Genomic DNA, 57,671 nt, shown 5'->3' with positions numbered 1-57,671 from the left:
AGCAGGCGGCGGCCGTGCCGGTCGCCTTCCTCACCGCCGTCTACGGCCTCGACCACCTGGCCCGGCTGGGGGCGGGCGAGACGGTGCTGATCCACTCGGCGAGCGGCGGGGTGGGCCTGGCCGCGCTCGCGGTCGCCCGGCGCCGCGGGGCGCGGGTGTTCGCCACCGCCGGGACGCCGGAGAAGCGCCGCTTCCTGCGCGCACTAGGCGGCGTGGAACGGGTGATGGACTCGCGCTCGACGGCCTTCGCCGACGAGGTCGCCGAGGCCACCGCCGGGCGCGGCGTCGACGTGGTGCTCAACTCGCTGACAGGGGAGGCGCTTCTGCGCGGGCTGGCGCTGCTGGCGCCGGGCGGGCGGTTCGTCGAGCTGGGCAAGCGCGACGTCTTCGACGACAACCCCGTCGGCCTCGGCCACCTCAAGGGGAACCGGGCGCTGTTCGCGGTCGACCTCGACCACGCCTTCCACGCGCGGCCGCAGCTGCTCGCCGAGCTGTTCGCGGAGGTGGTGCGGGGCTTCGACGACGGGGAGTTCGGGCCGCTGCCGGTCACCGTGCACCCGTTCGGCGAGGCCCGGGAGGCGTTCGCCGCGATGGCGCAGGCCCGTCACCTCGGGAAGCTGGTGCTGCGGCCGGAGCCGGCGCCGGAGATCGCGGTGCCGCCGACCCCGGCGGTGGTCCGGGCGGGCCGGGCCGGCTACCTGGTGACCGGCGGGACGACGCCCGCCGCGCTGGCCGCGGCCGGCCGGCTGGCGGAGTTGGGCGCGCGCCGGATCGCCCTGGTCCGCTCCCCCGGCGCCGACGCCGGCCGGGCCGCCCAGGCGGTGGCCGGGCTGCGCGCCCGGGGTGTGGAGGTCGCGCTGCCGGTCGCCGACCTGGCTCGGCCCGGGGAGGCCGCCGCGCTGCTGGCCGGACTTGACGCGGCCGGGGTGGTGCACCTCGCGAGCGGCCCGGAGGACGGCGCCGCCGAGGACGATCCGCTGGGCGCCTCGGCGGCCCGGGCCGCCGAGGCCTGGCAGCTCCACCTCGCTTCGAGCGAACGGGAGCTGGACTTCTTCGTGCTGTGCGACCCGGCCACCGGGGCGGGCCGCGGGACCGCGCTCGGCGCCTGCCTGGACGCGCTCGCCGCGCACCGCCGGGCGCTCGGGCTGCCCGCGCTGAGCGTGGACGGCGAGGGCCTCGGCTCGCTCGCCCGGCTGCTGGGCAGCCCGGCCGTGATCGTCCGGGCCGCGGCGGCCGGTCCCGGCGCGCCGGGCACCGGGTCCGACGGCGGGGCGGCGGTCCGCGCCCGGCTGCTGGCGGTGGAGCCGGGCCGGCGCCGCCGGGCGCTGCTGGTGGCGCACTGCCGGGAGCTGGCGGCCCGGGTGCTCGACGGCCCCGGCGCGGACGCCGCCGCGATCGACGGTTCGGCGCCGCTGGCCGGCCTCGGCTTCGACTCCATGCGCACCCTGGAGCTGCGCTCGCGGCTCGAACTGTCGCTCGGCGTGCCGCTGCCCGCGACGCTCGGGTGGCAGTACCCGACGCTGGACGCGCTGGTGCCCTTCCTCGCCGAGCGGATGGGCATCCCGTTGGAGGCCGACCCGGTCGTGCCCGCCACGCCCGCCCCGCCCGCCACGGCGGCCCCGACCGACCTCGACGGGCTCTCGGAGAGCGAGCTCGAAGCCCTCCTCCTCGCCCGGACCGAGCAGTTCGACGCCGAAGCCCGCACCGAGGCCGAAGCCCGCACCGACGCCGATCCGACCGACGCCGCTCCGACCGACCGGGGACAGGGACGATGACCACACGCGAGGAATCCACCGGAACCGTCACCGGCACCGCCGCACCCGACGACCGGTCGGCGTCCATGGCCGCGATGAAGCGCGCCTATCTGACGATGGAGCGGATGCAGCACCGCATCGACGCCTACGAGCGGGCCCGCACCGAGCCGGTCGCCGTCATCGGCGTCGGCTGCCGCTTCCCCGGCGGGGTGGGCGACCCGGACGCGTACTGGGAGCTGCTGGCCTCCGGCACCGACGCGATCGGCGAGATCCCGGCCGACCGCTGGGACGTCGACGCGTTCTACGACGAGCGCCCGCGCACCCCGGGCAGGCACAGCACCCGCTGGGGCGGCTTCCTGGACCGGATCGACCGCTTCGACCACGAGTTCTTCGGCATCTCCCGCCGCGAGGCGGTCTCCATGGACCCGCAGCAGCGCCTGGTCCTGGAGGTCGCCTGGGAGGCCCTGGAGGACGCCGGGCAGGCCCCGCACGCGCTGGCCGGCAGCCGCACCGGGGTGTTCCTCGGCATCTGCAGCAACGACTACGCGGGGCTGCTGTTCCGCGAGCCCGCCGACATCACCGCCCATGCCGGCACCGGGGTCGCCCACAGCATCGCCAGCGGCCGGCTCTCCTACCTGCTGGACCTGCGCGGGCCGAGCGTCTCGGTGGACACCGCGTGCTCCTCCTCACTGGTCGCGGTCCACCAGGCGTGCCAGAACCTGCGCCTGGGCGAGTGCGACCTGGCGATGGCCGGCGGCGTCAACGCGGTGGTCTCCCCCGACGCGGCGATCTCCTTCTCGCAGTTCCCCGAGATGCTCGCCGACGACGGCCGCTGCAAGACCTTCGACGCCGCGGCCAACGGGTTCGTGCGCAGCGAGGGCTGCGGCGTGGTGGTGCTCAAGCGGCTCTCCGACGCGCGGCGCGACGGCGACCGGGTGCTCGCGGTGATCCGCGGCTCGGCCGTCAACCAGGACGGGCGCAGTTCCGGCCTGACCGCGCCGAACGGGGCCGCGCAGCGGGAGGTGTTCCGCGCCGCGCTGGCCGCCGCCGGGGTACGACCGGAGCAGGTCGGCTACATCGAGACGCACGGCGCGGGCACCAAGCTGGGCGACCCGATCGAGGTGGCGGCGCTGGCCGAGGTCTACGGCCGCGCGGAGGGCGAGCCGCTCCACCTGGGCGCGGTGAAGACCAACCTCGGCCATCTGGAGGCGGCGGCCGGCATCGCCGGGCTGATCAAGGCCGTGCTCTGCGTGGAGCGCGGGCTGATCCCGCCGAACCTGCACTTCGGCGAGCTGAACCCGCACATCTCCTTCGACGGGACCGGCTTCCGGGTGCCGACCGGCCTCACCCCGTGGCCGGAGGGGGCCCGGCGGCGGGTGGCGGGGGTGAGCAGCTTCGGTTTCAGCGGCACCAACGCGCACCTGATCGTGGAGCAGGCGCCGGAGCGCCCGGCGGCGGAGCCGGACGGCGCCCGCCCGCTCTCCGTGCTGGCGCTGTCGGCGAAGAGCGGCGGCGCGCTGCTCAAGCTGGCCCGCCGCTACCAGGACCGGCTGGCGGCGGCCGGTCCGCAGGCCGCGCCGGACCTGTGCTACTCCGCCAACACCGGCCGCTCGCACTTCCCGCACCGGCTCGCCGCGGTGGGCGCCACCGCCGGGGAGATCGCGGACCGGCTGGCGGACTTCGTCCGGGACGGCCCCGGCGAGGGGCTGCACCTGGGCACGGCCCGGGGCGACGGGCGGGGCGCCACCGCCGAGCCGGTCTTCCTCTTCACCGGCCAGGGCCCGCAACGCGCCGGCATGGCACGGCAGTTGTTCGAGACCCAGCCGTCCTTCCGGCGCACCCTGGAGCGCTGCGAGGAGATCCTGCGGGACGTCCTGCCGACGCCGCTGCTCTCCGCCGTGTACCCCGCCGCGGCGGCCGACGGCGAGCTGATCAACACCATGGAGTACGCCCAGCCCGGCCTGTTCGCCGTGGAGTACGCGCTGGCCGAGCTGTGGCGCTCCTGGGGCGTGGAGCCGGCCGCCGTGGTCGGGCACAGCCTCGGCGAGTACACCGCCGCCTGCTTCGCGGGCGCGATGCCGCTGGAGGACGGCCTGCGGCTGGTCGCCGAGCGAGGGCGGCTGCTCCAGCGGCTCGCCGGGTCCGGGGCGATGGCCGCGGTCTGCGCCCCGGCGGAGGAGGTCGCCGCCGAACTCGCCGGCCACGACGCCGCCCTGGTCTCGGTGGCCGCCGTGAACGGCCCGGCGAACACCACCGTCTCCGGGGTGCGGGAGGTCGTCGACGCGGTCTGCGCGGCGTTCACCGCGCGCGGTGCCGAGGTGCGCCGGCTGCGGATCTCCACCTCCTCGCACTCCCCGCTGGTGGAACCGGTGCTGGAGCCGCTGCGGGCGGCCCTGGAGAAGGTCTCCTTCGGTGCGCCGCGGCTGCCGCTGGTGTCCAATCTGACCGGCCGGGCCTGGCCGTGGGACCGGCCGCTGGACACCGGGTACTGGCTGGACCACGCCCGGCAGCCGGTGCTCTTCGCCGACGGGGTGCGCTCGCTGTACGGGCTGGGCCACCGCACCTTCCTGGAGGTCGGCCCGGCACCGACCCTGCTGGGACTGGTCCGCGAGGTGCTGACCGGCGACGACGTGCTGATGCTGCCCAGTCTGCGGCCCACGTACGACGACTGGGGGATCCTGCTGGGCAGCCTCGGCCGGCTGTACGCCGAGGGGGCGGAGGTCGACTGGGCCGCGTTCGACCGCGACTACGCGCGGACCCGCGCGCCGCTGCCGCACTACCCGTTCGCCGCCACCCGCTGCTGGCACGAGCCGAGCGGCGGGACCACCCCGGTCCGCCGGGTCCGTGACGAACCCGCGACCCGGCGGGAGCGTCCGGAGCGGATCCCCGGGCGAGCGGAGCGGGCCGAACGGCGGCAGGACCCGCCCGGCGCCCCCGGCCGCGCCGCCGCGAGCGCGCTGCCCACCGCCGAGGAGCTGCTGCGCGCCCCCGCCGAGGAGCGCGCCGAGGCCGTGGTGGCCGGGCTCTCCGCCGCGGTGCGCACCGCGCTCGGCTCGCGCGCGGCCACCGTGGACGCCGACGCGCCGCTGTCCGGCCTCGGGCTGGACTCGCTGATGGCCGTCGAGCTGCGCAACGAGATCCAGGGCCGGCTCGGGGTCAAGGTCACGGTGGCCGACTTCCTCAAGGGCGCGTCCGTGCGCAGCCTCGCCGAGCAGGTGGCCGGCGAGCTGGCGGCCGGCCCGGCGCCGGAGCGGGGCGGGGACACCGCGACGATCCGCCGGGTGGCCCGCGCGGCCGACCGGGACGCCGAACTGCTCGCCCTGCTGGACCAGGTGACCGGGGAGAAGGAGCGGGCCGATGGCTGAGCTCGACGAGCGACTCGCCGCCCTGACCCCGGAGCAGCGGGCGCGCCTGGAGCAGCTGCTGGCCGGGAGGCGGGGCACGGCTGCCGAGGACGTCTTCCCGCTCTCGGTCTTCCAGCAGGGCATGTGGTTCCTGGAGCAGGTCCGCCCCGACAACCCGGCGTACGTGGTGCCGGGCGCGGTGCGGGTGCGCGGCCCGGTGGACGCCGCGGTCCTGCGCGCCGCGTTCGCCGAGGTCCTCCGCCGGCACGAGGCACTGCGCACCGGCTTCGGTCTGCTCGAGGGCCGCCCGGTCCAGCTGGTGCGGCCGGCTGCGGCGCCGGAGCTGCCCGAGGTCGACCTGCGGGACGCCGGGCTGACGGCCGACGAACTGGAGGCGCGGATCACCGAGGCGGCGATCGGCGAGCCGTTCGACCTGGAGGCCGGGAGGCCGGTGCGGCTGACCCTGCTGCGCACGGCCGAGGACGAGTCGGTGCTGGTCCTGGCGCTGCACCACCTGGTCTCCGACCGCTGGTCGTTCTGGGTGCTGCTGTCCGAGCTCGCCGCCCTGTACGCGGCGTTCGCCGAGGGCCTGCCCTCGCCCCTGCCGGAACTCCCGGTGCAGTACGCCGACTTCGCGGCCTGGCAGCGCGGGCAGCAGGAACAGGGCCGCTGGGCCGAGCAGTTGGCGTACTGGCGGGAGCGGCTGGCCGGGGCGCCGGCCGCGCTGGAGCTGCCGACGGACCGGCCGCGGCCCGCCGTGCAGGGCTTCCGGGGCGGGGCGCTGCCGTTCGAGCTGCCGGAGCCGCTGATGCGGGAGCTCTCGGCGCTGGCCCACCGGCGCGGCGCGACCACCTACATGGCGCTGCTGGCGGTCTTCACCGTGCTGCTCGCCCGCTGCAGCCGGCAGCGGGACGTGGTGGTGGGCGTGCCGACCGCCGTCCGTGACCGGCCCGAACTGGAGCCGCTGATCGGCTACTTCGTCAACACCCTGCCGATCCGCACCCGGCTGCACGGCGAGCCGTCGTTCACCGAGGTGCTGGAACGGGTCCGCGCCGCCTGCCTGGGCGCCTACGAGCACCAGGAGGTGCCGTTCGAGCTGGTCGTCGGGGAGCTGGACACGGCCCGTGACCTCAGCCGGCCGCCGGTGTACCAGGTGAGCTTCGCCTACGGCCGGGAGGCGGTGCCGGACCTCGCCCTGGCCGGCGCGAAGCTGGAGCAGGTGCTGGTGCGCAGCGGCGGCGCCCGCTTCGACCTGGAGTTGCAGGCCTTCGACCGGGACGGCGGGCTGAGCGGCTGGTTCGAGTACGACCGCGACCTGTTCGACGAGTCCACCGTCGCCCGGCTGGCCGCGCACTTCCGCCGGCTGGCCGAGCAGGCGGTGGCCGCCCCGGACCGGCCGGTCGACGAGCTGGAGCTGCTGACGGAGGGCGAACGGCGCCGCGTCGTCGAGGAGTTCAACGCCACCGCCAGGGAGTGGCCGGCCGGGGCGGGCTGGATCCACCAGGCCTTCGAGGAGCGGGCGCGGCTGCACCCGGAGGCGGAGGCGCTGCGCTTCGAGGGGCGTTCGGTCGGCTACCGGGAGCTGAACCGGCGGGCCAACCGGCTGGCGCACCGGCTGCGCGGTCTCGGGGTGGGCCGGGACGTCGTGGTGGGCGTCGCCATGGAGCGCTCGCCGGAGCTGGTGGTGGCGCTGCTGGCGGTGCTCAAGGCGGGCGGCGCCTATCTTCCGCTGGACCTGGAGCTGCCGGCGGCCCGGCTGGAGCACATGGCGCGCGACGCCCGGGTGCCGGTGCTGCTGACGCGGCGCGGGGTGCCGGCGGGGCTGCCGGAGACCGGGGCCGAGGTGCTGGGCGTGGAGGAGTTCGAGGCCGCGCCGGGCGGCCTTCCGGACACCGCCCCGGAGGTCGGGGTCGGCGGCGAGGACCTCGCCTACGTCATCTACACCTCCGGCTCGACCGGGACGCCCAAGGGCGTGATGAACGTGCACGCGGCGATCCGCAACCGGCTGCTGTGGATGCAGGACGCCTACCGGCTGGACGCCACCGACCGGGTGCTGCAGAAGACGCCGTTCTCCTTCGACGTGTCGGTCTGGGAGTTCTTCTGGCCGCTGGCCGCCGGCGCCACCCTGGTGCTGGCCCGCCCGGGCGGCCACCGGGACCCCGGCTACCTGGCCCGGACGATCCGGGCCGAGCGGATCACCACGGTGCACTTCGTGCCGTCGATGCTCCAGCTCTTCCTCCAGGAGGAGGTGGAGGAGTGCACCGGCCTGCGCCGGGTGGTGTGCAGCGGCGAGGCGCTGCCGCGCGACCTCCAGGACCGCTTCCTGGCCCGCTCCGGGGCACGGCTGTACAACCTGTACGGTCCGACCGAGGCCGCCGTCGACGTCACCCACTGGACCTGCCGCCCGGACGGCGACCCGCTGCGCCCGGTGCCGATCGGCCGGCCGATCGCCAACACCCGTATCCATGTGCTGGACGGGGCCGGGCGCCCGGTGCCGGTCGGGGTGCCCGGGGAGCTGTACATCGGCGGCCGGGGCCTGGCCCGCGGCTACCTCAACCGGCCGGAGCTGACCGCCGAGCGTTTCGTGCCGGACCCGTTCGGCCCCGACCCGGCGGCGCGGCTGTACCGGACCGGGGACCTCGCGCGGTTCCGTGAGGACGGCGCGGTGGAGTTCCTGGGCCGCCTCGACCACCAGGTGAAGCTGCGCGGCCTGCGGATCGAGCCGGGCGAGATCGAGGCGGCGCTCACCGCGCACCCCGGGGTGCGCGAGGCGGTGGTGACGGCCCGCGAGCGGCGGGCCGGGGACGTGCGGCTGGTCGCCCATCTGACGGCGGCCGGCGGGGGCGAGCCGCCCGGGACCGCCGAGCTGGCCGCCCATCTGCGCGGGCGGCTGCCCGAGTACATGGTGCCCGGCGCGTTCGCGGTGCTGGACGCCCTGCCGCTCACCCCGAGCGGCAAGGTGGACCGGGCCGCGCTGCCCGAACCGGACGACGGGCGCTCACCGGCGGCGGCGCCGTTCACCGCGCCCGGCGCGGGACTCGAACGCACGCTCGCCGGGCTCTGGCGCAAGGTGCTGGGGATCGAGCGGGTCGGCGCCCACGACAACTTCTTCGACCTGGGCGGGCACTCCCTGCTGATGGCCGAACTGCGCTCGCTGCTCGCCGCGGACACCGGGCACCGGGTGTCGATGGTCGAGCTGTTCCAGCACCCGACGGTGGCCTCGCTGGCCGCCCACCTGGCCCGGTCCGCGGAGGAGCCGGCGGCGGCCCCCGGATCGGAGGCGCGCGAACGCGCGGAGCACCGACGCCGGGCCGGTGCCCGGCGGCAACGGGCGGCCGCGCGCCGCGCCCGGCCCTGAGGCAGCGATGAGCCCGAGAGCGATGAGCCCGGACAGCGATGTGAGAGAGCGACAGGAGACCCCGATGCCGGAGACGTCCGAAGAACTCGACCGGATCGCCATCGTCGGAATGGCCGGCCGCTTCCCCGGCGCCCCCGACGTCGACACCTTCTGGAGGAACCTGGAGGAGGGCCGGGAGTCGATCGCCGTGCTCTCGGAGGAGGAACTGCGGGCGTCCGGGGTGGACCCCGCGGTCTCCGGCCGGGACGGCTACGTCCGGGCCAAGGGCGTGCCGGCGGGCGCCGACCGCTTCGACGCGGCGTTCTTCGGCTACAACCCGCGCGAGGCCGAGATCATGGACCCGCAGCACCGGGTGTTCCTGGAGTGCGCCTGGGAGGCCCTGGAGTCCGCGGGCTGCGTGCCGGAGGAGTTCACCGGCCGGATCGGGGTGTTCGCCGGCGCCGGCCTGAACACCTATCTGCTGCACAACGTGACGGCCAACCGGCGGGTCTTCGACTCGGCGGGGCCCTACCAGACGATGCTCGCCTCGGACAAGGACTTCCTGGCCACCCGGGTCGCCTACAAGCTCGGCCTGACCGGGCCCGCGCTGAGCGTGCAGACCGCCTGCTCCACCTCGCTGACCGCCGTCCACCTGGCCTGCCAGAGCCTGCTGAACGGCGAGTGCGACCTCGCGCTGGCCGGCGGCGTCTCGATCGGCTCGCCGCTGGAGCAGGGCTACCAGTACGAGCCGGGCGGCATCCTCTCCCCCGACGGCCACTGCCGGCCGTTCGACGCGGCAGCGGCCGGGACGGTGCCCGGCAACGGCGCCGGCGTGGTGGTGCTGCGCCGGCTGGCCGACGCCCGCCGGGCCGGCGACACCGTGGACGCCGTGGTGCTCGGCTCGGCGGTCAACAACGACGGCTCGCTGAAGGCCGGGTACACCGCGCCGAGCGTCGAGGGGCAGGCCGCGGTGATCGCCGAGGCGCTGGCGGTGGCCGGGGTGGAGGCCGGCTCGGTCGGCTACGTGGAGGCCCACGGCACCGGCACCGCGCTCGGCGACCCGATCGAGATCGCCGCGCTCACCCGCGCCTTCCGGGAGACCACCGAGGCGACCGGCTACTGCGCGATCGGCTCGGTGAAGGCCAACATCGGCCACCTGGACGCCGCCGCCGGGGTCGCCGCGCTGATCAAGGCGGCGCTGGCGCTGCGCCGGGAGGCGATCCCGCCGACGCCGCACTTCACCGAGCCCAACCCCGAACTCGACCTGGAGTCGGGCCCGTTCTTCGTCAACGACCGGCTGCGGCCGTGGCCCCGGGGCGGCGGGCCGCGCCGGGCCGGGGTCAGCTCGTTCGGGATCGGCGGCACCAATGTGCACCTGGTGCTGGAGGAGGCCCCGACCCCCGGGCCCGCCCCGGCACCCGCCGGGGACGACCGGGCGCCCCTGCTACTGCCGCTGTCCGGGCGGACGGCGCAGGCCGTGGCCGAGGGAGCCCGGCGGCTCGCCGACCACCTGGAGGCCCGTCCCGAGGCGCCGCTTGCGGACCTCGCCCACACCCTGGCCCACCGCCGGCGCGCCTTCGGCCGGCGCCGCGCGGTCGTCGCCCGCGACCGGGCGCAGGCCGTCGCCGCACTGCGCGCCGTGACCGCCGCCGGCACGGCCGAGGCCGCCGAGCACGCCCGGGTCGCCTTCCTCTTCCCCGGCCAGGGCACCCAGTACGTCGGCATGGCGCGCGGCCTGTACCGCCACGAGCCGGTGTTCACCGCCGAACTCGACCACGCCGCCGAACTGTTCGCCGCCGAGCTGGGCGAGGACCCGCGCGCCCTGCTGTTCCCCGCCCCCGGCGGGGCCGAGGCCGCCGAGGAGCGGCTGACCCGCACCGAGTCCGCCCAGCCGGCGCTGTTCCTGGTCGAGTACGCGCTGGCCCGGCAGTGGGAGGCCCGGGGCGTGCGGCCGGAGGCGCTGGCCGGCCACAGCGTCGGCGAGTACGTCGCGGCCTGTCTGGCGGGCGTGTTCTCCCTGGAGGACGCGGTCCGGCTGGTGGCCGCCCGGGGCCGGCTGGTCCAGGCGATGCCCGCCGGGTCGATGCTCACCGTCTTCCTGGCCGAGCGCGACCTCGCGCCCTGGCTCGGCGACGACGCGCGGCTCGCCGTGGCGGCGGTCAACTCCAGCGAACTGAGCGTGGTCTCCGGCCCGGACGGGGCGGTGGACGGCCTGGAGCGGCGGCTCAAGGCCGCCGGCGTCGCCTGCCGCCGGCTGCACACCTCGCACGCCTTCCACTCCGCCGCCATGGACGGCGCCGTCGGCCCGCTGGTCGAGGCGGTGCGCGGGGTGCGGCTGAGCCCGCCGCGGATCCCGTTCTGCTCCAACCTCACCGGCACCTGGATCACCGACGAGGAGGCGACCAGCCCCGAGTACTGGGGCCGCCACCTGCGCGAGGGCGTCCGGTTCGCCGACGCGGCCGCGCTGCTGCTGGCCGACCCGTCCTGGGTGCTGCTGGAGGTCGGCCCCGGGCACACCCTCGGCGACTTCGTCCGCCGCCACCACGCCTGGCGGGACGGCCGCGCGGTGGTCGCCTCGCTGCGCCACCCACACGAGCGGGAGGACGACCGGATCCGGCTGGCGCAGGCGCTGGGCGAGCTGTGGAGCGCCGGGGCGCCCGTCGACCCGGCCGCCCTCGGGCCCGCCGCCGGCCGGGTGCTGCGGCTGCCCGGCTACGCCTTCCAGCGCGAGCGCTACTGGGTCGACCCCGAGCCGGACGGCTCCGCCGCCGTGCCGCGGCGCCCGGTGGGAGCGGTGCCGGTCGAGGGCTGGTTCCGCACGCCCGGCTGGAAGCGCCTCGCACCCGCCGCCGGCCGGCCGGGGAAGGGCGGCGAGCCGCTCTGGGTGGTGCTCGGCGACGGCACCGGCCTCGGCGCCGCGCTCGCCGGGCGGCTGGCCGACCAGGGCGCCGCCGTGGTCCGGGTCGGCGCCGAGGACGGCTCCGCCCGCACCGACGGACTGCGCGTCCCCGGCCCGCACGCCCGCGGCGAGAACTCCTGGACCCTCGACCCCGACGACCGCGCGCAGCTCGCCGGACTGCTCGCCGCGCTGGACCTCCGGGGCGCGGCCTCGCTGCGGCTGGTGCACGCGTTCGGCCTCGGTGACGACCCGTCCGACGGCGCCGCCGTGGACGGCGCCCGGCTGGCGGCGGCCCGCCGGCTCGGCCTGGACAGCCTGAGCGCCCTCGCCCAGGCGCTCGACGACGCCCGGCCCGCCGTGCCGGTCACCGTCGACGTGCTCTGCCGGGGCGTGCACGCCGTCACCGGTGACGAGCCGCTGCGCCCCGAGCAGGCCCTGCTGGCCGGTCCCTGCACCGTCGTCCCGCAGGAGCTGCCGGACGTCGGGTGCCGCCTGCTGGACCTCACCGGCACCGACCCGCACGCCCCCGGCGAGGCGGCGGTGCGCACCGTGCACGCACTGCTGCTGCGCGATCCCGAGGAGCGCGAACTCGCCCTGCGCGGACGGCACTGGTGGGTCCGCGGCTTCGACGCCCTGCCGCTGCCCGCCGGGGACCCGGCCGCCGACGGTCCGGCGCAGCTGCGCGACGGTGGCGTCTACCTGGTCACCGGCGGGCTCGGCGGCGTCGGCCTGGCCCTCGCCGAACAGCTGGCGGACGGCTGCGCGGCCCCCGTCCTCGCGCTGCTCGGCCGCTCCGCGTTCCCGGACGAGGACGCCTGGCCCGGCTGGACGGCGGCGCACGGCGAGCAGGACCCGACCACTGTCCGGATCCGTCGGCTGGAACGGCTGCGCGAACGCGGCGCGCGGATCGCCGTGCTGCGCGCCGACGTCACCGACGAGGCGGGGCTCGCCGCCGCGCTCGCCGGGCTGCGCGAGCGGTTCGGCCCGCTGAACGGTGTGGTGCACGCCGCCGGGGCGCCGTCCGCCGGGATGCTGGCGCGCCGCACCCCGGCGGAGGCGGACGGCGTGCTGGCCGCGAAGACCGTCGGCACCCTGCTGCTGGACCGGCTCTGCGCCGACGACCCGCTGGACTTCCTGCTGCTCTGCTCCTCGGTCAGCGCCGTCCTCGGCGGCCCCGGCCAGAGCGACTACGGCGCGGCCAACGCCTTCCTGGACGCCTACGCCCACTGGCGGCGCGGGCAGGGCCGGCCGGTGACCTCGCTCGGCTGGGGCACCTGGGAGGGCGTCGGCATGGCCGCCGGGCTCACCGCCGGGACCGGCGCGGGCGCGGCGGAGACCGCGCACCCGCTGCTGCGGCTGGTCCGCGCCGAGGGCGCCACCCGCGTCTACGAGACGGTGCTGTCCACCGCGGACAGCTGGATCGTCGACGACCACCGGCTGATGGGCCACGGCCTGGTGCCGGGCACCGCCTACCTGGAACTCGTCCGCGCCGCGCTGGCCGGACAGGCAGGCGAACGCGAGACCGAGCTGCACGACGTGCTGTTCATGACGCCGGTGATCGTCCCCGACGGCCAGCACCGGACCGTCTTCACCACGATCGAGGAGCACGACGGCCGCACCCGGTTCACCGTCCGCAGCCGCCCCGGCGAGGGCGCGCCGTGGCGCGAGCACGCCACCGGCTCGGCGTCCTTCCACGAGCGCGGCCCGGACACCGTGCGCGACCTGGCCGAGGTGGAGGCCCGCTGCGAGGTGACCGAGGTCCTGTCGACCGAGGAGGAGATCCGCCGCCGGCTCGGCGTGGAGCGCTTCGAGGAGGGCGGCGGGCCGCTGCGGTTCTGGTTCGGGCCGCGCTGGCAGGTGCTGGAGACCATCCGCACCGGCGGCCGGCGGATGCTCGCCACCCTGCGGCTGGACGACGCCTTCCGCGCCGACCTGGACGCCTACCCGCTGCACCCGGCGCTGCTCGACATGGCCGGCGGCGTCTTCCGGCTGCACGCCGAGGACCCGTACTACCTGCCGCTGACGTACCGGAGCCTGCGCATCCTGCACCCGCTGACCGCCACCGTGCACGTCGGCGTGGACATCAAGCCCGGCTCCAGCGGCGAGACGCTCACCTGCGACCTCGAACTCCTCGATCCCGACGGCCGGTTGCTGGTCCGGGTGACCGACTTCACGGTCAAGCGGATCAACGACGTCGACGCCCTGCTGGAGCAGATCGCGCAGACCGTCGCGGAGGCCGAGTCGGCGGGCGGCGGCACCGGCGAGGGCCGGCGGCCCGCGGCCGCCGGGGCGCTCGCCGCGCTCGGCGAGGGCTTCACCGGGGCGGACGGCCGGGCCGCCTTCGCCAGGGTGCTGGCGCAGCCCGGCCTGCCGGCCCATCTGGTGGTCACCCCGCAGGACTTCGGCACGCTGCGCCGCCTCGCCCGCTCGATCACCCCGGCCCTGCTGGCCCGGGAGCTGGAGCAGCTGGCGCCGCTGGGCGGCAGCCACCCGCGCCCCGATCTGGCGACCCCGTTCGTGGCACCGGCCACCGAGCAGGAGGAGGCGGTGGCGGCGCTCTGGCGGGAGGTGCTGGGCGTCGAGGAGGTCGGCGTCGACGACGACTTCTTCGCGCTGGGCGGGCACTCGCTGGCCGCCGTGCAGATCAACACCCGGATCCAGGGCCGCTTCGGGACCGAGCTCGACCTGCGGGACTTCTTCCACTCCCCCACCGTCGCGCACACCGTCCGGCTGCTGTCCGGCTCGGGCGGCGGCGGCGCCGGGGAGGCGATCGAGGCACTGAGCCGGGACGCCGACGCCGGACTCGACGGCCCCGGCGGCCCCGGCGGCACCGGCGGCACCGGCGGTCCGGACGGCCTGGAGGACCTCGACGACCTCGACGACCTCGACGACCTCGAAGGCCTGTCCGACGACGAGGTGGAGGCCCGGCTCCGGGCCCTGCTCGCCGAGGAGTCCACCGACCGGGGGGACCAGGAATGAGCGCCCGCGACACCGACCAGGACGGACGTGCGATGACCACCCCCGACCCCGCGGCCCTGTCCGCCGCCGAGAAGCGCGCCCTGCTCGCCGAGCGCCTGCGCCGCAGGCAGGCCGCCGCCAAGCCCCGGCAGCACCGCTTCCCGGCCTCCTTCCCGCAGCAGCGGATGTGGTTCCTGGACCAGCTGACGCCCGGCGACACCGCCTACAACGTCTGCGGCGCCACCCGGATCCGCGGCCCGCTCGACCTGGAGCTGTGGCGGCGCGCCGTCTCCGCGATCGCCCGGCGGCACGAGGCGCTGCGCACCACCTTCCGCGCGGTGGACGGCGAGCCGGTCCAGGTGGTCACCGAGGGCGCCGAGCCGGAGCTCACGGTCGTGCGCTGTGAGCAGTCGGCCGGTCCGGACGGCGAGCAGGGCGTCCAGGCGCTGGCCCGCGAGGAGTTCGCCCGCCCGTTCGACCTCGCCACCGGCCCGCTGGTGCGGATGCGCTTCCTGCGCCTGGCCGCCGACGAGCACGTGCTGCTGCTGACCGTCCACCACATCGCCGGCGACCTCTGGTCCACCTCGGTGTTCCTGGACGAACTGGTCGCGCTCTACACCGGGTACGCCACCGGCACCGAGGCCGCGCTGCCCGAGCTGCCGGTCCAGTACGCCGACTACGCCGTCTGGCAGCGCAAGCGGCTGGAGGGCGACGGGGCGGCGGCCGACCTGGCCTACTGGACGCAGGCGCTCGCCGGGGCGCCGGCCGCGCTGGAGCTGCCCGCCGACCGGCCCCGGCCCGCCGTACGGACCACCCGGGGCGGCTCCCGCCCGTTCGCACTGTCCGCTCACCTCATGAACCAGGTCCGCGAGTTCAGCCGGGCCGAAGGTGTCACCCCGTTCATGACGCTGCTCGCCGCCTTCCAGGTGCTGCTGCACCGCTACACCCGGGAGGAGGACGTCGTCGTCGGCGTGCCGGTCGCCAACCGGGGCCGCCCCGAGGTGGAGCGGCTGATCGGCTACTTCGCCAACATGCTGGCGCTGCGCACCGACCTGTCGGGCGCGCCGTCCTTCCGGGAGCTGCTGGCCCGGGTGCGGCCGGTCTGCCTGGGCGCCTTCGCCCACCAGGAGCTGCCGTTCGAGCGGCTGGTGGAGGAGCTGCACCCGCAGCGCGACCTCTCCCGCACCCCGGTCTTCCAGGTCTCCTTCGTCTTCCAGAACATCGCCATGCCCTCCTTCGACGCGGCCGGGCTGCGCCTGGAGCCGATGGAGGTGGAGGGCGACACCGCCCGGTTCGACCTGGAACTCCAGGTCTTCGACCGGCCCGAGGGCCTGAGCGGCCGCTTCGAGTACAACCGCGACCTGTTCGACCCGGCCACCGTCGACCGGCTGGCCGCCCATCTGCGGCTGCTGGTGGAGCGGCTGCTCGCCGAGCCGGACCGCCCGGTCGGCGAACTGCCGCTGCTCTCGACCGCGGAGGAGCGGGAGCTGCGCGAGCGGGGCAACGACACCCGCCGGGAGTGGCCCGACCCGGGCCTGGTCCACCACCGCGTGGCCGCCCGGGCCGCCCGCACCCCGGACGCCGAGGCCGTGCGCTGCGGTGCCGAGGCGCTCAGCTACGCCGAACTGGACGACCGCGCCGACCGGCTGGCCCGCCGGCTGCGCCGGCACGGCGTCGGCCGGGACGTGCTGGTCGGCGTCTGCACCGAGCGCTCGGTGGACCTGGTGGTGGCGCTGCTCGCGGTGCTGAGGGCGGGCGGCGCTTTCGTCCCGCTGGACCCGGAGTTCCCGCCGGAGCGGATCGCCTTCATGCTCGCCGACTCCGGCCTTCCGGTGCTGCTCACCCAGCGGCCGGTGGCCGAGCGGCTGCCCGCCTCGGACGCCGAGGTGCTCTGCCTGGACGAGCTGCGCGCGGAGCTGGCCGCCGAGCCGGCCGGCGACCCGGGCGCGCCGGTGGACGCGGCGGACCTCGCCTACGTCATCTACACCTCGGGCTCCACCGGGCGGCCCAAGGGCGTGCAGGTCCCGCACCGGGCGCTGGCCAACTTCCTGCGCTCGATGGCCGAGCGCCCCGGCCTCACGACCGAGGACACCCTGCTCGCCGTCACCACGCACTCCTTCGACATCTCGCTGCTGGAGCTGCTGCTGCCGCTGGTGGAGGGCGCCCGGGTGGTGGTCGCCGAGCGCGCCGCGGCCGCCGACGGCGAGCGGCTGTCCCGGCTGCTGGCCGTCAGCGGGGCGAGCGTCATGCAGGCCACCCCGTCCACCTGGCGGATGCTGCTGGACGCCGGCTGGCGGGGCGCACCGGGCCTGAAGGTGCTGGCCGGCGGTGAGGCGCTGCCCGACGCGCTGGCGCGCCGGCTGCTGGCCGACGGCGTGGAGCTGTGGAACATGTACGGGCCGACCGAGACCACCATCTGGTCGGCGGTCGCCGAGGTGGGCGAGGGCCCGGTGACGCTGGGCGCGCCGATCGCCAACACCGAGCTGCACGTGCTGGACGAGCAGGGCCGGCTGGTGCCGGCCGGGGTGCCCGGAGAGCTGGCCGTCGGCGGCGCCGGGCTGGCCCGGGGCTACCTGGGCCGGCCCGAGCTGACGGCCGAGCGCTTCGTCCGGCACCCCTTCGACCCGGACCCGGCGGCGCGCCTCTACCGCACCGGGGACCTGGTGCGCCGCCGGCGCGACGGCGGCCTGGAATTCCTGGGGCGGCTGGACCACCAGGTGAAGCTGCGCGGCTTCCGGATCGAGCTGGGCGAGATCGAGAGCGAGCTGGCCGCCCGCCCGGAGGTCGGCCACGCGGTGGTGACGGTCCGCGAGGACGTGCCCGGTGACCAGCGGCTGGTGGCGTACGTGGTACCGGCCGACGACGGCGGCGACGGCCCGGCGCAGGAGTGGCCGGACCAGGTCGACGAGTGGCGCCGGATCTGGGACTCCGCCTACGACGGACCGGACGGCGCCCCCGCCGCCCCCGGGGCCGCGCCGGTCCCCGGCGAGGACCTGCGGGGCTGGAACAGCAGCTACACCGGCGAGCCGATCCCCGCCGCCGAGATGCGCGAGTGGGCCGACCGCACCGCCGAGCGGGTGCTCGCCCTGCGCCCGCGCTCGGTGCTGGAGATCGGCTGCGGCACCGGTCTGATCCTCCGGCGGGTCGCCCCGCGGACCGAGCGGTACTGGGGCACCGACATCTCCGGGGTCGCCCTGGACGGCCTGCGGGCGGTGACCGGCGCCGCCGCCGGCGCGTTCGGCGAGGTCGCCCTGCACGCCTGCCCGGCCGACCGCCTCGACCGGCTGCCCGAACGGCTCTTCGACGTCGTCGTGCTCAACTCGGTGGCCCAGTACTTCCCCGACGAGCGCTATCTGCTGCGGGTCGTCGAGGGCGCGCTGGCCCGGCTCGCCCCGGGCGGCTCGCTGTTCCTCGGCGACATCCGCAGCCTGCCGCTGCTGGCGGCCTTCCACCTCTCGGTGCAGCAGGCGCACGCCGAACCGGGCCTGCCCGACGCCGAGTTGCAGGCCCGGGTGCGACGGCGGGTCGAGGAGGACGAGGAGCTGGTCCTCGACCCGGCCCTGTTCACCGCCCTGCCCCGGCGCTTCCCGGCGATCGGCGAGGTCCGGGTGCTGCCCAAGCGGGCCTCCGCCGCCAACGAGCTGACCCGCTTCCGCTACGACGTCGTGCTGACCACCGGTGCGCCCGACCGCCCGGAGCCGGCGGACGTCCGCTGGCTGGACTGGACGGCCGAGGGCCTCACCGTGGACACGCTGCGCGAGCGGCTGGCCGGCGAGCGGCCCGCGCTGCTCGCCGTCCGGGGCATCCCCAACGCCCGGGTCCGGGACCTCGCCGAGGCCCTCGGGCACCCCCCGCGGGACGCGGCGGCCGTCGACCCCGAGGAGCTGTGGTCCCTCGCCGGTGCCACCGGCCACCGGATCGACCTCGACTGGTCCGGCCACGGCCCCGACGGCGCGCTCACCCTGGTCGCCCGCCGGACCGGCGCCGACGGCACACCGCTGCACGCCCTGCCGCGCCTCGCCGAGGTGCCGCCGCGGGAGCCGGACTGGGGCCGCCACGTCAGCGGCACCCGCCGCCGACTGGCCCGCCGGCTGGTCCCGGTGCTGCGCGCCGCCCTCGCCGAACGCCTGCCCGGCTACATGGTCCCCTCCGCCTTCGTCCTGCTCGACGCCCTGCCGCTGACCCCCAACGGCAAGACCGACCGCAAGGCGCTGCCCGCCCCCGACGGCGAGCGCCGCGACCTCTCCGCGGCGTACACCGCCCCGCGCGACGAGCGCGAGGAGGCGCTGTGCGCGCTGTTCGCCAAGGTGCTCGGGGTGCCCGCGGTCGGCGTCCACGACAGCTTCTTCGACCTCGGCGGCCACTCGCTGCTCGCCACCCGGCTGGTCTCCCGGATCCGGGCCGCCCTCGGCGCCGAGGTGCAGGTCCGGGCGCTGTTCGAGACGCCGACGGTGGCGGGCCTGGCCCGCCGACTGGCCGGAGCGGGCACCGAGGCAGCAGCGCCGCGCCCCGCACTGGCGCCGGAGCCCCGGCCCGCCGAGCTGCCGCTCTCCTTCGCCCAGCGCCGGCTCTGGTTCCTGGACCGGATGCAGGGCCCCTCCGCCACCTACAACATCCCGATGGCGGTGCGCCTGAGCGGCCCGCTGGACGCCGACGCGCTGCGCTGCGCGCTCGCCGACGTCGTCCAGCGGCACGAGGCGCTGCGCACCGTCTTCCCCGACACCGCAGGCGTCCCGCGCCAGCACGTCCTCGGCCCCGCCGCCGGGCGCGCCGCGCTGACCGTCACCGAACTGCCCGAGTCCGAGGCCGCACCGGCCGTCGGGGCCGCCGCCCGCCACCGCTTCGACCTGGCCCGTGAACTCCCGGTGCGGGCCGAGCTGCTGGCACACGGCCCGGAGCGGCACACCCTGGTCCTGGTGGTGCACCACATCGCCGCCGACGGCTGGTCCGTCGCCCTGCTCGGACGCGACCTCGCCACCGCCTACACCGCCCGCCGCGAAGGCCGCCCGCCGCGCTGGGCGCCGCTGCCGGTCCAGTACGCCGACTACACCCTGTGGCAGCGGCGGCTGCTCGGCGACCGGGACGACCCGGACAGCACCTGGAACCGCCAGCTCGCCTACTGGCGGCAGGCGCTGGAAGGCCTGCCGGAGCGGATCGCGCTGCCCGCCGACCGGCCGCACCCGGCCGGGGCGTCCCGGCGCGGCGGCACCGTGGCACTGCGCTGGGACGCCGCGCTGCACACCGCTCTCGCCGAACTCGCCCGGCGGCACGACGCCAGCGAGTTCATGGTCGTGCACGCCGCGCTGGCCGCCCTGCTGCACCGGCTGGGCGCAGGGGACGACGTCCCGGTCGGGGCGACCGTCGCCGGACGCACCGACGCCGCCACCGAGGAGCTGGTCGGCTTCTTCGTCAACACCCTGGTGCTGCGCGCCGACCTGAGCGGGCGCCCGAGCTTCCGCGAGCTGCTGGCCCGGGTCCGCGAGCGCGGCCTGGACGGGTACGCCCACCAGGAGGTCCCGTTCGAGTTCCTGGTGGACGCGCTGCGCCCCGCCCGCTCCACCGCCCACCACCCGCTGTTCCAGGTGATGCTCGCCTGGCAGAACGTCCCCGACGCGGTGCTCGGCCTGCCGGGCCTGGCCGAGGAGGTGGTGCCGGCGGACACCGGCGGCGCCCGGATGGACCTGGTGTTCTCCCTCACCGGGCGGCGCACCCCGGGCGAGGGCGCCCCGGCCGGGATCGACGGCGTCGTCGAGTACAACGCCGACGTCTTCGACCCGGACACCGTGGAGCTGCTGGCCGAGCGGCTGCGCCGGATGCTGCTGGCCGTCTGCGCCGCGCCGGAGCGCCCGGTCGGCGAGGTGGAACTGCTCTCCCCCGGGGAGCGGCACCGGCTGCTGACCGGGTGGAACCCGCCGGCCCGGGTGCTGCCGTCCGCCACCCTGCCGCAACTGTTCGAGGCGCAGGCGGCCCGCACCCCGGACCGGCTCGCGGTGCTGGACGCCGAGCGGGAGCTGACCTACGCGCGGCTGGAGGAGGAGGCCAACCGGCTGGCCCGGCTGCTGATCGGGCGCGGCGCCGGGCCGGAGCGGCCGGTTGCGGTGGCGCTGCCGCGCTCGGCCGCCTCGGTGGTGGCGATGCTGGCGGTGGCCAAGGCGGGCGCCGTCTACCTGCCCGTCGACCCGGACTACCCGGCGCAGCGGATCGGCCTGCTGCTCCGGGACGCCCGCCCGGTGCTGCTGCTGACGGTCGCGGAGTCGGCCGGCGCGCTGCCCGACACCGGTGTCCCGGTGCTGCGGCTGGACGCACCGCGGACGGCGGCCGAGCTCGCCGCCGTGCGGGACGCCACCGCGCCGACCGACGCCGACCGCACCGCGCCGCTGACCCCGGCCAGCGCCGCCTACGTCATCTACACCTCGGGCTCCACCGGTACGCCCAAGGGCGTGGTGGTCACCCATGCGGGTATTCCGGGCCTGGTCGCGGCGCAGTCCGAGGGCTTCGGCCTGGACGCGGACTCCCGGGTGCTGCAGTTCGCCTCGCCGGGCTTCGACGCCTCGGTGGCGGAGCGCTGCGACGCGCTGCTGACCGGCGCCGCCCTGGTCGTCGTCCCGAAGGAGGAACTGCTCCCGGGCGAGCCGCTGGCCCGCACCTGCGAGCGGTACGGGGTGACCAATGCGACGCTGCCGCCCAGTGTGCTGGCGGCCGTGCCGGAGGGCGGGCTGCCCTCCGGGCTCTCGCTGGTGGTCGCGGGCGAGTCCTGCCCGGCGGCGCTGGTCGACCGCTGGTCGGCGGGCCGGCGGATGGTCAACGCCTACGGGCCCACCGAGACCACGGTGTGCGCCACGCTGACCGGGCCGCTGACGCCCGGCGGGGGCGCTCCGCCGGTCGGCCGGCCGATCGCCGGAGCGCGGGTGTACGTGCTGGACGAGGGACTGCGGCCGGTGCCGCCCGGGGTGCCCGGCGAGCTGTTCGTGGCGGGCGCGGGCCTGGCGCGCGGCTACCTGGGCCGCCCCGGTCTGACGGCGCGCCGCTTCCTCGCGGATCCGTACGGGCCGCCCGGCACCCGGATGTACCGCACCGGGGACCTGGTGCGGTGGCGGGCGGACGGGCGGCTGGACTTCCTCGGCCGCACCGACCACCAGGTGAAGGTGCGGGGCTTCCGGATCGAGCTGGGCGAGGTCGAGTCCGCGCTGGCGGCCCTGCCGGAGGTGGCGCAGGCGGTGGCGGCGGTCCGCGAGGACCGGCCGGGCCGGCGCGCGCTGGCCGGCTACGTCGTCCCCCGCCCCGGGGCGGTGCCGGACCCGGCCGCGCTGCGGGCCGCGCTGGCCGCGCAGCTGCCGCCGTACCTGGTCCCGGCCGCGGTGGTGGTGCTGGCCGGGCTGCCGCTCACCGCCAACGGCAAGGTGGACCGGGAGCGGCTGCCCGCGCCGGAGTTCACCGCCGCGACCGGCTCCGGCCTCCCGCGCACCCCGGCCGAGCGGGCCCTGTGCGCGATCTACGCCGAGGTGCTGGGGCTGCCCGAGGTCGGCACCGGGGACGGCTTCTTCGACCTCGGCGGCGACAGCATCCAGGCGATCCAGGTGGTCTCGCAGGCCCGCGCGGCCGGGCTGGTGATCGGCGCGCGCGATGTGTTCGCCCACCCGTCGGTGGCCGAGCTCGCGGCGGTCGCCGTCCCCGCGGGGGACGCGGCGGGCGTCGAGGACGTGGGCACCGGCGAGATCGCGCCCACCCCGATCACCGAGTGGCTGCGCGAACTGGACCTGCCTGCCGAGGAGTTCGACCGGTTCGCCCAGGAGGCGGTGGTCGCCGTGCCGGCCGGGCTGGACCTGCCGCGGCTCGCCTCCGCCCTCCAGGCAGTGCTCGACCACCACGACGCACTGCGCTCCCGGCTGGCCGACCGGTCGGACGGCCGCTGGGCACTGCACGCCGGACCGGCCGGCTCGGTGCGGGTCGCGGACCGCCTGCGGCGGGTGGACGCCACGGGCCTCGACGCGGACGGGCTGCGGGCGCTGACCGCCGAACAGGCCGCCGCCGCCCGGCGCCTCCTGGACCCACGGGCCGGGGCGATGCTCCAGGCGGTCTGGCTGGACGCCGGCCCGGACCGGCCCGGGCGGCTGCTGCTGGTGCTGCACCACCTGGTGGTGGACGGGGTGTCCTGGCGAATCCTGCTGCCGGACCTGCGGGCCGCCGGCGAGGCGGTACTGGCGGAGCGGCCGGTGGCACTGGCCCCGGTGGGCACCTCGGTGCGCCGCTGGGCCGACCTGCTCGCCGACGAGGCCGCCGCCCCGCACCGCCTGGCCGAACTCCCGGACTGGCAGAAGCTGTTGGCGGACGCCCCCGCACTGCTCCCGGCCTCCGCCGCCGGGCGCGCCACGGGAACCGGCCGGCTGCTGCTCACCCTGCCGCCCGAGCGCACCGCGCCACTGCTGGCCACCGCCCCCGGCGCCTTCCACACCGGCGTGCAGGACGTGCTGCTGGCCGCGTTCGGCATCGCCCTGGAGGAGTGGCGCCGCCGCCGCGCCCCGCACCGGGCGCCGGCCGGCGGGGTCCTGGTCGCCGTGGAGAACCACGGCCGCCAGGAGGACCTCGCCGACGGCGTGGACCTGTCCCGCACCGTGGGCTGGTTCACCAGCGTCCAGCCGGTGCACCTGGCCGCCGGCCCGCTCGGCTGGCCGCAGGTCGAGGAGGCCGGTCCCGAACTGGCCGCCGCCGTGGTCCGGATCAGGGAGCAGCTGGCCGCCCTGCCCGGGGACGGCCTGGGCCACGGCCTGCTGCGCCGGCTCAACCCGGGGACGGCCCCGCTGCTGGCCGCCCTGCCCGCCCCGCAGGTGGCGTTCAACTACCTGGGGCGCTTCGCCGACGCCGGCCCCGACACCCCCTGGGCGCCGGTCACGGCCGACGCGGCGCTCGCCCTCGGCGACGCCGACGCCCCCGCCGGTCCGCGCACCCACCCGGTGGAGCTCAACGCCGTCAGCTACGACGGCCCCGACGGCCCGCGCCTCGCGGCCGCCTGGACGTGGGAGGAGGGGGTGCTGGACGGGGCCGCGGTGCGCGGGCTGGCCGAGCTGTGGTTCGCCGCGCTCACGGCCGTCGGCACCTGCGCGGCCGTCCCCGGCGCCGGCGGCCCCCCGCCGGCCCGCCCGGCGGCGCCCCGGCGCCGCGCTCGCGCGGCCCGGTACGACACGGCCGTCCCGCGGGCCGACCGGGGCGACGGCGTACCGCTGTCCTTCGCCCAGCTGGACATCATGCACCAGCCGGTCGACCCGGAGGCCCCGCACCACAACGTCATCACCGCGACGGTGCTGACCGGCAGGCTCGACCCGGCGGCGCTGCGGCACGGCCTGGACGCGATCGTGGGCCGCCACGAGGCGCTGCGGACCCGGATCGTCGAGGACGGCGCCGGCTCCTGGCACCAGCTCACCGACCCGGTCGGCGGCTGGCCGCTGGCCACCGTGGACCTGCGCGGCGAGGCCGGGGCCGCCGGGACCGAGGCGCTGCGCCGACTGGTCGCGGCCGAGGTGGACCGCCCGTTCCGACTGGCCGACGGCCCGCTGGTGCGCGGCACCCTGGTGGCCACCGGCCCGGACGCGTGGGTGCTGGTCCTGGTGCTGCACCACATCGTGGTCGACCTGTGGTCGTACGCGCTGCTCGGCCGCGAGCTGCGCGAGCTGTACGCCGCCAGGGTGCTGGGTCGCGAGCCCCGGCTGCCCGAGCCGGCGGTCCAGTACCCGGACTGGGCGGCCTGGCAGCAGCGCCGGCTGGCCGACGGCGAGCTCGACGAGCACGTCGCCCACTGGGAGCGGCTGCTGGCGGACCTTCCGGCGCTGCCCCGCTTCGAGGCGCCCGAGGACCAGAAGGCCGGCGCCGTCGAGGGCTACACCAGCGGCTTCGTACTGGAGCCGGAGGTCACCGCGGCGCTGAAGGAGGCCGCGCAGCGCGAGGGCACCACCCTGTTCATGCTGCTGCTGTCCGCCTTCCACCTGCTGCTGCAGAGCTACGCGGACGGCGGCTCCGACCTCGCGGTGGGCTTCCCGCTGGCGGGCCGGGAGCACCCGCAGACCGAGCAGGTGATCGGCTTCTTCATCAACCCGGTGGTGGTCCGCCCCCGCCCCGCCGAGGACGCCACCGTCCGCGACCTGGTCACCGCCGTGCGCGCCGGCGTCCTGGACGCCCATCTGCACCAGGAGGTCCCGCTGCGGTGGCTGCGCCGGGACGCCGGGGAGGACCGCAACCCGCTGCGGCTGCTGTTCAACCTGCTCAACGTCGCGGGCGAGCCGCTGGACCTGCACGGCCTGAGCGCGGCGCCGCTGAACCTGAATGTCGGCGACGCCGAGGTGATCCCGGAGCTGATCACCGAGATGCGCCCGCACAACGCCGACCTCTACCTGATGATGCACGAGTCCGACGCCGGGCTGCGCGGCCTGTGGCTGTACTCGCCGGAGCGGATCGACCCGCGCTCGATGGCCGCCATGATGCGCCGCTGGCCCCTCGTCCTGGACCTGTTGACCCGCCACCCGGACCTGCCGCTGACCGAGCTGCGCCACCGCGTCCTGACCACCCCCCTCCCGCACGCGAAAGGCACCCGATGAACCCCACGGCCACCCCCGTCGCGCTGGTCACCGGCGGCACCCGCGGCATCGGCCGCGCCACCGCCCTGCGGCTGGCCGAGGACGGCTACGACGTCGCCCTGTGCTACAGCGCCGACGCCGAGTCCGCCCGCACCCTGGAGAAGGAGCTGCGGGACCTCGGCCGGGCCGCCTACGTCCGGCGCACCGACGTCGCCGACCCGGCCGCCGTGCGCGAGCTGGTCGACGGCGCCGAGGACGCCCTGGGCCCGGTCACCGCCCTGGTCGCCTCGGCGGCGATCCTGCGCGACACCCCGCTGCTGCTGATGGAGGACCAGGACTGGCAGGACGTCCTCCAGGTCAACCTCAGCGGCGTCTACCACGCCTGCCGCGCGGTGGTCGACGGCATGGCGCTGCGCCGCCACGGCGCCATCGTCACCCTCTCCTCGGTCGCCGGGGTCTGCGGCAGCCCCGGCCAGACCAACTACGCGGCGGCCAAGGCCGGCATCATCGGCTTCACCCGCTCGCTCGCCCAGGAGGTCGGCCGCTACGGCATCCGCGCCAACGCGGTCGCCCCCGGCTACATCGACACCGACCTGGTCGCCGGCCTCCCGGAGGAGGCCGTCGAGCGCTCGCTGGAGCAGGTCGCGCTGCGCCGCCTCGGCCGCCCGGAGGAGGTCGCCGACCTGGTCGCCTTCCTGCTCTCCGACCGGGCCTCCTACCTCACCGGCGAGGTCGTCCGCATCGACGGCGGCTTCCGCTGACCGTCCCCGTCCTTCCTGGAGTCCCCGTGACCGACGCCCGATGGACCGTGCTGGTCAACGACGAGGAGCAGCACGCCCTCCACCCCGCCGCCCTCCCCGTCCCGGACGGCTGGCGCCCCGCCGGCTTCACCGGTACCGAGGACGCCTGCGAGTCCTGGGTCGACGCCCACTGGAGCGATCTGCGCCCGCTGTCGCTCCGTCAGGAGGCCGCCCGAACTTGATGTGGACACTTCACCATGGCCCGTGATCGTGCTAGCGTCCTCCGATGTCGAGGATTCTGGTCACCGATCTGGACGGCACCCTGCTCGGCGGCAGCCCGGACCAGCGACGGCGGCTACGGGACGCGCTGCTCCTCCACCCCGAGGTGACCCCGGTCTTCGCCACCGGCCGGGGCCTCGCCTCGGTCCGCGAGGTCCTGGGCGACCCGCTCGTCCCGCGGCCGCGGTGGGTCATCGCCGACGTCGGCGCCACCGTCGCCGACGGCACGGACCTCACCCCCGTGGCGGCGCTCCAGGAGCGGTTGCGGGCCGGCTGGCCGGGAGCGGACCGCGTGCGCGCCGCGCTCGGCCGCTTCCCCGGCCTCGCCTACCAGCACGACGCCGTCCAGGACGGCCGCTGCTCCTACCACCTGGCGCCGCGGCACCTCACCGGCGAGCTCACCGCCGCCGTCGAGGCGCTCGGCTGCGCCTGGGTGTACTCCGGGGACCGCTACTTCGACGTCATGCCGCCCCGGGCGTCCAAGGGCAACGCCCTGCGCGCCCTGGCCGGCAGGCTCGCCTGGCGCCCGGAGCAGCTGCTGGTCGCCGGCGACTCCCCCAACGACCTCTCGCTGTACCGGCTCGGCGCCCACGCGGTGGTGGTCGGCGGCGCCGAGCCCGCCCTGCTCACCGCCCTCGCCGGGGACCCCCGCGTGCTCCGCCCCGGCCTCCCCGGCGCGGCCGCCATCCACGCGGCCCTGGAGACCCTCGGCTGGCTCCCCGCCGACCGCGGGTGCGGTGCACCCACCGCACCCACCGCACCCACCGCCTCCTGCGCACCCGCGATCAACGCGGGACCGGGACCTTGCGGGTCTCGCGCAGGGTCAGCAGGCCGGTGACGACCATCGCCACCGCCGTCAGGCCGTGGACGCCGAACGCGGCGGCGGTGGAACCGTGGTGGACGAGCACGGTGGCCATGTCGGCGAACGGGATGAGGGCCTCGACCAGCAGCACCCCGGCCAGCGCCCGGCGCTGGCCGGCGAGCAGCAGGGCGGCCAGGACCAGGCCGCCGGCGACGTCGCGGATGCCCTTCAGGACCAGGAACCCGCCGCCGTCGCCGGAGGGCCAGCTCGGCAGGCCGTAGCCCGGCGCGACGGACTCGGGGGACACCACGAAGGACGTCCCGAACCAGAGGATGAAGAGGACGAAGGCGGCGGTCAGGGCGGTGTTGACGGTCTTGAGCGACATCGCTGTCTCCTGGGGGGTGGGTCGGGTTCAGAGCGCGCGGACGCGGCGGATGTGGCGGGCGTAGCGGGGACGGCCGACGAGGTGCCAGAGGCCGCGCACCGGTGCGGGGAGGGCGGACAGGAGCGTCGCGCGCTCCGCCGGGTTCGCGTCCTCCAGGACCAGGCCGAAGAGCGTGAGCAGGGTCGGCTTGGGCGTGTTGGCCACCAGGTGCTCGCCCAGCGAGGCCCACTCCCGTTCGGTGACGTGCCTGGCCGCGAGCGGGAGCAGGGTGGCCTCCTCGTCGTCGAGGTGTTCGAGCAGGGCCGCCCGGTGGTCGGCGAGGAGCGCCACCAGGGTGTCCCGTTCGGCGGCTCCTGCGGTGGCCTCCCACGCTGGGAACGCGGTGTCCAGCCGGGCCAGCGTGGCCGCGACGCGCTCGTGCTGGGCCTCCATCCGCAGCACGATGTCCGCCTCCAGGTCGACCCGGGCCAGCAGCGGCGGCCAGAGCAGCTCGTCCTCGCCCTCGTGGTGGTTCCTCAGCCCCAGCCGGTAGTCGCGGAAGTGGCCGGTGACCACCTCGGCGCGGGCGGTGGCACCCGGGGCGACCGCCGCGACCAGCTCCATCAGCAGCCGCGACTCCCGCCGGAATGCGCGGTGGACGATCTCCATGTCCTGGGTGTCGACGCTCATCTCTTCTCTCCTGCCCTTCGTCCTGTTCGACGGGCTCAACACTGCTCCCGGGGCTTTGGAGGGCACTTGGAGCCGACTTGGAACGGGTGCGGTCGGCGGCCGCGCGTACGATGTGTCACGTCATGCTCCTGATCCGGGTGTTGGGCTCCTTCGCAGCCGAGGCCGACGGCGGGCCCGTCCCCCTCGGCGGGCCGCGCCAGCGCGCCGTGCTGGCCCTGCTGGTGGCCGCGCGCGGGCAGGTCGTGCCGGTCGACCGGATGGTCGAGGACCTCTGGCGCGGCGAACCGCCGTCGCGGGCCCTGGCGTCGTTGCAGGCGTACGTGTCGAACCTGCGCCGTCTGCTGGAGCCCGGCCGCCCGCCGCGGACCCCGGCGCGGCTGCTGGTGAGCGCGTCGCCCGGCTACGCCCTGCGGCTGCCGCCGGGGGCGGTGGACGCCTGGCGCTTCGAGGAACTGCTGGCCGAGGCCCGTGCGCTCGCCGCTCCCCGGGACGCCCGAGCGCGGTTGGACGAGGCGCTGGCGCTGTGGCGGGGCCCGGCCTTCGCCGAGGTCGCCGACGAGCCGTGGGCCGCCCCCGAGACCGCCCGGCTCCAGGAGCTGCGCCTGGTCGCCCGCGAGCTGCGCGTCGCCGCCGGGCTGCGGCTCGCCGACCCCGCGGCGGTGGTGCCCGAGGCGGAGGGCCTCACCCGCGAGGCGCCCCTGCGCGAGGAGGGCTGGCGCATGCACGCCCTCGCGCTGTGGAGCAGCGGCCGCCAGGCCGACGCCCTGGCCGCGCTCCGCCGGGCGCGCGCCGTCCTCGCCGAGGAGCTGGGCCTGGACCCCGGCCCGGACCTGGTGGCCCTGGAGGCGGCGATCCTCGCCCGGCGCACGGACGTCCTGCGCGCGGCCGTCCCGCCCTCCCCCGCGGCCGTGCCCCCGCCCGCACCGCCGCTTCCTGGCGGCGGGCCCGGTGCGTCGGCGTTCGTGGGCCGGGACGGCGAACTCGCCGCGCTGGCGGCGGCCGCCGGGCAGGCCGCCGCCGACGGGGCGCGCGTCGCGCTCGTCACCGGCGAGGCCGGGCTCGGCAAGTCGGCGCTGCTGGAGCGGCTGGGCGCGCGCCTGGGACGGGACGGGTGGCTGGTGGCCGCCGGGCGCTGTCCCGAGGTGGACGGCGCACCGCCCGCGTGGGCATGGGTCGAGGCGCTGCGGACGGTTGCCGCGAGCACTCCTCCGGGGGAGTTCGCGGACCACCTGGCGCCGCTGCTCCGCGACTCCGCGCCCGTGGGCGGTGACGCGACGGCGGGGCGGTTCCGGTTGCGGCAGGCCGTGTGGAACTGGCTCGCCGCGGCCGCCGCCGGCCGGCCGGTCGCCGTCCTCCTGGACGACCTCCACCGGGCGGACGCGGCCACCCTGGAACTGCTCGGCGGTGTCGTCGGCGTGCGGGCCCCGGTCCTGGTCGTCGCGGCGTACCGCGCGGACGAGGGCGAGCGCCTCACCGAGACGCTCGGCGCCCTGGCCCGCACCGCGCCGCTCCGGCTCGACCTGCCCGGACTGGAAGCCGAGGCCGTCGCGCAGCTGGTCCGCGCCGAGTGCGAGGCCGACGACGCGACCGTGGCCGGGATCGCCGAACGGACCGGCGGCAACCCGTTCTACGTCCGGGAGAGCGCGCGGCTGCTGACCGGCGAGGGCGCGCTGGTCGCGCTCTCCGAGGTCCCCGAGGGCGTCCGCGACGTGCTGCGGCGCCGGCTGGCCCGGCTCCCCGAGAGCGGCGTGTCCGTCCTGCGGCTGGCGGCGGTGGCCGGCCGGGAGAGCCCGGTGGACGTCCTCGTCCGGGCCGCCGACACCGACGAGGACGGCGTGCTCGACGCGCTGGACGCGGGAGTCATCGCGGGCCTGCTCGACGAGCCCGGGCCAGGACTCGTCCGGTTCGTCCACGCGCTGGTCAGGGACACCCTGGTCGCCGACGTCTCCCGGTTGCGGGCCGCCCGGATGCACGCCCGGATCGCGGCCGCCCTGGAAGGCACCGGCGACGTCGCGGCGCTCGCCCACCACTACGCACGGGCGGGCTCGCCGAAGGCCGTCGGCCACTGCGTACGGGCCGCCGAGCAGGCCGAGGCGCGCTACGCCCACGACCTGGCCGCCGCCCTCCTGGCCGACGCGGTCGCCAACTCCCGCGCGTGCGCACCGGACGAGCGGGTCGGCCTGTTCGGCAGGCTGCTGCGCGCGCAGATCAGGGCGGGGGCCGTCGCCGCGGCCCGGCGCACCCGCGAACAGGCCGTGGAGTACGCCGAGTCGATCGGCCGCGACGATCTGATGATCGCCGCCTTCACCGCCTGGACCGAGCCCACCCCCTGGCGGGCCCGCACCTACGGCACGGTCGACCGCCCCGTCGTCGACCGCCTCGGCCGCCTGCTCGCGCGGACCGGACTCGCACCCGAGGTGCGTTCCCGTCTCCTCACCGCGTACGCCAACGAACTGGTGGGCGAGGACGACCCGGCCGCGACGGCCGCGGCGCGGGAAGCGCTCGGCCTGGCCACCGGCCCCGGCCTCAGGGCGGCGGCACTGCTGGTCCTGGCCGGCGCCCCGGAGCGGGAGGAGTACGCCCGCGAGCTGGTGGGGATCGGCGTCGAGCACGACCTGCCCGTCTACCGGGTGACCGGGCTGCTCAACCGGGCCGCGCACGCCGCCGCCGCCAACGACCCGGCGGCCATGGCCCGTCTGGCCGGGGAGGCGCTCGACCTCGCCCGCGCCTACCGGATGCCGGAGGCGATCAGCGCCGCCGAACTCGCGCTGGCGCCCCTGGCACTCGTCGAAGGCCGGTTCGCCGACGCCGAGCGCCTCTACGCCGAGGCCACCGGGCGCATGGAACGGGCCGGATCGGTGCACTCCGGCATCGGCGGCCTCGCGCTGGCGACGATCCGGCTGAACGACGGCACCCTCGGCGACCACCTGGACGAGGTGCGCGCCCTCCACGAGGCGCTCGGCCCGATGGCCGCCGACCTGCTCACGCTCGCCCTGCACGCCGCCGGCCGCACCGACGAGGCCCGCCGGACCCGCACGGCACCGGGCCCGATCCGGCCCGACTTCTTCTTCACCTTCCTGACCAGCCTGCGGGCGATGGCGGTCGTCGCGCTGAACGACCGTGACGGCGCCGAGGAGGTCCACGCGGCCCTCCTCCCCCACCGTGACGGCCCGCCGGCCGGCGCGGCGAGCCTGTCGCTGGCGCTGCGCCCGGTCGCCCACACGCTCGGCGAACTCGCCCTCCTGCTCGGCCGCCACGACGAGGCCGCCGCCCACTTCACCCGGGCCGCCGTGATCGCCGACCGGTGGAACGCCCCCCACTGGTCCGCCGACGCCCGCGCACGGGCCGGCCTCGCCCGGTGCGGTTCCGCCGGGCGGGGTCCCGGCGAACGTGGTTCTGCCGGACGTGGTTCCACCGGACGTGGCTCCGCTACGCCCCGGGCAGGATCCCGGCCCCGCGGGCGGCCGTGATCCAGCGGGGGAACTGCGAGAGCAGGCGGTCGTACAGCTCGGGGTCGGGCAGCGTGCTGATGTCGTCCACGGAGAAGAAGCCGACGTTGTCGACGCGCCGTCCGGGCAGTTCGTCGAAGCGTTGCAGCACCCCGTAGTCGGCCCGGCCCAGGCCCACGAACTGCCAGAACACCGGCTCCTCCACGGCCTCCCGCAGCTCGCGCTCGATCTCCGCGTTGCGGTAGACGCCGCCGTCGGAGAAGAACAGCACCAGCGTGGGCGCGGCGGCCGGTTCTGCGCGCACGTACGCGCGGACCTCGGCGATGACCTTCTGCTCCTCGTTGCCCACGCCGACCGCCTTCATGTCCACCTCCCCCTCCGGCAGCTGGGCGCGCCGCCGCCGGCGTCCGAACAGGCCGCCCAGCTGCCCGACCTTGACGTGCCGCATCCAGTCGGGCAGCTCCCCCACCCGCAGATCGGGCAGCCGGGCCGGGTTCGACGCGAACGTCCAGGCCTGCATGGCCCCGTCGTCGTCCAACTGCGCCGCCACCGCGGCCATCCGCTCCACCACGTCGGAGACCACGCCCCGGGCGTACAGCCCCGACATGGAACCCGAGGCGTCCAGCACCAGGACGACCCGCGCGACGGTCCCGGCGGCGCCGTGCTTCTCCAGACTCACCGCCACCTGGCGCTTGCGCAGCGAGAGCCGCTCCCGCATCTGCGCGGGAAGGCGCTCCTCCTCGGCTTCCGGTCCCGCCACCGCGGGCGCCGCCGCCACGGCGTCCTCCGCCACGGCGACCCCGAAGTCGGCGGCCAGCCCGGCCAGCCCCGAGGCGTACCCCTGCCCGACGGCGCGGAACTTCCACCGCCCGCCCCGCCGGTACAGCTCCCCGCCGATGAACACGGTCTCCGGCCCGCCCGTCATCTCGAAGCGGGCGACCTCGGCCTCCGTCCCCGCCTCCACCAGGCGCAGCGTCAGCCCCCGCACCTGCCCGAACACTCCCCCGTCCGCGGACGCGGCGAGCACGATCCGCTCCACCCCCGCCTCCACGGCCGCCAGGTCCACCGCGATGCGGTCGGTCACCGTCCCGGCCGCGCCGTTCTCCTTCCCCTGGTGCCGCACCGCACCCGAGGCGTGCCGCGGCTGGTTGTAGAAGACCAGGTCCCCGTCACCACGGACCCGCCCGTCCGCCGCCAGCAGCACGGCCGACGCGTCGACATCCGGCCCACCCGGCCCGGACACCCAGCCGAGTTCCACCCGGACTCCGGCCGCATCGACCGGAACATTCGCACCCGCACTCAGAGATCGGTCGTTCATGGTCACAGTCTGGCCGAAAGCTGCCACCATGTCGGCATGCGATCGGCCACAGCACCATCGGTCCTCCGGCGACTCCTCGGCGCCGCCGCCCTCGCCCTGGCCCTCACCTCGGCCTCGGGCTGCACCGTTCCCACCGACGCCGTCGCCGGCATCTCCGTGACCGCCGACGGGCACCTGCTCGGCGTCATGATGGTCTGCGGCCACCGGATCGACGGCGCCTCCCTCTACATCAGCGAGACCCCCGGCGTGTCCCCGACCGTCGGCCACTGGACCGCCGACCGCCCCCTCACCCGCGGCCTCACCACCTGGCCCCTGGACTCCCCCGCCCCCGTCCCCGGCTGGACCACCGACAAGAACCCCGCTCCTCTCCACCCCCGGGCCCCCTACGCCTTCTACGGGTGGACCAAGGACAACTCCTGGTCGGCCGCCACGGTCTCCTTCACCCTGGCCGACCTGGCCGGCCTCACCCCCGGGGACGTCCGCTACGAAACCCCCGGCGCCGCCGTCACCGTCCCCCTGGCGGAGTTCGAGGCCAAGGCCTGCCGGCGCGGGTGACGGCGCCCGTGCACTCGTCGGAGCGGGCGCCGGGTTCCACCTGCGGCCCGCCGGCCCCCGCGACGCGGACGACTCCTCCGGCACGTGGTCGCAGCGGCCGAGCCCGCCTCAGAACCCCGGAGGGAACCGGCGCAGGTGCGAGGCGTACGAGTAGGTGGCCTCCAGGCCCAGGAACTCCCGGACGGCGACGTCGTTGCGGCTGAAGCAGAACGCCGCGATGACCTCGTGGTCGGCGTCGCACCGCAGGATCTCCCCGATCCGGTCGAACGACAGGTCGGGCGTGTAGTGGACGGCCACTCGGCCCTCCCAGGCGTTCCCGACGTCCCCCGGCGAGGACCTCCTCCTGATCAGGTCGTTGAAGAAGAACGAGGGTTCGGCGCTGCTCGCGGTCCGCTCCCCGAGCGCGCTGCCGTGCGTTCCGGAGAGGATGTGGATCCGCTTGCCCGCCTCCAGCCGGGCTTCGGTGAGCCGCTTGACCATGCCGCCGGTGACCTCGTCCTGGCTGACCCACACCGTCGCGCCCGAGGCGTTGCTGACGGGTTCGAAGAACCGGAACCGCCTGGCCGGGAGGGCCACCGGCTCGCCCAGCAGCTCGGGCGTGGACGGAGCCGCCGCCTCCCCGGCCGCCGCGGCCGTCTCGCCCGCGCCCGCGGCGGCCTGCTTCGACATCCCGCAGCCGCGCGCGGCCTCCTCGGCGAGGGCCGGGCTGCTCCCGGCCAGCGTGCGGGAGAGCCGCAGGCCCGATTCGGCCAGCCCGGGCAGGCCGGTGCCGAGCGAGACCCACCCCAGGACGGCGGACGCCTTGGGCGAGGCGGTTTCGAGGGCGCCGCTCGCGATGGCGGTGACGTCGGAGGCGACGCCGAGGCCGCCCACGACGAGGGTGGTGGCGGAGGCGGCGCTGATCGCGGCCACCACGCCTCCGGCGGCGGCGATGGCCAGGCCGCCGGTGACCACGGTCAGGGCCAGTCCTGCGATGCCCAGGCCGATGCCGAGCCAGGCCTGCCAGCTGAGGTGGCCCGAGGGGTCGATCCGGTTGACGGGGTCGCCCTCGCAGTACGCGTAGGGGTTGATGCCGCCCGCGCCGAACGGGCTGAGGGTGTCGGGGGTGTTGAACCGCAGGAGGGCCGGGTTGTAGGCGCGGGCGCCGTTGCCGAGGTGGTGCGAGCCGGTGACGGGGTCGCTCGGTTGGCCGGTGAAGCCCAGCAGGCTGCTGGTGGCCCCGACGGGGCGCTGTCCGTGCGGGGTGAAGGCGTAGTGCTCCCGGCCGTCGGCGGTGGCCGCCATCGCGACGGTCCCCGCGCCGTCCGTCGCGAGGAGCCCGGTCCGCCCCTGGCGGTACTGGGCGACGTAGGCGCCGTTGTCGAGTTGCAGCAGGCGGCCCGGCCGGTCGTCCTCGACCACGGCCGCGAGGGACTCGCCGCGGTAGTACAGGACGTCGGTCCGCCCGTCCGTCCGCTGGGTGAACAGCCGGTTGAGCGGGTCGTATCCGTACTCGTTCGCCGGGCCCGCCGTCTGCAGTCGGCCGAGGGGGTCGTAGGTGAGGGTGCGCCCGGCGTCGTCGGTGGTCAGCCGCCCGGCCGCGTCGTAGCCCAGCGTGATCCGGGCCGGGAGGCCCTTGCCGGTGTGGGTGATGCCGGTGAGCCGGCACGGGTCGGCCCGGTCCTCGAACAGGTAGGTCGCGGTGTCCGCGCCGTCGCGGAACTCGGAGCGGCACCGGGTGACGTTCCCGAAGGCGTCGTAGCTGAACGTCTGCCCGGTGACCTGGTTGCCGTACGCGTCCGTGGGAGGGGTCGATCCGTCGCAGGTGTAGCCGGCGAGCCGGTTGCGGCTGTCGTAGGTGAAGACCTCATCGCGCAGCCGCTCCGCACCGGCGGAGAACGTCCTGCGGGCGAGGAGGCCGTTGTCCTGCCAGTGCTGGACCAGCGACCACGTGCCGCCCCGGCTGTCGCTGGTCGATCGGCCCACCTCGCGGCCGAAGTCGTCCAGTGTCAGCGCGGTGGTCAGCGCGTACCCCGACTGCTGGTCCTCGGCGGTCCACCCGATCGTGCGGCCCGCCGCGTCGTAGCTCGGCACCACCCGCGCGGCCGGGTCCGTGACGGCGGTGATCCGGCCGTGGGCGTCGCGCGTGGTCTGCCGGGTGGCGCCGTCCACGCCCGTGTAGCCGTGCTCCAGGCCGCCCAGCGTGAAGTCCCAGCGCGCGACGGCGGCGGACCCGCCGGGCCCGGTGGTGGTCTCGGTGCGCGGCAGGCCCGCGGCGGTGTAGTCGCGGGTGATGGTGACCTCGCCCTCCTGGGCGGTGGTCAGGAAGCCCGTGAGCGGGTCGTGGCCGAGCGACTGGGTGATGCCGCCGGCCCGGACCCGGGAGACGACGTCGCCGAGCCCCGGTACGAACTCGTAGCCGATCTGCTGCCCGTCGGGCATGGTGACCCGGGTGGGGAACGGGTCGCTGTCCTGGGCGTACCCGTAGGACCAGGTGCGGCCGCCGCAGTCGGCGGCGGTCAGCCGGCCCATGCCGTCGAAGGCCTGCGTGCCGTACGCGGTCCCGCCCACCGTGAGCGTCGTGGCCAGGCCGTCGGAGGAGAACGGCGCGTAGCCGCGGGTGACGACCGTGCCGTCCGGCAGGGTGGTGCGGCTGAGCCGGCCGTACGCGTCGTAGTCGTAGCTCGTGGCGTTCCCGGCTTCGTCGGTCTCGCGGCGCAGCCTGCCCCAGCCGTCGCGGTCCAGCACGCGCCGGCCCGCGGACGCCCCGCCGAGGCCGAAGCGCTCCGCCGCGACCGGCTCGCCGCGGAGGTTGTACGTCGTCACCCAGCTCCCGGTGACCGGGACGCCGCCGCCCGACTGCCGCACGGTGGTCGTCAGCGCGACGGGATCGCTCACGGTGAGCCGGCCCGAGCCGTCGCTGCACCCGGTGGCCGACAACTGTCCCCAGTCGTCGTAGGCGAAGGTCTGGGTCAGGTCGGCCACCTGGCCGCCACCGCCCGGCAGGTGGTCGGCCTCCGTGACCGAGGTCGTACGGCCCTGCTCGTCGTACGCCAGCCGCTGGACGGTGTACCAGGTGCCGTCGCCGTCGGTGCCCCTGCGCTCGCCCAGGACCGGGCGCCCGGCGCCGTCGAAGCTCGCGCGCTGCCGGTTGCCCAGCGCGTCCGTGGACGTCACCACGAACGGCAGGGACGTGTCCACCTCGTAGCTCCAGCTCTCGGCCGCCTCGTACGCGGTGCCCGGGTTGGTGGTACGGGTCAGCGCACGGCCCAGGCCGTCGTAGGTGGTGGCCACCACGTTGCCCTGCGGATCGGTGGCCGACCGCAAGCGCCCGGTGAACCGTGAACGGCGCTGCGAGCGCGTCGTCGTCAGCCCGTCGTGCGTCGTCAGCGTGTGGGTCTGGACCAGGTCCTCGCCCTCCGTCCGGAAGGTGAAGGCGTGCGCCGCGGTGTAGGAGGCGCCGCCCTCGCCGTCCGGGAACTCGGCCCGGTCCAGCCCGGTGATGCGGCCGAACTCCGCGCCCCAGGTGCCGTAGGCGAAGTCCTCCCGGCGCAGCAGCCGGCCGTCGGCGTACCGCCGCTCCGAGGACTTCACCACCACGGCGGGCACCCGGGAGTCCGGTGTGGAGTGCGAGGTGTAGACGTAGGACGTCCGGTGGACGGGCGCGTCGAAGCCGGTCCCCGGCGGCGTGCGGGTGACGTCCTTGAGCCAGCGGGTGAACCCGTTGGGGTCGGGCGGGCAGTCCGAACCGCTCCCGCCCGCCGGGTAGTACGCCCAGTCCGTCCGGGTCCCGTCGGGGTCGGTCCGGCGGCTCGGATTGCCCGTGCCGTCGTAGTCGGTGGTGGTGACCTCGCTGCGTGCGTGGCCCTGCGGATCGCTCCAGGTGACCGTCTGCCTCGTCGGCAGCTGGAAGCGGTCGTCCTGCTCCTCGAACTGCCGGCCGACCACCGCGTAGTACTCGGTCCGCACCTGCCGGGAGCAGCCGTTGCGGTTCGTCGTCTCGTCCGTCTGCAGGTGGTAGCCGTTGTACGTGCGGGTGGTCCTCGTGGTCCCGCCACCGCTGCTCCGCGACTCCGTGGACCCGTACGCGTAGTCGCTCAGGATTCCGTACAGCGTGTCCTGGTCGGGGTCCCAGCCCGCGCCGGAGTGGCCGCCGAGGAAGTTGTTGTCGGTGTAGTCGTAGTCCACCTCGGTCTGCGGCTGCCCGCCGCCGGGCCGCCGGACGTACCGCTCCACGCGGGGCAGCGCCGGCAGACCGGCGGAGTCCGGGAACCGGTGGCCCGTCCCGCCCTGGGAGTAGGAGACCGTCTCGGACATCCCGCCCGGCGCGCTCACACCGGTGATCCACGAGCCCCACACCCCCTGCGGCCCCACCGGGTCGGCGGACAGGCTCCACACCAGCGGGGCGTCCTCGCCGAGCCCGAAGTGGTGCACACCGGCCAGCAGCCCGTCCTGCAGCCACAACTCCACCCGGAAGCCCTCGGACCGGCCGGGCAGCACGTTCAGCGTGGCCTTGACGTCCCCCGAGTAGTCCACGGTCAGCAGGGTGTCGCTCTCGTCGCTGACCTCCAGGAGACGCGGGACCGCCCCGTTGCCGAAGTCCCACGAAAGCTCCAGCGCATGCCCGGCGGGCGTCAGCAGCGCCGTGGGCACCTTGAGGTCGAACGCGTTCTGCGGCCCGGTCAGCACCTCCACATCGCCGGACTTGTGCACCACGCGATAGGAGTCGTCGTCCTTCGTCACGCGGACCGTATCGAGCTTCTTCTGCATCAGAAGGACGTCGGAGCCGGTCTCCAGCACCTTGTACCGCTCACCGGAGGACAGCGTCAGCAGCCGGTTCCCCTGGTCGTACGTGGTCAGCCCCAGCGAGACCCCCCGCCCCAGCCCGGCCTCGGCGGTGCTCAGCGGCGAGTACCCCAGGGTCAACGGGAACGACGGCCCGAGGTTCCGGTTCCCCACCGGATTCCCCAGCTCGATCCGCACGTTGAACAGCCCGGTCCGGGGATCCACACCCCCCGACACCGCACTCCCGAAGTTCCCGGCCTGCGTGAAGAACGACGACACGGACCCCATGCTGAAGCCTCCGAAAGAGAACCGACCCCGTCAAGGACACCGCATACGGCCCCCGCCCTCCGTATGCGCCCCACGGCTCCCCCTCACTCTGACGCACCCCCGACCACCCCGTCCCGCTCACCCCCAGATTGGCCGATTCCCGCACCGCCTCCTCACTCGAAGCCGCGATCACGCCACCACGGCCGACCGGTCCTCCGTTCGTCCTTCCGCCTCGTCGGATCTTCAGGAGGCAGGAGGAGCGGTAGTGCCGGCGTGTTGACGGCCCGCCGACCGCAGGTCGGCGGGCCGTCGCGATCGTTGAAGGCTCGTCGGCTCCCCCCAAGGGGGCCGGCGGCCTATGCGCGGTCCGGCGGGGGTGGCGGCGGGTGGCCGGGCATCGGTGCTGCGGTCCTTTCCGGAGAGCGGATGCGACGGTGCCTCAGGCCGGGGTCCCGAGGGTGGCGCCGCCGTCGACGGTGAGGGTCTCCAGGGTGATGTGGCCGGCCCGGTCGGAGAGCAGGAAGCGGACGGCGTGGGCGACGTCGAGGGGTGTGGCGACCTTCCCCAGCGGGATGGCGGTGCGGTAGGCGGCGGGGTCGCCGGCGACGGCGGCGGAGGCGGCGGCGCCCGGCGGGTGCATGGCGTGCAGCATCGGGGTGTCGGTGGAACCGGGGGCGACCACGTTGCAGCGGATGCCGTACCGGGCGACCTCCAGGCCGAGGCACCGGGTGAACGCGGTGGCGGCGGCCTTGGAGGCGGCGTAGGCGGCCATCCCGGCGCGGGCGGTGGAGGCGGCGTTGGAGGTGACCGTCACCACGGCGCCGTACCCGCGCGGGACCATCCGGTTGACGACGGCCCGGGCGAGCAGGAACACGCCGGTGGTGTTGACGGCGAGCGTGGCGTGCCAGTCCTCGTCGCTGGTCCACCGGGCTTCGGAGAGCCGCAGCACACCCGCCGCGCACACCAGTTGGCCGATCGGGCCGGTGCCCTGCTCGACGGCCTCGACCAGCGCCTCGACGGCCGCGCGGGAGGTGACGTCCGCCGGGTGGGCGTGCACGGGCAGGCCCTCCGCGGCGAGCTTGCCGACGACGGCGGCCAGCCGGTCCCCGTCCCGGTCGACGGCGGCCACGGTGGTGCCCGCCTCGGCGAGGGCGCGGGCGACGGCGGCGCCGATTCCGCCGGCGGCTCCGCTGACCAGGGCGACGCCGGCCTCCGGGCCCTCGCCGTTCACGATCGTCCCCTCTGCGGGCCGGCGCCGGAGCCCGGGCGCGGACCGCTCCGGCCCCGGGCCGCCGCGGCGAGCGGGGCGAGGGCCGCGCGGAGCAGCCGGGCGGCGACCGGGCTGACGGTCGGCAACGGGTCGATCCGGACCGGCGGCAGGTGCGGGCGCAGCGCCCGGCGGACCGACTCGGCGGCGCGCAGTCCGGAGCTCACCGCGCCCTCCATGCCGGTCATGCCGGGTGGTGCGGCGCAGTGGTCGCCGGCCAGGTGGAGGTTGGCGAGCGCGGTGGTGCTGTGCGGGCGGAGCCGGTCGCTCCCGGGGCCCGGGGTGAAGTAGGGCGACGCCAGGTGCGGTTGGTAGCAGACGTGCTCGATGTCCTCCGGTCCGAAGCCGGGCAGGTAGGTCCGCAGTTCGTCGACGAGGACGGCGACGGCCTCGCTCTCGGGCAGGTGGGCGAGGCGTTCCACCCGGCCCACCACGCAGTTGAGGACGGTGGTGCGGTGCCCGGCCCAGTTCTGGCCGATGTCGAGCAGCGTGATCGCGTGCGGCGAGCCGACCAGGCGGACGTGTTCGGCGGGCAGGTGGGGCAGGCGTCGGCGCAACCAGAGGTGGAGGGCGCCGAGCGGGCGGGAGTTCAACTCGCGGACGCCGTGCGCGGGGTGCAGCGCGCCGGTGAGTTCGGGGCCGAGGTCGCTCACCCGGCCGTGCGGGACGGCGAGGACGACGTGTCCGGTCACCTGCTCGGTGTCGGCGTCGGCGGCGGGGGTGCGCAGGGTGAGGGTGCGCAGCCGGCCGCCGCCGGTGGTGACGCCGGTGAGCTCGTGGCCGGTGCGGACCTTGACGCCGGTGTTCTCCAGGTGCCGCCGGAACGGGTCGATCAGCCAGTGCTGGAGGTCCCCGCGGGGCATCCGGATGCGGCCGGGGCGGCGCAGGAAGGCGGCGATGCTGCCGCGGAACTCGGCGGCGGAGGCGGCGCGGCTCTCGGCGGCGGTGGAGGCGATGAAGAAGTGCTCGATGTCGGCCAGGGCGGCCTCGGTGAGGTAGCGGCGGGTGGTCAGGAAGTCGTGCAGGGACTCGTCGTGGCGGGTGTAGTCCTGGGCGAGCAGGTCGACCACGCCGTACAGGAACAGCAGCCCCTCGGCCACCGAGGCCCTGGGCCGCTCGGTGCCGCCCAGTTGGCCGGGGCGGATCTGGTGGAACCTGGTGGTGGGGCGGAGGCTGCCGGTGAGGCCGAGTTCGCCGGTCAGCCGCAGGGTGTTGCGGTAGAAGGCGGGGAAGATGTGGACGCCGTGGTCCTCGGTGCGGCCGTCGATGCGGCGCGAGCCCGCCTTGCCGCCGAGGTCGGGGGTGGCTTCGAGCAGGCGCACGGGCAGGCCGAGGCCGCTGAGCGCCCAGGCGGCGGCCATCCCGGCCAGGCCGCCGCCGATCACGGTCACCTCGTCGCCGTTCCGGTCCTGGCTCGCGGGTGCGTCGGTCACTGCTGCCGTCCCCGGGTGGCGTCGCGGTGGGCGGACAGGGCCGTCACCGCGTAGATGAGCCGCAGCAGGCCGTCCCGGTAGGTGAGGCCGTCGCGGTAGACGATCCAGGTGTGCTGCGGCTCGGCCCAGTCGCCGTCGTCCTGCTGGGTGCGGGCCAGGAATTCGAGGCCGGCGCGGACCGGTTCGCTCTCGGCGCGGCCGGCGGCGATCAGGGCGAGCAGCGCCCAGCTGGTCTGGGACGCGGTGCTGGTGCCGCGGCCGATCCAGGCGGGGTCCTGGAGGGCGCGGATGTCCTCGCCCCAGCCGCCGTCCTCCTGCTGGTGGGCGGTGATCCAGGTGCAGGCGCGGACCAGCGCGGGGTCGTCGCCGGGGACGCCGCAGGCGGCGAGGCCGGTGACGGCGGCGCTGGTGCCGTGCAGGTGGTGGCAGGCCCACCAGCCGGGCCAGGAGCCGTCCGGGCGCTGGTGGTCGCGCAGCCAGGCGACGGCGCGGCGGGCGGCGGGGGTGTCGCCCCGGCCGTCGGCGCCGAGGGCTTCCAGGACGTGTCCGGTGACGTCGGCCGAGGGGGCTTCCAGCAGGCCGATTCCGGCGAGGCGGTCCCGGCCGGGCAGGCGCCAGCGCAGCGGTTCGAAGGCGGCCCAGCCGCCGTCGTCGCACTGCTGGGACTCCAGCCAGTCGACGGCGCGGCGGCAGGCGGCGTCGACGGCGGGGTCGCTGCCGACCGGGTGGGCGCGGCGCAGCGCGGCGACCGCGAAGCCGGTGTCGTCGGCGTCGGGGTTGGTGTTGTTGGCGAAGACGAACGGCCAGCCGCCGGGTGCCTGGCCGGGGGTGAGGACGGCCCAGTCGCCCGGTTCGGTGACCTCGTTGTCGAGGAGCCAGCGCACGGCCGCCTCGGTGGCCTTGGGGTCGGCGCCGGGGGCGGCGACGGTGGCGTTGAGCGACAGCGCGGTGTCCATGACGACGGGGATCCACAGGTCGACGTGGCGCTGTCCGTCGTGCTGCGTGACGTACTCGCCGAGCGCGGCCATGGCGCGGGTGCGGACCGGGTGGTCGGCGGGCAGGCCGGCCGCGTCGAGGCCGATCAGGGCGTTGGCGGTCTGCGGCCAGTTGCCGCCCCAGCCGCCGTCGCGTTCCTGGGTGCGCAGCAGGTAGCGGACGGCCTTGCGGACGGCGCGGCGGCGCAGCGGGCCCGGGGCGGACAGGCGGGCGAACCCGTGGCTGAGGGTGGTGGCGGCGCGCAGCGGCAGCGGTCGGCGCGGGCGCCGGGTGGAGGGGCGGGCGTGGAGTTCGCGGATGTCGAATCCGGCGGGGACGACCGCACGGCGGTGCATCAGCAGGCTGTTGGCGACCAGGACGCCGCGGCCGGCGGCGCCGAGGTGGTAGATGCTGCCGGGGGCGTCGTCGGGCAGCAGGAGGATCTCGGGCGGGAACAGCGGGATGTCGCGCCAGGGCCAGAGGCCGATCATGGCGAGCCAGGCGAGCATCAGCGGGTTGTCGAGGGCCTCGACGCCGCCGAGGCCCCGGACGGCGCCGGCGGCGGCGCGCAGTTCGGGCTCGTCCGGGTGGTGGCCGGCCAGGCGCAGGGCGACGTAGCAGAAGACGGAGACCAGGAGTTGGTCGTCCCCTCCGGGGTGGGCGGCCCAGCCGCCGGTGGGGGTCTGCTCGGCGAGGATGGTGCGGGCGGCGGCCTCGGTGTCCTGGTCGGGCGGGATTCGCAGGTAGTGGCGCAGGACCAGCTCGCCGGACTCGCCGATCAGGCTGGCCCGGCAGTCGCCCTGCCAGTGGCCGTCCGGGTGCTGGCGGCGGCGCAGGGCGGCGGCGGCCAGTTCCAGGGTCTGCTCGACGGTGCGGGCGGTGGGGGCAGCGGGGTCGGTCGCGTCACCGGTCATCGCTGCGGCTCCTTCCTGGCGTGGGCGGCCGCGGTGGTCGCGGTCGTTGCGGTCGTCGTGGGCGTCGCGGGTGTCGCGGGTGTCGCGGGTGTCGCGGGCGCGATTGCCGCCGGGGTGGCGGACGTGGCGCGGGCGGCGGCGATGCGGCGCTGGCGCACGTACATGAAGACGGAGAAGCTGACGATCAGGGCGAGCGCGGGGGCGCCGACGATGTACGCCCAGACGTGGCGGATGCGCCGGCGCCGGGCCTCGACGATCATGTAGGCGCCCAGGGCGGCCCAGATCAGCACCAGGTCGGCGTAGACGAAGCAGGACGCCAGGTTGTGGGTGGCGTCGCGCAGGAAGGCGTCCATCACGCCGATCGGCCCGGCGTCGGCGTTGCGGACCACGAAGGTGACGGCCAGGCTGCCCATCACGAGCGTGCCGACGGCGGCGAACAGGGCGTACATCCGGCACAGCGCGCGGTCGTCCGCCCGGGGCTCACTCGGTGGCATGGCGTGCTCCTTCGGGGCGCGACGCTCGGGCCGGCGCGGGGGCGGGGACCGGCGCGGGGGCGGTGCCGGCCCGGTCGTAGTGGTAGTCGTCGAGGTCGAACCGCCGGGCCCGCCGGGCGGCTTCGTACGTGGACGACGGGCGCACGGCCGGGGCGTCGCCGTGCGCGTCGAAGTAGTAGCTGTTGGTGCCCCGGCAGCTGGGGTGTGCGAAGACGGTGCCGGGCTGGCGGCGCAGCGCGCGGCGGAAGGAGGCGTCGTGCTTCTCCGGGCGGACGACGGCCTGGGTGGCGCCCCGGCGGCGGGCCTCGGTGATGACCCGGGTCAGATGGGTGACCTGGTAGTCGATCATGCCGAACCAGGAGCCGCCGGTGAACGAGTACGGCCCGACGATGAACCAGAGGTTGGGGTAGCCCTTGACGGAGGTGCCCTCGTAGGTCTGGAAGCGCTCGGCGCGCCAGAACTCCCGCAGGTCCCGCCCGCCGAGGCCGTGCACCGGGAAGGGCGGCAGGTTGTCCAGGGCGTGGAAGCCGGTGGCCAGGACCAGGACGTCGCAGGGGTGTTCGGCCCCGTCGGCGGTGGCGATGCCGGTGGGGGTGATCCGCTCGATGGGTGCGGTGTGCAGGTGGACGTCCTCGCGGGTGAAGGCGCGCCAGTAGCCCTTGCCGAAGGACGGGCGTTTGCAGCCGAGCCGGTAGCCGGGGGCCAGGGCTGCCATCAGCGTCCGGTCCCCCCTGACCTGTTGGCGCAGGTAGAGGCGGGCGAAGGCCTCTCCGGCGCGCACCAGGAAGGGGAACCGCCGGTAGTGGATCATCGCGAGGACGAAGCCGACCTCGGTGACGGCGTCGGTGGCCGTCCGCACCGCGCGCTGGGTCCACGGCGCGGCGGCGAACAGGCGCCGTGCGGTGGCCGGCACCGGGACGTCCGGCTTGGGGAACACCCAGGTGGGGGTGCGCTGGTAGACGTCGAGGCGCTGCACCCGCGGGGCGATCTCGGGGACCAGTTGGACGGCGGAGGCGCCGGTGCCGACGACGGCCACGCGCTGCCCGTCCAGGTCCAGCCGGGTGTCCCAGCGGGCGGTGTGCACGACCCGGCCGGTGTAGTCGTCGAGGCCTTCGAGGCGGGGTGTTCTGGGGCGGGTGAGCCAGCCGGTGGCGCAGACCAGGTAGCGGCCGGTCAGCAGGGCGCCGTCCGCGAGTCGGACCCGCCACAGGTGGCCGGTCCCGTCGTAGACCGCGCGCACGACCCGCGCTCCGAGCCGCAGCCGGGAGCGCAGGCCGTAGCGGTCGACGCAGTCCTCGGCGTAGGCCTTCAGCTCCGCGCCGGACGGGAAGGCCCGGGTCCAGGAGGGGTGCGGGGCGAAGGAGAAGGAGTAGGAGAAGGCGCTGATGTCCACGGCGATGCCGGGGTAGCGGTTGGCGTGCCAGGACCCGCCGGCGCCGTCCTGCTCGTCGAGGATCAGGAAGTCCTCGATGCCGGCGCGCAGCAGCCCGACCGCGGTGCCGATGCCGGAGAAGCCGGCGCCGATCACGAGGACCTCGTGCTCCGGTTCCGTGTTCGTCCCGCCGTCCCGCCCGGCGGCGGCCCCGGTCACAGGGCGAGCCCGGTCGAGAGCAGCGCGCCGAAGGCGAGCAGCAGCCAGCAGGTGTGCTCCAGCGCGGGGACGAGGTCGCCGCCCCGGGCGCCGCCGAGCACCAGCCGCAGCGGCCGCACCGCGACGGGCGCGGCGGCGGCCACCAGCAGCACGGCGGGCCGCCCGGGCGCCAGGGAGAGCGCGACGGCGAACGCCGCGGCGACCAGCAGCGCGTAGTAGATCCGGGTGCGGCGCGCGCCGAGCCGGACCGCGATGGTGATCTTGCCGGCCTCGGTGTCGGTGGGGATGTCGCGCAGGTTGTTGGTGGTCAGCAGCGCGCACGCCAGCAGCCCGATCGGGACGGAGGCGCCCACCGCGAGCGCCGGCACCCGTTCGAGCTGGATGTAGGTGGTGGCGCAGACGGCGATGACGCCGTGGAAGACGAAGATGCTCACGTCCCCCAGCGAGTGGTAGCCGTACGGTCGGGAGCCGCCGGTGTAGAACCAGCCGCCCAGCGCGCACAGCGCGGCCAGGGCCAGCAGCCACCAGCTGACGGTCACGGCCATCACCAGGCCGGCCGCGGTGGCGACGCCGTACAGGACCAGCCCGAAGCGCAGCACCTGCCCGGGCGACGCCTGCCCGGAGCCCACCAGACGCACCGGGCCGACCCGGTGGTCGTCGGCGCCGCGGATCCCGTCGCTGTAGTCGTTGAGGAAGTTGGTGCCCAGGACGAAGCCCAGTGCGAACACCAGGGTCGGCGCGGTGCGCCAGGCCTGCACGGGCCCGCCGGCGCCGGCGGCCACGGCGGTGCCGACCGCGATCGGTGCCAGCGTGACCGGCAGGGTCTTCAGCCGGGCCCCGAGCAGCCAGGCACGGACGACGGACGGCCGCTTCGCCGTACCGGGCCGGGTGGCCGCCTCCCCGCTCATCGCTTCGTCCCGACGCCGAGGAAGAGCACGCCGGTGGCCTTCACCGGGACCATCCGGACCGTCTCGCGCCGCCCGGCCAGGTAGCCGAGCCCCTCCCGGACGTGCGGCCTCAGGCCCAGGAGCCGCAGCTCCACGCCGTGCGAGCGGGCGGTGCGCAGCAGCCGGGCGCGGTTGACGAACAGCCGGTGGTCGTGGGTGCCGCGCTCGGGCCGGCCCGGCAGCGGCAGGTTCTCCGCCAGGGTGACGGCCACCAGCCGGGCCAGGCGGCTGTCCGCGATGGTGTCCACGATCAGCGTCCCGCCCGGGCGCAGCACCCGGCAGGCCTCGGCCACGGCCGCGTACGGGTCGGGGACGTGCTCCAGGCACTGCCCGGCCGTGACGACGTCGAAGCACTGGTCGGCGAAGGGCAGCCGGGCGAGGTCGGCGCGGGCGAGGGAGTGGTAGCCGTGGCGGGAGGCCTCGCGCAGGGACAGGTGGGACAGGTCCACGCCGGTCAGCCGGTATCCCTTGCCGGCCAGGTGCGGGGCGAACAGCCCGCCCCCGCAGGCCAGGTCGAGCAGTTCGGCGTCCGCCCGGGCCGCGGCGGGGACGAACCCGGCCCGGGCGCGGGCGATCCAGCCCAGCGGCGCGAGCGGGCCGCGCGGGTCCCACCAGGTGCCGGCGAGGCGGTCGTAGTCGGTGATGAGGTCGCTTCGGAGCTGTTGCACAGCACTACTCCTTGAGGCCGGGCCGTTCCCGGGCACGCCGTCGGAGGGCGTGCGGGGCCGTCGGGCGGTGATCTCCCGTGCGGTGATCGCGCGTGCGGTGATCGCGCGCGGATCCGCTCAGGCGGCGTCGCGCAGCGCCTGCAACGCGGGGTGCCGGGCGGCGAAGCTGCCGACCAGGTCGGTGAGGCAGCGCCGCACGACGGGTGCGTGCGGGGCGGTCGCGGGATGGGTCTCCACCGCGTGAAGTGCGTCATCGGTGTAACGCTGCGCGACCGTGGCCGCCCGGACGATCGCCCCCGACTCATGCAGCAGCGACACCACTTCCTCGCATTGCCCGACGGAAAGCGGCTTTTTGCGGAGAACCGGGACCAGGCGATCCCCGAAATCCTGGACGGCATAAATCACCGGCAATGTGTAGACGCCGTTGAGAATGTCCTTCGCCTGCTGCTTCCCGGTTTCCCGGCTGCAGATGTCGAGAATGTCGTCCCAGATCTGGAATGCCATGCCGAGGTTGTGGCCGAAGCTCTCCAGCGCCTCCCGCTCCCCCCTCCCCGCCTTCGACTGGAGCGCCCCCGTCGCGGCCGCCGACCGCAGCAGCCGCGCCGTCTTCCCGGAGATCGCCGCGAAGTAGTCCGCCTCGGAGCGCGTCGGGTCGTGCAGTTGGGTGGACTCCAGCATCTGCCCCACGCACATGTCGGTCAGCGTCTCGGCCATGGTGAGCAGCTGGGCCCGGCCCAGGGCGGCGGCGCCCTGCATGCAGCGGGCCAGCAGGTAGTCCCCTGCCAGCAGGGCGATGGCGTTGCCGTACTTGGCGTTGATGCTCGGCTCACCGCGCCTGATCTGCGCTTCGTCGATCACGTCGTCGTGGTGCAGGGTCGCGATGTGCAGGGTCTCCACGACCGCCGCCCCCTCGATGACCCGCCGGCGGGTGCGCCCGCCGACCTCGTCGTCGAGCAGGTACGAACAGAGCAGGACCAGCGTCGGCCGCAGCAGGTGCCCCGCGTTCTCCACGGCATGGAGCACCGGTTCCCGAATGCGGCTGTGCGGCGGAATCAGCAGGGAGTGCAGAGCCTCCCGCACCCGGACCAGGTCCTTCTGCAGCCGCTCCTGAATCCTGGCGGCCTCCTCGCCGGGCGAGGACAAATGGGCAGCACGCGGCGTCGTCGCCGTCATTTATGGTTTCCTTCCCCCGTGACCTCTGCAGGCCGGCCCTCAGACTAGGAGAGCCACCCGGATCACACCAGGGCGACGACGAAGTAAACCGTAGCGGAACAGGGAATTCCGGGATCCGGTCTCACGGAGCGCACTGCGACGACAAACGGTTCGACCAGCCCACGCCGACCGCCATCACGCTCCGCATTGCCTACCAACAAGTACCTTGTGGCGCAGATCACAGTGACCGACCGGCCGGGGTTCCGGGGTGCCGCCGACCGGCCGACGGAGGGTCGGGAGCCGTCGGTGGCCTCGCCCGGCGGAACGGGAGCGGCCCGGGCCCAGGGCCGCGCTGTCGGCGGCCCGGGGCCCGTCGTGCCGCCCGTCGTGCCGCCCGTCGGGACCGGCCGGAGCCGCTCTCGGGGTCAGCGAGGGGAGAGCAGGCAGAACTCGTTGCCCTCCGGGTCGGCCAGGACCGTCCAGTGGATCGCGGACCGGTCGAACTCGGGGTCGGTGGCCCCCAGGGCGCGCAGGCGGGCCGCCTCCTCGGCCGCGTCGTCACCGCGGTAGGGGGCGACGTCGAGGTGGACGCGGTTCCACCCGCTCTTGGTGTCGGGGGTGCGGACGAACTCCAGGTAGGGGCCGACGCCCTCGGCGGAGCGCATGGTCGCGTGGTCGTCGGTGACCTCGTGCAGCGTCCAGTCCGTCGCCCCGCCCCAGAACCGGGCCATCTCCCGCGGATCGGTGCAGTCGACCACCACCGCGGCGATCAGCCCGGTGTCCCGGTAGACCGGGCGGGGCTCCAGGACGCAGAACTCGTTGCCCTCCGGGTCCGCCATGACCGTCCAGGGGACATCGCCCTGCCCCACGTCGGCGAGCGTCGCACCGAGATCCTTCAGGCGCGCGACCAACTCCTCCTGATGGGCCGCCGAGGTGGTGGCCAGATCGAGGTGCACCCGGTTCTTCGCCGTCTTGGGTTCCGGGCGGGCCACGATGTCGATGCAGACGGCCACGGGGTCCGGGTAGGCGAAGCCCACGGGTTCGAGGTTGGTGACACCGGGCCCCTCGCTGTCGATCCCCCAGCCGAGCACCTCCGCCCAGAACCGCCCGAGCGCGGAGTCGTCCTGAGCCTTCATATTGATCTGTACAAGTCGCGTTGCCATGCCGGAGATCCTAGAACCTGCCGAAACCCCAGGCCAACGGGGGTGGCGAGGCCGGGAGCGGACCCGCGGACGGAGGCGACGCGCGGTCAGCGCCCGGCGGCGAGGATCGACTTGAGGGAGGCCACGTCTCCGGTGCGGGCCGCGGTGACGAAGACCTCCAGGAGCCGGCGGTGCTCCACGGCGTCGACCGTGGCGCGCTGCTCGGCGGTGAGGCGGTGGCGGGCGCGGCTGGCGATCTTGCGGGCGTTGACGGGGCTGAGGCCGAGCATCGCGGCGATGTCGGCGTGGGTGTACTCGAAGGCCTCGCGCAGGATGTACACCGCGCGCTCGGTCGGCGTCAGCCGTTCCAGGACCAGGAGCAGGGCGAGTTCCAGTTCCTCCGTCCGCTGCATCCCCGTCTCGGGGTCGGCGCCGGGGTCGACGGGCTCGGGCAGCCCGGGGCGCAGGCAGGTCTGGCGGCGGGAGCGGGCGGACTGGGCGACGTTGATGGCCAGTCGGCTGGTGGCACGGGAGAGGAAGGCCGCGGGGCTGACGACGGCCGCGCGGTCGGCGTTCTGCCAGCGCAGCCAGACGTCCTGGACGACGTCCTCCGCCTCGACCGCGATGCCCAGCGTGCGGTAGGCGATGGCGAAGAGCTGCGGGCGCAGCCGCTCGAAGTCGGTCGCGGCCTCGTCCAGGGTGCCTCGGCCGACGGTCGTGGACGGCTGGGGCGGGAGGTCTTGCAAGGCGGTCACCACGGCATCGCTCCGTTTCCGTCTGCGGCGTCCGTCGACGCCGCTGTGACCACGCTCGCGCCGCGCGCCCGTCGGTGACGCCCCGGAGGGTGCGTGGTCCGTACCCTGGTGGCCGATGCCGGTGCTCGTGCCGGTGCCGGTGCTCGTGCCGGTCCCGGTCCCGGTGCCGGGGGCTCAGGCCGGGACGGCCGGCTCGTCGACCAGCGCGCCGCTGAGCTGCCGGCGCGAGGTGACGCCGAGCTTGGTGTAGACCTTGCGCAGGTGCCACTCCACCGTGTGCGGGCTGATGAACAGCTGGGCGCCGATCTCGGGGTTGGTCATCCCGCCGCCCGCCAGGCGCGCGATCTGGGCCTCCTGGGCGGTGAGCGTGGTACGCGGCTCGGCGGTGCGCGACTCGGCGCCCCGCCTGGGCACAGCCGTCGTGCCCGGCCCCGTCCCCGTGGCGCGCAGTTCGCGCCAGGCGCGCTCGGCGAAGCCCTTCACCCCGATCCGGCTCAGCGCCTGGTGCGCGATGCCCAGTTGCTCGCGGGCGTCGACCCGGCGGTTCTCCCGGCGCAGCCATTCGCCGTAGAGCAGGTGGGCGCGGGCGCGGGTGATCCGGACGCCGGTGCGGCCCAGGCGTTCGGCCGCCTCCTGGTAGAGGGCCTCGGCGGCCGGTCCGTCGTTCACCTGGGCACGGACCATGGCCGAAGTGCCGAGGGCCCAGTCGGTGCCGCTGGCCCGGGCCGTGCCGGCGATCCGGTCGGCGACCTCGGCGGCGCGGGCCCGCCGGCCGCTGCGGGCGGCTGACTCGACGAGTTCGACCATCGACCGGATCGCCAGGCCGATCTCCTGGAGGTTCTCCGCGCCCTGCTCGGCGGCGGCGCACGCCTCCTCGTAGCGGCCGAGCCCGTTGTACAGCACCGCCTTCGCCCAGGCTCCGGAGCCCGGGGCGTCGCCCGGGTCCGCGTCCCGGGCCATCGCGTCGACCGCCCGCAGGACCTCGGCCTCCCGGCCCTTCCACGGTTCGGTCACCAGCGAGGCGTAGTGGGCGAGGTAGTGGCTCCCGGTGGCCTCGCCGATCGCTCTGGCCTCGGCGATCAGCGCGTCCGCCCGGTCCATCTCGCCGGCCAGGACGCGGTTGGACACCAGTTGCAGGATCGCCGAGGGCAGCACCGACAGCGCGCCCGTCTCGCGGGCCAGCTCGACCAGCCGCGTCGAGAGCACCGTGCTGCTGTCGAAGTCCCAGACGGTGAAGGCCATCCGGGCGGCGAGCGGGAACCAGCCGAGGCCTTCCGCCGGGGAGACCTCCTCGGTGCGCAGGGCGTCCAGGGCACTCAGCACCATGGGCGCGCCCGCCGCGAAGCCGTCGACGGTCATCGCGGCCAGGCCGCGCAGCAGCAGGTCGTTGCGGACCGGCGGCGGCCCGGGCGGGGCGGCGAGCACGGCCCGGGCGACGTCCCGCAGCCGGGCGCCGCCCGGCGCCCGGTCGACGACGAGTGCGGCGTCCAGCGCGTCGCGGTAGGTCTGCTGGGCCAGTGCGGCGTCCAGCGGTTCCAGGCGGTCGGCGGCCCGCACCAGCATCGGCAGGGCGCTGCCGGTGCTGGTGGCGGCGAGCACGATCCGGCCGCGCAGCAGTTCGGCCTGGGCGAGCCGGCGTTCGTCCAGCGGGCCGAGGGAGGCGGCGTCCAGCAGTTCGCGCGCGGTGTCGTAGCCGCCGGCCTGGTACTTGGCCTGGGCCGCCGCGAGGGCCCGGGCGGCACGGGCGGCCGGGTCGGCGGTGAGTTCGGCGGCCCGGGCCAGGAACGCGGCCGCCGCGGCGACCCCGCCGCGGGCCTGCGCCCGGCCCGCGGAGCGCTCCAGTTCCTCGGCGACCTGCTCGTGGGGGCCGGCGGTGGCGTTGGCGAGGTGCCAGGCGCGGCGGTCGGGGTCGGTGTCCGGGTCGGTCGCGTCGGCCAGGGCCCGGTGCACCTGCTGCCGGGCCTCGGCGCTCGCGGCCCGGTAGGCCGCCGAGCGCACCCCGGGGTGGCGGAAGCGCACCCTGGTCCCGATGGTGACCAGGCCGGCGGCCTCGGCGCAGGCGGCGGCGGACTCCTCGACGCCGAGCAGGGCCGCCGCCCTGGTCAGCAGGGTGACGTCGCCGACCGGTTCGGCCGCCGCGATGAGCAGCAGCTGCCGGGGGCCCGGCGGCAGGGCGCGGACCCGGTGCAGATAGGCCTGTTCGGTCCGGCCGGCCGGCGGCCGGGCGTCGGGGCGTCCGAAGCCGCCCGCCAGCTCCTCGGGGGTCAGCCCGTGCGGCAGTTCGAGCAGGGCCAGCGGGTTGCCCTGCGTCTCGGCGACGATCCGGTTGCGGACCCGTTCGTCGAGCCGGCCCGGGACGACGGCGGCCAGCAGGGCGCGGGCGTCGCCGTCGCTCAGCCGGCCCACCGCGAGCCGGGGCAGCCCCGCGAACCCGGCGTCGGGTGCGGGCTCGCGCACCGCGAGGACCAGGGCGATCCGCTCGCCGAGCAGCCGCCGGGCGACGAAGGCCAGGGTGTGGGCGGAGACCTCGTCCAGCCACTGGGCGTCGTCGACGGCGCAGACCAGCGGCTCCTGCTCGGCGGCGTCGGCGAGCAGGCCGAGGACGGCGATCCCGACCAGGAAGCGGGCCGGCGAGGGGCCCGCGGCCAGGCCGAACGCCGTGGCCAGCGCGTCGCGTTGCGGAGCCGGCAGGCGGTCGAGCCGGCCCAGGAACGGGGCGCACAGCTGGTGCAGGCCGGCGTACGGGAGCTCCGTCTCCGACTCGACGCCGGTCACCCTGGCCACCCTGAACCCCCGGGCGCGGGCGGTCGCGTACTCCAGCAGCCGGGTTCTCCCGACCCCTGGTTCGCCGTGCAGCACCAGTACCCGGCTCTCGCCGGCGCGCACCGCGTCGAGCAGTCCGTCGAGCGCCGCGCACTCACGGCTCCGCCCCAGCATCGGCTCCCGAGTCATCAACCGGCAGGCCCTTCCGCTCCGTCCCCGCGCGGCGCCGGTCGGTGCCGCCGGAACCACCCTGCCGCCCGGGCCCGGCGGCCCGCGCCCGGGAGATCCCCGGTCCACCCCCGGGGACGGCCCGGGGCAGACCCGGGACGGGCCGGGACGGGCCGGGGTCGACCCGGGGGGGTCGGCCCGGGACGGGCCCGGGGCCCCGGTGGCGGCGTCAGGCGCCGGTGAGGGCGGCGCGGAGCCGGTTGCGCGATCTGACGTCGAGCTTGGTGAACACCTTGCCCAGGTGCCACTCCACGGTGCGCGGGCTGATGAACAGTTCGGCGCCGATCTCGGAGTTCGTCAGCCCGTCGGCGGCCAGCCGGGCGATCTGCCCCTCCTGGGTCGTCAGGGCCTCGCGCGGACCGGCCCCGTCGGCCGGGCGGGACCGCACCGTCTCTCCGGTGGCCAGCAGTTCGCGCCGGGCCCGCTCGGCGAAGGCGCCCGCGCCGAAGCCCCGCAGCATCCCGTGCGCGGTGCGCAGCTGCGCCCGCGCGTCGGCGCGCCGGTTCTCGCGGCGGAGCCACTCGCCGTACACCAGGTGGGTGCGGGCGAGCTGGACGGCGACCCGGCTGCGCCCGAGGCGCTCGACGGCCTCGCGGTACAGCCGTTCGGCGGCCGGCCCTTCGCTCACCAGCGCCCGTGAGCGGGCCAGCACCCCGAGCGCCCAGTCCGTGCCGCCGGCCTCGGCCCGCTCCGCCAGCCGACGCAGCGGCGCCTCGGCCGCCTCGGGGGCGCCGGCGCGGGCGGCCGCCTCGACCAGCTCGGCGAGCGCGAACCCGGCGACCGCGAAGTCCTCGTACTCCACGGCCCGTTCGGCGTGGTCCAGCGCCTCCCGGTACCGGCCGAGGCCGTTGTGGAGGACGGCGAGGAGGTAGTGCTCCAGGCCGATCGCCCGCCCTTCGCCCCAGGTGGTGGCCTCCCCGGCGGCGGCGCTGATCACCTCCGCGACCCGGGGGCCCTCGCCGCGCCAGGCCAGCAGCAGCAGCGAGGGGTAGGCGATCGGCGAGTGGCCGGTCACCTCGGTGAGGGTGTCGGCCTCGTCGATCAGGGCGGCGGCGAGGCCGAAGTCACCGGTGTGCACGGCCAGGGCGGCGCGGTAACCGAGGGCCAGCGGAAGGAAGTTGAGGGCACCCGTCTCGCGGGCCGAGCCGACCGCGCGCTCGGTCAGCCGGTGCCACGTCCCGTCGTCCCACATCTCGCCGGCGACCAGCCAGGTCAGCCAGAGCCAGCGCATGACCTCGCCGTCCTCGGCGCCCTCCGAGCGTCCGAACGCCGACCGTCCGACCGCCGGCCTCCCGTGCGCCGGCTTCCCCGACACCGGCTTCCCGTACGCCGACCGCCCGAACGCCGCCAGCGCGGACCTCAGCAGCGGGCCGCCGGTGGCGCAGCCGTCGGCGAACCAGCCGACCAGGCCTTCGAGCAGCAGGTCCGTCGGCCGCGGCGGCAGCGCCACGGGCAGGGCCGTGCGGGCGGCCTCGGCGACCTCCCGCACGCCGACGGGTGCGCCCGTCCGTCCGGCGAAGACCGCCGACCCGAGGGCGTCCAGGTACGCCTCGCGGGCGTCCGCGCCGTCGATCCGCGCCAGCCGGCCGGCGGCGTCGAGCAGCAGCGGCAGCGCCTCGCCGCCGCGTCTGCGGGCGAAGACGGTCTGGGCGCGCAGCCGGCTCAGCCGGGCCTGCTGCGCCTCGTCCAGCGGGCCCAACCGCGCCGCGGCGAGGAGTTCGAGCGCCGCGTCGGGGGCGCCCGCGTCGAAGGCGGCCTGCGCGGCGGTCAACGCCCGGGTGCCGCGCCGGGCCGCGTCGGGCGTCAGCTCGGTCGCCCGCCGCAGGAAGGCGGCGGCCGCCGCGATCCCGCCGCGGGCCTGGGCCCGGCCGGCCGAGCGTTCCAGTTCGCCCGCCAGGGCCTCGTCGGGTTCGACGGCGGCGTGGGCGCGGTGCCACACCCGGCGGTCCGCGTCGGAATCGGGATCGGTCGCTTCGGCCAGCGCGCGGTGCACGTCGCGGCGCACGGCGGGGTCGGCGGCGCGATAGGCGGCCGAGCGCACCAGCGGGTGGCGGAAGCGCACCCGGGTGCCGAACTCCACCAGTCCCGCGGCCTCCACCGCTCCCGCCGCGTCGGCGCCGATGTCGAGGCGCTCGGCGACCCGGCGCAGCAGCGGCACGTCGCCCACCGGCTCCGCGGCCGCCGCCAGCAGCAGCCGCTGGGCCGCGTCGGGCAGCGCGCCGATGCGCCGCAGGTAGCTCTGCTCGATCTGGCTCGCCAGCGGGCGGACGTCCGGACGCCCGAACCCGCCGGCCAGTTCGGCCGCGGTCAGGCCCCGGGTCAGCTCCAGCAGGGCGAGCGGGTTGCCGCGGGTCTCGGCGACGATCCGGTCCCGGACGCGTTCGTCCATCCGGCCGGGGACCACCGACTCCAGCAGCGCCCGCGCGTCGTCGTCGCGCAGTCCGCGGACCACCGTCTCGGGCAGACCTGCGAACGGGTCGCCGTCCGCGAAGGGGTTGCCGCCCGCGGCGGGCGCCGAGGTGCGCACCGCGAACACCAGGGCCACGGGTTCGGCCAGCAGCCGGCGGGCGACGAAGGCCAGGGTCTGGCCGGAGACCCGGTCGAGCCACTGGGCGTCGTCCACGGCGCAGACGAGCGGCTGCTCCTCGGCGGCCTCGGCCAGCAGGCTGAGGACGGCCAGGCCGACCAGGAAGCGGTCCGGCGCGCCGCCGGTGCTCCCGGCTTCGAGGCCGAAGGCGACGGACAGGGCGTCACGCTGGGGACCGGGGATGCGGTCGAGCCGTCCCAGCAGGGGCAGGCACAGCTGGTGCAGCCCGGCGAACGCCAGCTCCATCTCCGACTCCACGCCCGCCACCCGCAGCACCCGGCACCCGGTCGCGCCGCCCGCCAGGTACTCCAGCAGGGCCGACTTGCCGACCCCCGGCTCACCGCGCAGCACGAGCACCTCGCCCCGGCCGCCGCGGACGCCGTCGGTCACCCGGTCCAGCGCACCGCGCTCGCCCCGCCGCCCGCGCAGTCCGCCCGGACCGGCGGTCCCGCCCGGTCCCCCCAGTCCGCGCCAAGGAGCGCCGCCCGCCATCCGCCACCACCACGCAGTCCGAGGTCCGGACCCGGATCGGCTCGGGCCCGCCCCATGATGCCCCAGCACGCGCGGGCCGGACAAACAACGGACGGCCCGCCCGGCCACCGCCGCGGCGCCTCATGCCCGGCGCCGTCGCAGCGCGCGGCGTTCCGCTTCCGTCGTCCCGCCCCAGATCCCCTCCACGGGCGCCTCCAGCGCCCGCTCCAGGCACTGCCTCGACACCGGACAGCGCCCGCACACGGCCTTCGCCTCCTCGCTCTGCACGATCGTCGGGAAGCTGGTGCCGCTGCCGATGGGGAAGAAGAGTTCGGGGTCCGTGCCTCGACACCGGGCCGACTCACGCCAGTTCATGAGGTTCCCTCCGTGCCACGTGGTCCGCTGTTCGCTCGCCCTCGCCCTCTATGACTCCGTACGGGCGGCGATTGTGACATCGGCCGCCGGGCCGGAGCGCCGGGCCCCGGCGGATAGGACCGTTGACGTATTTTCCGCCGCCGAACGCCGACAGCCGTTGACCCGCCGGCCCGCCCGGGGATTGGCTTTCCCGCAGAGCCCGCCACCGGGAGGGAGCCCGGCCGGGCAAGCAGAGGGGAAACGCCATGCCACGTACCACCCGGACGACCCGCAACCGCCGGCTCGCCGGCGGCGGTGTGCTGGCCGCGGCCGTGCTGATCGCCGCGACCGCCGCCACCGCCCCGGCCCAGGCCCGCCCGGTGCCGCGCGGCACCGTCCAGATCAGCACCGGGCTGAACGGCGCCGTGCCCGACGACCAGTCCTGGAGCCAGGGCGTCAGCGCCGACGGCCGCTACGCCCTGTTCACCTCCTGGGCCACCAACCTGGTGGAGCAGCCCGGCAAGACCTGGCGCGACGCCTTCGTGACGGACCTGCGCACCGGCCGCACCGAGCGCGTCAACCTCTCCGACGCGGACGAGCCGCTGGCCGGCTTCACCGACTACGTCGCGATCAACGCCAACGGCCGCTACGTCGCCTTCGACAGCGACGCCGAGGACGTGGTGCCCGGCCTGCCGGTGAAGGGGCGCGGCGAGGTGTACGTGCGCGACCGCTGGACGGGGCGCACCGAGCTGATCAGCGCCGGCCCGGCCGGTACCGACACCGACCGGTTCCACTCCTCCTACGCGCCCTCGATCAGCGCGGACGGCCGCTACGTGGCCTTCGTGTCCGCCCGGACCGACCTGGACCCGACGGTGGTGGACAGCGGCCCGGTGGACGGCGATCCCACGCTGAACAGGCCGTACACCTGGAAGTACAACGTCTACCTCACCGACCGCCGCACCCACACCACCCGGCTCGTCTCGCGTGACGCGAACGGCCGGCCGGGCGAGAGCCTCTCGATCCACCCGACGATCAGCGCGGACGGCCGCACCATCGGCTTCTCCTCGCTCTCCGCCCTGCTGCCGGAGGAGCAGCCGCCCGCCGACCCCGCCGAGGCGGACCTCACCCCGAGCGCCGCCGAGGCCGCGCGCCGCAGCCTCCCGAAGGCCCTGGCGCAGGCGCAGCCGGTCCTCTCGCACCCGACGTCCGCCGTCTACTACACCTATGACGTGCCGTCCGGGAAGCTGACGCCGGTGAGCGTGGGTCTCGACGGCGAGGTGGGCCACTCCAGCTTCGAGGCGACGATCAGTCCCGACGGGCGGCGCGCGGTCTACACCCTGCCCGAGCCGGGCGGCTCGACCAACGGCCACCGCTACCACACGGTGCTCCACGTCCGGGACCTGACGACGGGCACGGTGACGAAGGTCAGCGGCGGCCTGCCGGGGACCAGCTCGGTCGGCTCCTCCGACCACGGCTCGATCACCGCCGACAACCGCTGGATCTACTTCGAGTCCGCCGCCGACAACCTGGTCCCCGGCCCGCAGCACGCGGACTGGGACGTCTACCGCCAGGACCTGCGCACCGGCCGGACCGAACGCGTCGCCACCGCCCCGGACGGCTCGCTGGGCAACGGCTCCTCGAACGCGCCGTTCGTGTCCGCCACCGGCCGCACGGTGGTCTTCGGCTCCACCAGCGGCAACCTGGTCCCCGGCGCCGGCGCCCCGCCCACCGAGGGCTTCCAGGTCTTCGCCAAGCCCGCCCCCCGCCACCCGGTCGGCGGCGACGACCGAGTCGTTCCTGCGCCCTGCTCAGCCGCCGGGAGCGGGAGATCGCGCGGTCCAGGCG

28 protein-coding genes (1 of these 28 running past the window's edge) are annotated in these 57,671 nt (G+C 76.1%); 11 read left to right on the top strand and 17 right to left on the bottom strand.

Annotated features, from left to right (window positions below; all coding sequences use genetic code 11):
• The 8 genes from ACFU74_RS05695 to ACFU74_RS05660 form a co-directional block, all read left to right on the top strand.
• Window positions 1–1,775, top strand: the 3' portion of a protein-coding gene (locus tag ACFU74_RS05695; RefSeq protein WP_380752246.1) for a beta-ketoacyl synthase N-terminal-like domain-containing protein. Its footprint begins 2,917 nt before the window's first position; only the last 1,775 of its 4,692 coding nucleotides appear in the window; the start codon falls outside the window, past its left edge; it ends in the stop codon at window positions 1,773–1,775.
• Entirely contained in the window at window positions 1,772–5,119 is a 3,348-nt protein-coding gene (locus tag ACFU74_RS05690; RefSeq protein WP_380752243.1) for a type I polyketide synthase, read from the top strand. Before ACFU74_RS05695 ends, ACFU74_RS05690 begins: the two co-directional genes overlap by 4 nt.
• Complete coding sequence (locus tag ACFU74_RS05685) at window positions 5,112–8,456, top strand: amino acid adenylation domain-containing protein (protein WP_380752240.1); 3,345 nt, start codon at window positions 5,112–5,114, stop codon at window positions 8,454–8,456. The genes ACFU74_RS05690 and ACFU74_RS05685 overlap by 8 nt, the downstream gene beginning before the upstream one ends.
• A gap of 64 nt (window positions 8,457–8,520) precedes the next feature.
• Window positions 8,521–14,313, top strand: coding sequence for an SDR family NAD(P)-dependent oxidoreductase (locus ACFU74_RS05680; RefSeq protein WP_380752237.1), 5,793 nt, complete (start codon window positions 8,521–8,523; stop codon window positions 14,311–14,313).
• Window positions 14,310–24,878 (top strand): amino acid adenylation domain-containing protein, encoded by a 10,569-nt coding sequence (locus ACFU74_RS05675; protein ID WP_380752234.1) that lies wholly within the window; start codon window positions 14,310–14,312, stop codon window positions 24,876–24,878. The genes ACFU74_RS05680 and ACFU74_RS05675 overlap by 4 nt, the downstream gene beginning before the upstream one ends.
• Window positions 24,875–25,618 carry a 3-oxoacyl-ACP reductase FabG gene (gene fabG / locus ACFU74_RS05670; RefSeq protein ID WP_380752231.1) on the top strand — a complete coding sequence of 248 codons (744 nt, stop codon included), beginning with the start codon at window positions 24,875–24,877 and terminating at the stop codon, window positions 25,616–25,618. The genes ACFU74_RS05675 and fabG overlap by 4 nt, the downstream gene beginning before the upstream one ends.
• A gap of 26 nt (window positions 25,619–25,644) precedes the next feature.
• Entirely contained in the window at window positions 25,645–25,839 is a 195-nt protein-coding gene (locus ACFU74_RS05665; protein ID WP_380752228.1) for an MbtH family protein, read from the top strand.
• A gap of 44 nt (window positions 25,840–25,883) precedes the next feature.
• The gene (locus ACFU74_RS05660; protein WP_380752225.1) at window positions 25,884–26,714 is read left to right on the top strand and encodes an HAD family hydrolase; all 831 of its coding nucleotides are present in this window, start codon (window positions 25,884–25,886) and stop codon (window positions 26,712–26,714) included.
• Here ACFU74_RS05660 and ACFU74_RS05655 read toward each other — a convergent pair.
• Window positions 26,662–27,063, bottom strand: coding sequence for a DUF4267 domain-containing protein (locus ACFU74_RS05655; protein ID WP_380752222.1), 402 nt, complete (start codon window positions 27,061–27,063; stop codon window positions 26,662–26,664). The two genes, ACFU74_RS05660 and ACFU74_RS05655, sit on opposite strands and share 53 nt — an antisense overlap.
• 27 nt (window positions 27,064–27,090) lie before the next feature.
• The gene (locus ACFU74_RS05650) at window positions 27,091–27,732 is read right to left on the bottom strand and encodes a hemerythrin domain-containing protein (protein ID WP_380752219.1); all 642 of its coding nucleotides are present in this window, start codon (window positions 27,730–27,732) and stop codon (window positions 27,091–27,093) included.
• 122 nt (window positions 27,733–27,854) lie between these two features.
• Between ACFU74_RS05650 and ACFU74_RS05645 the strand changes: the two genes are divergently transcribed.
• Window positions 27,855–31,202 carry a BTAD domain-containing putative transcriptional regulator gene (locus ACFU74_RS05645; protein ID WP_380752216.1) on the top strand — a complete coding sequence of 1,116 codons (3,348 nt, stop codon included), beginning with the start codon at window positions 27,855–27,857 and terminating at the stop codon, window positions 31,200–31,202.
• On the opposite strand, the gene ACFU74_RS05640 is transcribed toward ACFU74_RS05645, so the two are convergent.
• On the bottom strand, window positions 31,162–32,499 hold the full coding sequence (locus tag ACFU74_RS05640; RefSeq protein WP_380752213.1) for a VWA domain-containing protein: 1,338 nt from the start codon (window positions 32,497–32,499) through the stop codon (window positions 31,162–31,164). The two genes, ACFU74_RS05645 and ACFU74_RS05640, sit on opposite strands and share 41 nt — an antisense overlap.
• A gap of 36 nt (window positions 32,500–32,535) precedes the next feature.
• On the opposite strand from ACFU74_RS05640, the gene ACFU74_RS05635 reads away from it, so the two are divergent.
• Window positions 32,536–33,054 (top strand): hypothetical protein, encoded by a 519-nt coding sequence (locus ACFU74_RS05635; protein ID WP_380752210.1) that lies wholly within the window; start codon window positions 32,536–32,538, stop codon window positions 33,052–33,054.
• A 108-nt stretch (window positions 33,055–33,162) separates the two neighbouring features.
• Here the strand turns inward: ACFU74_RS05635 and ACFU74_RS05630 are convergent, their stop codons facing one another.
• The 14 genes from ACFU74_RS05630 to ACFU74_RS05565 all read right to left on the bottom strand — a co-directional run bounded on the left by ACFU74_RS05630 (window position 33,163) and on the right by ACFU74_RS05565 (window position 55,847).
• A complete protein-coding gene (locus ACFU74_RS05630; RefSeq protein WP_380752207.1) occupies window positions 33,163–38,097 on the bottom strand; it encodes an RHS repeat-associated core domain-containing protein in 4,935 nt (1,644 codons plus the stop codon).
• Window positions 38,098–38,524: 427 nt separating this feature from the next.
• Window positions 38,525–39,316 carry a 2,3-dihydro-2,3-dihydroxybenzoate dehydrogenase gene (locus ACFU74_RS05625; protein ID WP_380752204.1) on the bottom strand — a complete coding sequence of 264 codons (792 nt, stop codon included), beginning with the start codon at window positions 39,314–39,316 and terminating at the stop codon, window positions 38,525–38,527.
• On the bottom strand, window positions 39,313–40,785 hold the full coding sequence (locus tag ACFU74_RS05620; RefSeq protein WP_380752200.1) for an FAD-dependent oxidoreductase: 1,473 nt from the start codon (window positions 40,783–40,785) through the stop codon (window positions 39,313–39,315). Before ACFU74_RS05620 ends, ACFU74_RS05625 begins: the two co-directional genes overlap by 4 nt.
• Window positions 40,782–42,674: a prenyltransferase/squalene oxidase repeat-containing protein gene (locus ACFU74_RS05615; protein ID WP_380752197.1), complete on the bottom strand. Its 1,893-nt coding sequence runs from the start codon at window positions 42,672–42,674 to the stop codon at window positions 40,782–40,784. Before ACFU74_RS05615 ends, ACFU74_RS05620 begins: the two co-directional genes overlap by 4 nt.
• Window positions 42,671–43,168: a DUF2834 domain-containing protein gene (locus ACFU74_RS05610; protein WP_380752194.1), complete on the bottom strand. Its 498-nt coding sequence runs from the start codon at window positions 43,166–43,168 to the stop codon at window positions 42,671–42,673. The genes ACFU74_RS05615 and ACFU74_RS05610 overlap by 4 nt, the downstream gene beginning before the upstream one ends.
• On the bottom strand, window positions 43,155–44,759 hold the full coding sequence (locus tag ACFU74_RS05605) for a flavin-containing monooxygenase (protein WP_380752191.1): 1,605 nt from the start codon (window positions 44,757–44,759) through the stop codon (window positions 43,155–43,157). Before ACFU74_RS05605 ends, ACFU74_RS05610 begins: the two co-directional genes overlap by 14 nt.
• On the bottom strand, window positions 44,756–45,667 hold the full coding sequence (locus tag ACFU74_RS05600) for a 1,4-dihydroxy-2-naphthoate polyprenyltransferase (RefSeq protein WP_380752188.1): 912 nt from the start codon (window positions 45,665–45,667) through the stop codon (window positions 44,756–44,758). Before ACFU74_RS05600 ends, ACFU74_RS05605 begins: the two co-directional genes overlap by 4 nt.
• On the bottom strand, window positions 45,664–46,374 hold the full coding sequence (locus ACFU74_RS05595; protein WP_380752185.1) for a methyltransferase domain-containing protein: 711 nt from the start codon (window positions 46,372–46,374) through the stop codon (window positions 45,664–45,666). The genes ACFU74_RS05600 and ACFU74_RS05595 overlap by 4 nt, the downstream gene beginning before the upstream one ends.
• 117 nt (window positions 46,375–46,491) lie before the next feature.
• Entirely contained in the window at window positions 46,492–47,547 is a 1,056-nt protein-coding gene (locus ACFU74_RS05590; RefSeq protein ID WP_380752182.1) for a polyprenyl synthetase family protein, read from the bottom strand.
• 404 nt (window positions 47,548–47,951) lie between these two features.
• Window positions 47,952–48,689 carry a VOC family protein gene (locus tag ACFU74_RS05585; RefSeq protein WP_380752179.1) on the bottom strand — a complete coding sequence of 246 codons (738 nt, stop codon included), beginning with the start codon at window positions 48,687–48,689 and terminating at the stop codon, window positions 47,952–47,954.
• A gap of 86 nt (window positions 48,690–48,775) precedes the next feature.
• The gene (locus ACFU74_RS05580; RefSeq protein ID WP_380752176.1) at window positions 48,776–49,423 is read right to left on the bottom strand and encodes a sigma-70 family RNA polymerase sigma factor; all 648 of its coding nucleotides are present in this window, start codon (window positions 49,421–49,423) and stop codon (window positions 48,776–48,778) included.
• A 174-nt stretch (window positions 49,424–49,597) separates the two neighbouring features.
• Entirely contained in the window at window positions 49,598–52,375 is a 2,778-nt protein-coding gene (locus ACFU74_RS05575; protein WP_380752173.1) for an AAA family ATPase, read from the bottom strand.
• Window positions 52,376–52,583: 208 nt separating this feature from the next.
• Entirely contained in the window at window positions 52,584–55,493 is a 2,910-nt protein-coding gene (locus ACFU74_RS05570; protein ID WP_380752170.1) for an AAA family ATPase, read from the bottom strand.
• 120 nt (window positions 55,494–55,613) lie between these two features.
• On the bottom strand, window positions 55,614–55,847 hold the full coding sequence (locus tag ACFU74_RS05565; RefSeq protein WP_380752167.1) for a WhiB family transcriptional regulator: 234 nt from the start codon (window positions 55,845–55,847) through the stop codon (window positions 55,614–55,616).
• A gap of 245 nt (window positions 55,848–56,092) precedes the next feature.
• Here ACFU74_RS05565 and ACFU74_RS05560 point away from each other — a divergent pair.
• Window positions 56,093–57,671, top strand: a 1,579-nt coding sequence (locus tag ACFU74_RS05560; RefSeq protein ID WP_380752164.1) for a TolB family protein, incomplete at its 3' end; no start/stop codon positions are given.

Origin of the sequence: Kitasatospora sp. NPDC057500 (genome assembly GCF_042802195.1) — a bacterium.
Classification (GTDB): Bacteria; Actinomycetota; Actinomycetes; order Streptomycetales; family Streptomycetaceae; genus Kitasatospora.
The sequence above is the reverse complement of the archived record's forward strand: the minus strand, read 5'-3'. Positions and strand labels throughout refer to the sequence as shown.

Bases quoted from the DNA above. Each gene is read 5' to 3' on its own strand.
- ACFU74_RS05585 (WP_380752179.1), bottom strand. From the start codon at position 48,689: ATGGCAACGCGACTTGTACAGATCAATATGAAGGCTCAGGACGACTCC.
- ACFU74_RS05635 (WP_380752210.1), top strand. From the start codon at position 32,536: ATGCGATCGGCCACAGCACCATCGGTCCTCCGGCGACTCCTCGGCGCC.
- ACFU74_RS05685 (WP_380752240.1), top strand. From the start codon at position 5,112: ATGGCTGAGCTCGACGAGCGACTCGCCGCCCTGACCCCGGAGCAGCGG.
- ACFU74_RS05690 (WP_380752243.1), top strand. From the start codon at position 1,772: ATGACCACACGCGAGGAATCCACCGGAACCGTCACCGGCACCGCCGCA.
- ACFU74_RS05570 (WP_380752170.1), bottom strand. From the start codon at position 55,493: ATGGCGGGCGGCGCTCCTTGGCGCGGACTGGGGGGACCGGGCGGGACC.
- ACFU74_RS05615 (WP_380752197.1), bottom strand. From the start codon at position 42,674: ATGACCGGTGACGCGACCGACCCCGCTGCCCCCACCGCCCGCACCGTC.
- ACFU74_RS05680 (WP_380752237.1), top strand. From the start codon at position 8,521: ATGCCGGAGACGTCCGAAGAACTCGACCGGATCGCCATCGTCGGAATG.
- ACFU74_RS05640 (WP_380752213.1), bottom strand. From the start codon at position 32,499: ATGAACGACCGATCTCTGAGTGCGGGTGCGAATGTTCCGGTCGATGCG.
- ACFU74_RS05600 (WP_380752188.1), bottom strand. From the start codon at position 45,667: ATGAGCGGGGAGGCGGCCACCCGGCCCGGTACGGCGAAGCGGCCGTCC.
- ACFU74_RS05660 (WP_380752225.1), top strand. From the start codon at position 25,884: ATGTCGAGGATTCTGGTCACCGATCTGGACGGCACCCTGCTCGGCGGC.
- ACFU74_RS05675 (WP_380752234.1), top strand. From the start codon at position 14,310: ATGAGCGCCCGCGACACCGACCAGGACGGACGTGCGATGACCACCCCC.
- ACFU74_RS05655 (WP_380752222.1), bottom strand. From the start codon at position 27,063: ATGTCGCTCAAGACCGTCAACACCGCCCTGACCGCCGCCTTCGTCCTC.
- fabG (WP_380752231.1), top strand. From the start codon at position 24,875: ATGAACCCCACGGCCACCCCCGTCGCGCTGGTCACCGGCGGCACCCGC.
- ACFU74_RS05610 (WP_380752194.1), bottom strand. From the start codon at position 43,168: ATGCCACCGAGTGAGCCCCGGGCGGACGACCGCGCGCTGTGCCGGATG.
- ACFU74_RS05575 (WP_380752173.1), bottom strand. From the start codon at position 52,375: ATGACTCGGGAGCCGATGCTGGGGCGGAGCCGTGAGTGCGCGGCGCTC.
- ACFU74_RS05590 (WP_380752182.1), bottom strand. From the start codon at position 47,547: ATGACGGCGACGACGCCGCGTGCTGCCCATTTGTCCTCGCCCGGCGAG.
- ACFU74_RS05645 (WP_380752216.1), top strand. From the start codon at position 27,855: ATGCTCCTGATCCGGGTGTTGGGCTCCTTCGCAGCCGAGGCCGACGGC.
- ACFU74_RS05565 (WP_380752167.1), bottom strand. From the start codon at position 55,847: ATGAACTGGCGTGAGTCGGCCCGGTGTCGAGGCACGGACCCCGAACTC.
- ACFU74_RS05650 (WP_380752219.1), bottom strand. From the start codon at position 27,732: ATGAGCGTCGACACCCAGGACATGGAGATCGTCCACCGCGCATTCCGG.